Here is a 57,671-nt window from a genome sequence, read left to right as displayed (position 1 = left end):
GCGACGATCTGACGCAGGAGCAGGTGTTCGACATCTTCATCTCCGACCTTCGCGCCAAGGGGCAGCCGTTCCAGATGCCCAATGATCCGCTGAACGATCCGGCGTTCACGATGCTGCTGAACAATATTTACGATCCGGGCCTGCCCACGATCATGCCTCCGGAATATGGCATGGCGGCAGAGTAAGTCATCGAACTCGACCTCCAAGTGCAGCCCTCTTGGGCGCGCCGGGAGGTCGACGTACAATGGCATTTTGCAAGAAAGGGGAATTCCCCCGTTTGCCAAGCCGTTGACCGGCGATCGCATGAAGGGCTGCAGATTTCATCAGGTTGGCGCCATCATTGGCAGGCCGGTTTCATCCCATCGGCCCGTATGCGGCGACCGGAGGCCTGCCGCTGATCATTGGGAAAAAGCGTCGCTAATCCGAACACGACGCCCCCACTGCCAATTAGTTTTATCGACAAGCCATCGTGAGCGGGGCCGAGCCAACACCGACCGCCTTGAACATTCTATCACCGAAAGACGACCAGACATGCGCAACCACACAGCGAATGCCGCCAGCGACATTGCGGCACATCTACATTCGTTTACCAACCTAGCTGCGCATCCGGAAACGGGCCCATTCACCGTCACGCGTGGTGACGGCGTCTTCGTGGAAGATGATCAGGGGAACCGCTACCTTGAAGGCGTGTCGGGATTGTGGTGCGCGTCGCTCGGGTTCAGCAACGCCCGCTTGGCCAAGGCTGGTAGTGACGCCTTGTACCAGATGCCATATTACCACACGTTCAATGGGCGATCGAACCCAGCCGCAATCGTGCTTGCAGAGAAGCTGATTGCAATTGCGCCCGTGCCGATGTCGAAAGTGTTCTTCGCCAACAGCGGCTCGGAGGCGAACGATACTGCGGTGAAGCTCATCTGGTATTATCACAACGCCATTGGGAAGCCCGAAAAGAAGAAGATCATTGCCCGGCGCAATGCGTACCACGGTGTGACCGTGGCCGCGGCGAGCCTGAGTGGGCTCGTCAACAATCATCGCGACTTCGATCTTCCGCTCAGCAATATCTTGCACACGGATTGCCCGCATTACTTCCGCTATGCCGAACCAGGTGAAAGCGAGGAAGACTTCGCCACCCGCCTTGCAAATAGTCTCGAAACGATGATCCTGAACGAAGGCCCTGAGACCGTTGGCGCTTTCATTGCTGAGCCTCTAATTGGCGCGGGTGGGGTTCTTCCGCCACCGGCCACATACTTCGACAAGGTGCAAAAAGTTCTCGCGAAATATGACGTGCTGTTCATCGCAGACGAAGTCGTATGCGGTTATGGACGCACTGGCGAGATGTTCGGGTCGAACACCTACGGCATTAGGCCGGATATCCTCACCACCGCCAAAGGCCTGTCCTCTGGTTATGCACCAATTTCTGCGGTGCTGATAAACGAGAAGGTCTACGCCGCAGTTGCAGCCAATAGCGGCAGCATCGGTATCTTTGGCCACGGCTTCACCTATTCGGGACATCCGGTGAGCTGCGCCATCGCGCTCGAGACATTGAAGATTTACGAAGAAGATGATGTTGTTGGTCATGTGAAGGCTCTGACGCCCCGATTCCAAGAAGCGCTTCGCGGGTACGAAGGGCGCAAGTATGTTGGCGAAGTACGTGGCATCGGCCTGATCGGTGCTATCGAACTATACGCCGACCCTGCAAACCGCATCTCATTTGACCCAGCGATGAGGGCTGGCACCCGCCTTGCCGACATAGGTCTGACGCAAGGACTGATCGTGCGCGCGCTGGGTGACACGATCGTCTTCTGCCCACCCCTCGTCATAACGTCGGACGAGCTCGACGAACTCTTTGCCCGGTTTGAGCGCACCATGGATCTCTTTGAAAATAGCATTGGCCAGGAGCAGCGCATGGCTGATAGTTCAATCGCACCAGCCTGAGCGGCGCTAGCTGATTGCATATGAGCGCCATAAGCTGACGGATCGCCCCATTACTCGCTCGCGTGTGGCGGGACCAAATCCTGATAAGCCCATGACACTTCCCCCCGGACCACAACGGCGCGGGGGGAGACGCGCGCGGGGAGACGACCCCACCTTGCCGTTCTGTCGCCAATTCTCGATGCGCAACTCCGGATAGTCGGCTATTCGAACGGTCACGTCAAAGATGGCCGGCTTTTGAATGTCGCATTCGGAGAAGCGGAGGCAGGAAAGCGGCCGCTCGCTGAAATGAATTCCACTGACTGCTGCCGCCCAACTCAAGCCGTTCAGCGGCCCGGCCAGTAAACAGCCGTTTGTGTCCAGCGAGAGCCTCATGGGATTTAACGCCTTCCAGACCAGCAAGCGTTCTTCAAAGGGCCAATCTGGCCGCTAGAAAATGACCATGGAGCCCGCCGGGTTCTGACGCTTCCTGCCGAAGATCACCGGAACTGCCTAATTTAGGAGCGGCAAGGCGACTGCATCCGCCATCACCTTGTAACCGGCGGCATTGGGGTGAAGGTGATCACCGGAATCCAGATCCTGGCGGAGGTAGGAGGGCCTTTGCGGATCGCGGGTGGCGGCATCAAAGTCGATCACGGCGTCCGGTTCGTTCGAACTACGCATCCACTGATTTGCAGCTTGGCGGATCGCTTCTTTCTCTGGCGTATAATAGTCGGCCCCGGCAAAGGGCATGATGGTGCCCATAATGACTTTGACCCCCTTCACATGTGCCCGGGCGATGATCTGGCGATAGCCTGCAATAAGATCTGCGACATCCAGTGGTGGATTTTCGCCGTACATTGTTCGTCCGGACAGGCCGATGTCATTGATGCCTTCGAACAATATGATGTGCGTCACACCTTTTATATTTAGAGCATCCCGATCGAGGCGAGAGAGCGCAGATCTACCGAATCCTGCAGCCAGCACCCTGTTGCCGCCCAATCCGGCGTTCAGGATAACGGGCGCGGCACCTGACTTGCTGTAGTCCAGACGGCGCGCCAGCTCTTCGGGCCAACCCCGCGTAGCTCCCGGCGTGCTACGATTTCCATCCGTGATAGAATCCCCCAGCGCAACGATGACGCGATGAGAATGGCTGGACAGCACCATCGCTCCGCTAACAAGGGGCCGCCCAGAAACAAACTGAGGATTTTCCAGACTTTCGTTGCCGGTCTGGTCTCCCGGTGCGACACTCATCAGGGTTGAACCGAATGGTTTGAGTTGAAGCGGCTCCGCGAGCATCGTGCTAACCACCAGAGCCGTACCCTCGGAAACCGGCAGATCAACGGGGTCACTCAGCAGCGGCGCCCCTACAGGAACCATCGCGCTACGCCGTCCGCCAAAGGTCAGCGGACGCATGGAGCCTTGAACCATGTCGAATCCATCGCCGGCACGTCCCACCGTCGCGGCCGTGAGCGACAGAGGAGATGTGCCCTCTTCATTGGAAATCCTGATGCGAACCTGATTGCCGCCCGCGACGACGGCGAAACGGACCCGGATCGTGCCACTGACCGGCGGACGCTCCGTCAGAAATGATTTGGCAGATTCCGGCAGCTCGATGTGCGGCGGCAATTTCAGATCATAATCGGCGGGGCTGGATTGAAAAGCATCAACCCATGCCCCTTGCCTGGCAAAAGCAGTAGAGGCGAACGATAAGGCAAGCAACGACAGCGCAAATGCGCGTTTGGTTTCAAAACCGCCCATCAGATACTCTCCAAAATACAACGGGATGATGTCACGCTGTGTAATTAAAAAATGGAACCAGCCATACAGGATGGCTGCTCCCGAGAGGAGATGATCATAGAAATAGAGCCGGCGCGGTGAGCGCGGGCGGCAATGCCGACAATTAACGTTGCGCGGGTTCCTACTGACATGACCTCTCTCCGCTTTACAATAGCACCGCTTCTTGGAGCTATCTTAATGGAGCCACCTAGCTCTCAGGGTCCGCCTATGGCCGAGAAATGCGATCCAAGACGTGTGTCGGCGAAGATCGAGCTTCGGGCGGGCCCCGATGACAGGGTAAGTGACTGGCTGGCGGGGTGAAAGCTGCAAAGACCGTTGTTAGCTATGCGCATCCCGCATATCTAAGGTGGCTGCCCTCTAGCAATTCACGACAGCGACCCGCCAGTGCTGAACATCTAGACTGGAAAAGGGGACCGGCAGGAGCCAGGAATGGCGCGCAGCGGCCATCCGCGCTGTCGCAACCAGGACCACTATTCAACCCTGCGCTATTTCATCTTCACTGCTTGCGGTCCATTCAGCGATGCTGGCCTCCTGACCGATCAGTGCAAGGCCGTGGGCGATGGAGGTCAACTCATTGCCACGCGCAATGTGGCTGGCGGCGAAGGGTTCCTCAAACAAGCGGCGGACGGCGGCGATCAATGAGGAGCCGCCGGTCAGGAAGACATGGTCTATCGCACCCGTGCCGATGTCGCGCGTCCATCAGCGCGCATCTCGTATCCCGCCGAACCAGCCGGAAGCTAAGTCCCCATAGGATAACCTGCTGGAATCGCGGGTTCCTGCATGGAAGGCTTTCGTACGCAAGCGCCCGAAACCCTTCACCTTTGTCGCCGTTCAGGGACCAATTTTCGAGCCTCAGGTGCAGATCTTCCGATTTCCGGCCGCTCTCGACCTGAGCGGGGCACTCAAATCCGATGACACGACGTCCGACCCTGATTTAGGCTGCCGATCATTGTTGCTTCGTTGCGATGGTTCAGCCGCCAGGGAAGCGTCGGTCAGCGCCGACCTTGGAGGCATTCACTGCCTGGAAGGTCCCAGCGGGTCTTATCGACGATATAGACGAGCCGGAAGGTGCCTCGGTTCGATTGCGCATTGCGCAGAGGGACGTCGCCAAGCGCGATCCCCCAAATGCGGTCGAGCCGAACGCGGGTGCTGAAGAATAAAAAGAGGGCCGACCTTAGGTCGGCCCTTCAGGAGTTTCTTCTAGAGCGGTTTTCGATCAGTCTGGATCATAGCCGCACGAGCTGAAGTAGTTGGCACATTCGGCGGGCTGGAAGATGTCGACGAGCCTGCCGATGAGGCCCCAGAGGCCGCTGACGGTGCGCTCGCCTGCTTTTCGGAGCATGGCCTTGAGGCGAGAGAAAGCCTTCTCGATCGGGTTGAAGTCGGGGCTGTAGGGCGGCAGGAAGCGCAGCGCTGCCCCTGCCGCCTCGATCCGGTCGCGGACAGCGGGGCGCTTGCCCAAGCGGAGATCACCACCCCCTCTCGCCGCAGCAGGATGTGCAGCCGACGATAGCCAAACCGGCGGCGCCGCTGCGCAAGCTCACGCAGCTTCGACCGAAGGTCGGCATCATTTTCCCGCTGTGACCGGTAGCGCATGCTCTTCCGGTCACGTCAGAGTCCATCTTGCTGGCGGGTGCGGCCATTTTGCCGACGCACGCCTAGGCACAAGCGCCGGCAAGCGACAGATACGAAAGCCGGGGACCTAACGGACATTATGGTCACGGCCTCCGAGACCGAAGAGCGGCTCCAGGGTGCGGCGGTTGCAGTGACCGCACCCGGCTCAGAGTAACCTCAAGCCCAATCCATGGTCGATCTGCGCGACGTGGTCCCGCTTCACGCTCAAGGTCTATTTCTCAAATATCGGTTCGGCCAGCCCCCACCAGGCGGCTGTGTTCATCCGTGACATCGGCCAGGCCGAGGCGATGATTACAGGCGACCGCCTGGGCGGCAGCGGCGGCTGGGGTGTTTGGACGCCCAGTTTGGGCTCGCCTACAAAGTAGGGTCGCGACTGAGGCTCCGCCCCCAACGACATTATTTAGAATTGAAATTGCACTCGTAGACATAGAAGTTTGAGAATTCTCGAAAGGGCGTGGTCCCGATCGACGCTTTGGCGCCGCCGAACGCACGCCTGTCTTGTTGCGCCCTTGATTGAAAGCAAAGGCGATCAACGTGCACCAGGCAGAGCAAGCCGATGGCGACCGCCGAGTAACCCCGGCTTCCTTAGTTCCGGTCAAGCCGGAGAAAGACGACGTCAAGAGCGGAACGTCTTTATTATGTTGACAGGACTATGATATGAGTGTTCTATATCAAGCAGAATAACTACCTATTGGGGGAGACCGGTCGATGTTGATGAATCAAAGGAGCTTTCGCTCAGTCCTTCTTGCGAGCGCTCTGCTCCCGTTCACCGCGACGGCGGCGTTCGCGCAAACGGCGCCAAACCCCGCGTCTGCAGCGTCCAGCGCTGCAGACGTGAGCGACATCATCGTCACGGCGAACCGCCGGGCGGAGCGGCTTCAGGACGTGCCCATCAGCGTCACCGCCATCAATGCGGGCACATTGCGGGACCGGGGGGTCAGCAATCCTCAGGAACTCACCAAGCTGGCGCCCACCCTCACAACTCAAAATGGCGCCGCGAACGCACAAGGCACCAATTTCTCGATCCGAGGGGTGGGGACGTCCAGCTTCCAGCGGACGATCGAGGCCAGTGTTGCGGTCGTTGTGGACGACGTCACCCTGATCCGCCCGGAGATGGCGGTGATCAACTTTGCCGATCTGTCGCAAGTGGAGGTGTTGAACGGTCCGCAAGGCATGCTGTTCGGCAAAAATGCCTCTGCCGGCCTAGTCAACATTCACACGAATGATCCGAAAATCGGTGTCACAGAAGGACGCGTTTCCAGCGAGTACGGCCTGCTCAATACCGGAAATGGAACCTCGCTGTTCCAAGTACGAGGCATGGGCAACCTTGCCCTCTCGCCTAATTCGGCCGCGCGCATAAATTTGTCTTACGTTCGGAATACGCCTATCTTCGAGAACCTCGGTCCGAACACCGCCGCGGAGGCCGGGCTGGAGCAGGTGGGCGGCAACCTAAAATGGGCATGGAAGCCCTCCGATCGCCTCTCGATTCTCTTCGGAGCCGACTATCTGGACTCGCGCGGACAGGGTGCCGGTTTGGCCAGCTTCCGTTCGATCGCTCCGGGAAGCCCGGCACAAGCGATCGTCGACGCCGTCGGGATCGAGGCTGGCCCCCGCAACACCCAGTTCGCCAACGATGCACCGCTTTTCAATCACGTGAAAGTCGGCGGCGCGCAGGTTAAGCTCGAATATGAATTCGACAGCGGGCACACAATCACGAACATTTTGGCTGCTAGGGCGTTCAGTGTTGAGCAAGCGTTTGATGGGGACGGCACCCAGATAAGCCTGGCCGAGCTTTTTAGCGAACCGAAAAAGTTCAAGCAGCTTTCCGATGAACTTCGTATCGCATCGCCCGTGGGCGGGGCTTTTGACTACCAAGTTGGTCTATTTTTTCTTAAAGGCCGCGTCTCCCAAGGATATCATCTTGAAGCCAGTCTTGGCCAAACACCGCCGCCCGGTTTCACCACGATATTGGGTGGCACCGGCTACCAGCGCCAGTTGCTCGGCAGTTATGCTATATTCGGACAAGCTTCTTATCGGCTGACCGATGCATTGCGCTTCACCGCTGGCGGCAGGCTCACATATGATACAATAGACATGCTCTACCATTCGGAAGCAAATGGATCGGTGATGCAACTGATCCCGGCGTCACCCGTCATGACCGCCAACCGCAACAATACAAATTTCTCGTGGCGCGGGACGCTGCAATATGATCTGACTCGCGACTGGATGATCTATGCGACTGCGGCTCGCGGTTACAAGGGGCCCGGCTTCTCCCAATACACGTCGACCTATGTTCGGCCTGAAATTTCCGACCACATCGAGCTTGGAAGCAAGTCCCAGTTTTTCGATCACAAACTTACGCTCAACGCATCGGTATTCCAGACCAAATTCCGTGACTTCCAGGCGCAAGTGCTTAATCCCGCAACGATCTCGTCCGTTGTCTTGAACGCCGGAAAATTGCAGACCAGGGGCGCGGAACTTCAGCTCGCTGCCGATCCACTGCGGGGCCTTACCCTCAGCGGCGGCGTCGCCTACGTCGATGCCCACTTCGTTTCGTTCACTGGTGACCTGTGCTATCTTGGCCAACCCGATTGCGTGGGTGGCGTCACTGACTCATCGGGGCGGGTCCTTCCGAACGCGCCCAAGTGGAAGGGGACGGCGGCGATGCAGTACAAGCATCCAGTCTCCGATCGGCTGACCGCGACATTCAATGCCGCCGTTTCTGCTCAGTCCGGAATCAACTTCGCATCGAACGGCAACCCCGCCACCGTGCAGAAAGGCTACACGACCCTGGACATTGGGGTAGGGCTGACCGGCGACGATGGCCGGTGGACATTGAGGGCCTTTTGCCGCAATTGCACCGACACCCGATTTGTTACCTCCGTCTCAAGTAACGCGCTATTTCAGACGGATTACGCCCAAAGCATGGGTTATCAGTCCTTCAGACAGATCGGAGCAGCGCTGGATTTCGCGTTCTGAGTATGTAGGGACGAGCTGCTGACGACGGGCCGATGCCGCGCAACATCACTAGTTGCGCGGCATCGCTTGGTGACCGGGGCTGGGCGTATGACGGCGGCGACGCCAACCGTATGCGGTAGATTGTTGCCCACCTTTTCCGCCGTCCTATACTTTTCATCCGGGCCTTGCACCCCGATATCCGTTCGGGCCTGACGGAAAAGAAAGGGAGAGCCCACTCTGGCTCGGTCCCTCAGCGACCGGCATAATCGATCCGACCCCTTCCGCCTGGTCCGGGGTGGCGACCCTGGATCAGGCATCGCATCATGACCCAAAGAAGGCGAGCATCACGAGCGAGACGTGGCGATGCCAGCCATGACATGACCGGGTTTCGTCGTGATCGAGGCCAAGCTCGTTCTTGGCGGCCTCGAAGCTGTCTCGATTGCCCAGCCACGACCTCGACGGAAACGAGCGTCTGGATGTCTGTCCCTGCGGGCACCAGGTTGTGAAGAATGCAAGATCGCCGTCGCCCATATTGCGGCGGATCAGAAGCCGCGGGTCCAAACCCCGACTTCATTTCATCATATTCATCAGCTTCGAGGTCGGCGAGTTCACAGTAAAGCGCAGTCGTGAAGCTGTGCGCCTTTGGTGCCTTCGCGGACGGAGAGGCGCAGCCAGACATCGGGAGCAAGAGCATTAGCGATCTCCTCCGCTTTACCGGCAACCATGGGTTTGCCCGCCAGAGCCGAAGCTGGCTCGGTGGCGAAGGCTACATTTTCTGGAACATGGGTCGCGGCAAGCTTTACCGGATCGCCAACCCAAAGCTTCGGTAAGATGGGCTTGCGGTTCGACATGGGTTTGATACAGGCCCAGGCGCCACGCGCTGCGAGAGTAGCGCGCATGGCACTGCCGTCGTAGGTCCGGTCGGCCAGCATGACACAGCCTTCCCCAAGGTCTTTGAACAGATCTTCTGCCATGGGACAAACTCCTGGGTCTAAGCAATCAACTTCTCCCACAGGGACCATTACCGCCAGCCCGAAGGCGTTAGTCGAGCGTCAGCGAGTTCGTTCAATCCCGCTTATGGGCATGCGACCGAGTAAAAAGAAAAGAGCGCGGCGGCCATCTGGCACGCTGCGCTCTGGCAGGTCATAAATAATAATTGTTCAATCGCGCTTGAAGCTTAGAAGCCCACGTCGAGCGCAAGGCCAAGTTGGCGGAAGCCCCCATAGCTCAAGTTCTGGATATAGTCGCTAGCGAAAAACGGATGGCCCTGAACTGTAGCGACGTAGCGGCGGTCGGTACAGTTGCGGCAGAAAGCGCGGAGGCTCCAATTGCGCGCGGTCGGGGTCAGGGTAACGCCCAGATCAAGCGCCGTATAGCCCTTCTGTATCGAACTGGGATCTGCGTTCGACAGGAAATTATAGGAGGATTGCGATGTCACGCCAACATTGAAGATGGCGGCGAAATTGTCACCCAATGGTTGTTCGTAGCTTATGTCTGCGATTGCTTTCCACTTTGGCGCGTTCGGCAGTCTACGACCAGAGGAGTCGGTCGCGCCATTCACGCAATCGACTTGTCCCACATAGCAGGTGTCCCCCTTGAAGGAGATGAAGCGGGCATCTGTATAGGCGACGCTGGCGTTGAACGTAAGGCGGGATGTCGGCCGTGCGATGACCTGTATTTCCGCGCCCCGCGTGCGCAACTTACCCGCATTCTGCAACAGGAACGACAGCGTCGTGAAATCGATGCTCTGGGCCTGGAAATCCTTAAAGTCCGTATTGTATGCTGACAGGTTGACCGTCAACTTGCGATCGAAAAACTGGGCCTTCGACCCGATTTCGAAATGGGTCGAAATTTCGGGCCGCACGTAGGAGAAGGAATATTGCGCATAACCTGGCCCCTTATATCCGCGCGCGGCGGTGCCATAGATCATCCAGTCGTTGTTCAAGTCATATTGCAGCGTTGCGCGCCCCGACAAGTTGGTTTCACTACGGGCCTGCTGGCGATCAGGAGCGACCGGATACAAGGATAACGCGCCACCGCCTGCTGTATTTTCATAGCGCATATTGATGGTTTCATGGGTCAGACGAGCGCCTGCGGTCAGGCGCAGCCTGTCCGTGAAGCGATAGGTGCCCTGGCCATAGACGGCATAACTGCCAAGCTTCTGGCGCCAGAAGCTATCGCTTCCCAGCACGGTCGCGAAGCCTGGGGGTGGCGTTTGACCCAAAGATGCCGCGAGCAGATTGTCCTCCCGCACTCGCGCCTTAAGCAGAAACAGTCCGGCCTGATAGTCGAATTTTCCTCCCGCGGGGGAAGCGAGGCGCAGTTCGTTGGAAAATTGATCGGTAGTGATGCCGCCGCCGAATACCTGTACCAGGGGCAGAGGGCTATAGTCGGCGTCAAACTGCTGGGACGTCTTGAACCCACGGTAGGCCGCGATGTTCGTGATAGTCAGGCCGCTATCCAGTTCATAGGAAATCTTGGCTTGAACCCCGCCGACCTTTAGGTTGTAGAAGGTCGGTCCATCATAGGCGCTCTTGGAATTGTTGGTGCCGGGCGTGATGCCGAGCGTGGGAAGCAATTGAGCCAGAGGACTGGCGGACGCGACACTGCGGAAACTCGCGACGCCGCCACCCGCACCGCGGGAATCCAGATAGTCGCCCGCCAGCAGCACGGTCAGGCGGTCCGTAGGCTTCCACAACAGCTTCGCAGATCCGCCGACCTGCCGCAGGCCACCATCGAAGTCGGAATTGGGCACGACATTCTTCTGAAGCGATGAATTCTTGACGTAGAAGCCGTTGATTCTTGCCGCCGCGTCGTCAGACAGCGCCAGGTTGGCTATGCCCTGCACACGGAATAATGATGTGTCGTTGGCGTTATCCAGCTGGCCATATTCCGAAAAGATGCGGCCAGAATTGGTCCCGATCACCGGATCATTGGTTCGGATGTTGATAAGCCCCGCGGATGCATTCTTGCCAAATAGAAAGCCTTGCGGTCCGTTCAGGACTTCAACTTGAGCAAGATCGGTGAAATTAATGACACCCAGTTCCGAACGGATCAGGGTCACATCGTCCAAGACGACAGCGACGCTGGGCTCAACTGACCTCTGGAAGCTGGAGGTGCCGACACCGCGTATGGAAAAGTTGGTCCCTTGGGCATTCGCTGCGTTATTCTGGGTAACGAGGCTGGGCGAAATGCGGCTCAGATCTTCCGGATTCTTGACGCCGCGCTCGCGAAGCGTCTCGCCGGCGACGGCGGTGACGGTGATCGGAACGTCCTGAAGCCTCTCCGACCTCCTGTTTGCCGTCACGATGATGTCTGCACTAGACGGGCGGGAATTTTCAGCTGCGGTAGCTGCTTGGCCTTCTGAAGCCCCGCCCTCCGTACTCGAAGATATTGGCTCAGCCATTGCAAAAGTCGGCAGCAACGTGCCAGCCGCGGCAGCGCATAAGATGCTAGTGCGCAATCTCATAAACCCTCTCCCACTTTTATACCAGATTATCATACAATGGAATTTAGTTTCTGTCAACATATTCGATGGAATGGATTTCATGTTACCGGCAGGCTGCCGCCGCATTCAATCACTTGACCATGGCACGATGGTAAATATATTCCCCAATAAGCAATATGCCGCATCGACACCCGCCTCGGGTAAGGTCCACCCATTGATTAGATCAATCGAGTAAGGCGCAAGGGCCACCGGGGTAGGTTGCTCTTTATATGAAAGCGTTATTGCATATAACCACATAGTAGGAATTTACATTCTACACGAGATCGATGGTCGTCTGGGCGAGACAGGCTCGATGTGCAACTCGGAGAAGTGCAAGTGGCACAGGCCGGCAACGCGCGCTATTTGATGGAAACGAGGATGTCGAATTACCGAAATAAGACTGGAACAAGAGATTACAGCAGGCATCGGCGCCGGGAACAGTATAGCCTCAGCCTCAGCCCATGGCCTGCGTCCATCGATGATCGGCAAGGGTAATTGTTACGACAATGCCTCCGTCGAGATGTTTTTCAAATCCCTGAAAGCGGAACTCATCTGGCGGCAGCGCTGGCCAACGCGGCATCAGGCGAAAGCTGCCATATTCCAGTACATCAATGGTTTCTACGACACCCGTCGCCGCCATTCATATCTAGGCGGCATCAGCCCGCTCGCCTCCGAAGCCAAGGTGGCTTAATGAGATAGGTGACCGGCACAAAACCGGTACAAGTCCAGGTCCGCCTTTTCCATTCGGACTACCTCGCTTGCTCTGTTTCCTGAGCCCGCAAAATAGGAAGTGCAGCCTCGGCCGCTTTTTGCACATGCAGTCGGCACGCAGCGGCGGCGCCTTCAGCATCCCTGCGTTCGATCGCATCGACGATTGCACGCACCTCTTCGATCGTATGCTTGAGCCGCCCCGGTGCCGAAAGCGAGTAAGCGCGAAGCTGTCGAATGCGATGAAGGATCGTCGTCAGCATCTGTGACGCGTAGCTGTTCCCACAACCGACGAGCAGGACATCGTAGATCTGCTGCTTGATGGCCAAGAGCGCCTCTTTGTTGTCGGTTGCCCCTGAGCGAGAGAGCCTTTCGAACACTGCGCGCAGCACCGCTCGATCGCTTTCGATCGCTTTGCGCGCGAACTCATGTACCACCAAGCCCTCAAGCTGGGCGCGAACTGCGTAGACGTCCTCGGCTTCGTCGGCTGTCAACATCGCAACAATCGGCCCGCGGTGCGGACGCTGCTCGACCAGGCCCTCCGCCTCCAGCAGCCGGATTGCCTCTCGGATGATCTGCCTGCTAGTTCCAAACGTCTCCATAAGGGCGCGGTCAGACAGGTGCGTGCCCGGCGGATAATGACCAGTCACAATCGCGTCCCGGAGCGCATCCTCGACTTGCCGGCGTACCGGCATAGGCTCAACCCGACGGGGAGCGCCACTCCCGAAAAACGTCTTAGGTTCCGCCACGCCTTTCCCCTCTTCCTTCACGCCATAGTTGCAGACAATCCGATAAATGCCGATGCACCATCTGCTGTTGAACAGTCAACGTTCATCACTCGGTTGCCGGTCAGCCCTTGAGTGTCGCCAAGTACCGATTGATCTCAGTATGATCGGCACCATCCTGAAGCTGCTCTCGAGCGGCGGCCCAGAGCGAAGCCATGAGGTGCAAAGTGGGCGAACGGGACTCCATTGCGTCCGACAAACCGGCCGCGACGCCGAGATCCTTCGCCATCAGTGCGAGCGAGAAACCGCCTTGGTAGGTGCCTGACAGGATGAAGGGCTTGATCTTGTTTTCGGTGCTGTTGTTGCGCCCGGTGGAGGCGTTGAGAATGTCGACCATCTGCTCGGGGTCGAGTCCGAACTTCTTACCGACTACGATCGCCTCGCACGTGGCTGTCAGGCCGGCAGCCGACACAAAATTGTTCAATGCCTTCATGGCGTGACCTGAACCGAGCGGCCCTGTCTCGAAGATGGATTGGCCCAAAGCTTCCAGGACGGGTCTTACGCGAGCCACATGTGCGGTATCGCCGCCAACCATGATCGCCAAAGAGCCTTCGGCTGCACGTTTAACGCCACCGGAAACCGGGGCGTCGACCATCTGCAACCCGCGCTTGTCGAGTTCCTTGCCGAGTTTACGAGTGTCGGTGGGACTTGATGAAGACATGTCGATCAGCACCGCGCCGTCCAGATGGTCGGCCAGCGAGCCCAGTGCCACCTCGTTCACGATCGCTGAGTTCGGCAGCATCGTAATGACGGCTTGTGCCCCATGCGCTGTCAGCTCCGCCCTTTCGCATGCCCTGCCACCGGTTTCCTCAAGCTTCTTGCGGGCGCCTTCGGATAGGTCGAAACCCTGGACCAGATAGCCTGCCTTGATGAGGCGCGTCGCCATGGGCAGGCCCATCGCGCCCAGTCCGACAAATCCGACGATCGCGGGTGCTGCGATTTTCGGGCTGTCAGTCATTGCTGATCAAGCCCATCTCAACGAGCACCTCGGCGGCGAGACGAAAATGTTCGAGCGATGCCGGCAGACCGACATAGATCGCGCTCTGGAGGAGGATTTCCTTGATCTCGTCCGCGGTCACGCCGTTGTTGATGGCGCCGCGGACGTGGACCTTGAATTCGTGGTGACGGTTCAGCGCCGTAAGCATGGCCAAGTTGACCATGCTGCGTGCCTTGCGATCAATGCCCGGACGCGACCAGATGTCGCCCCAGCAATATTCCGTCGCGAGCTTCTGGATTTCCATGTTGAAGGGTGTCGCGGCGTTAAGCGAATTTTCCACATAGGCATCGCCCAGCACCGCCTTGCGGATTACAAGGCCCTTTTCAAACTGCGGTCCTGCGTCCTTGAACAAATCAATCACTCTTGGATCCTTTCCTTATTGAACGGGCGATCGGGCCCAGGCAGCGAATGCACGAGCGCCTTGCTGAAGCCAGCCCAGCTATGTGGCGCCCGAAGCAACCGCGGCGTGCGGCTGAACGATTGATACCTGAGGCGCAAGGCACCTCACCTGAACGACCTAGGGCTTCGATAGTTGTCCGTCAATCCGCTTGACCGCTAGTTAAGCGTGAATATAGAAGGCGGATGATCGAAGCGGCGGAGGCTAAACCAGCTCTGTCTTGCGCGCCGAGAAGGTCCATAGACTACTCATCAATTCCGCAGCAATTTGCTGCGAACGCCAGAAGGAAAGCAGAGATGGCTCAGTCCAAAGTAGCCCCGAATGAGTCAGCCGCGATCAACCCGGCTACAGGTAAAGTGCTCACCCGCTATCCCCACCAGACCCCCGATGAGGTTCAGATCCTGCTGGACCAGTCGATCGCTGCGTTCAGGATCTGGCGAGACGTGGAGCCGGCGGAACGGGGGAGGCTCTTCGGCAAGCTCGCCGGTGTCCTGCGCAAGCGAACCGACGAATTCGCGATTGCCATGACCCGTGAAATGGGCAAGCCGATCACGCAGGCGAAGGCCGAGATCGAAAAGTGCGCAACGCTGTGTGAGTGGGCGGCCGCCAAAGGCGCTTCGCTGCTCGACGATGAGCCCACCGAGATTGAGGGGCAGGCCGCTTATGTTTCCTATCTGCCGCTCGGTTCGATCCTCGGCATCATGCCGTGGAATTTCCCGTTCTGGCAGGCCATGCGCGGCATTGTTCCGGTCGTTCTTGCGGGCAACGCGTTCATCCTGAAGCACGCGCCGAACTGTATAGCTACCGCCTACAATGTCGCTTCGGTCTTCGAGGGGGCTGGCGTGCCCAAAGGCCTGATCTCGGTCCTGAACGTCGCCCAAGAGGACATCGAAGCGATCATTAACGACGATCGGGTTGCTGCGGTCTCCCTCACCGGCAGCGTGCGCGCGGGTTCCGCGGTTGCGTCGCAGGCAGGTCGCGCGATCAAGAAGACCCTGCTCGAGCTGGGTGGTTCCGATCCGTTCATCGTCCTCGCCGACGCCGACCTCGATCGCGCCGTCCCCGCCGCCGTGCTTGCCCGTTTCCAGAATTCCGGTCAGATCTGCATCGCCGCCAAGCGCATCATCGTGGAAGAGTCGATCGCAGAGGAATTCTCCACGCGCTTCGTCGCCGCTGTGAAAGATCTCAAGGTGGGCAACCCGGAGGAGGAAGATACCTACATCGGCCCGATGGCGCGTATCGACCTGCGGGCGGAGCTCGCAGACCAGGTCAAGCGGACGGTCGAGAAAGGCGCCAAGGTCCTACTTGAGGGCGGACCGCAAGATGGCGCGGATGGCACGGCCTTCTTCAAGCCGGTGATCCTGTCGGGCGTCGAGCCAGGCATGGCGGCGTTTGAGGAGGAGACGTTCGGTCCTGTCGCCTCGATTACCATCGCGGAGGATGCCGAAGACGCGATCCGTCTCGCTAACCAAAGCGAGTTCGGCCTCTCGGGAGCGATCTGGACGGCGAACGTCGCAAAGGCGCGCAAATATGCTCGCCGTATCGAAAGCGGGGGCGTGTTCATCAACGGCTTCGCCGCTTCCGACCCGCGCACTCCAATCGGCGGCGTGAAGAAGAGCGGCTATGGTCGTGAGCTGTCGCACTTCGGCGTTCGCGAATTCACCAACGCGCAGATCGTCTGGATCAACCGGCATTAAGAGCCTGCTGTAGTCGCCCAACCCCCATGAACTCATCGTTGCGATCGCCAATAAGGACGCACGGATCATTTTTGCAGTGTTGCGATCTGGCGATCACTACCGGGCCGCAGCCTGAGGACCCGAACCATTTTGCGAGTGGACGGAGAAATGGACTGGACTGATCGAGCCGACGCGCGACGAATCCGAGTTGCCCCGTCTCCGGCGTCACCCATACGTCAGTAACGTCGTTCACCTTGGACGCAGGATGCAGTGGCCGTCTGTCCGCATCGACCACGCCGGGGCCAAAAATGAAGAAGGCGGGCCAGCGCCCGCCTTCTCTATGTCGTGCCTGCGCACGTCCCGCGCTCGCCGACCGAACGAAGGATTGCGGAGCCCTCCACAGACTTCGCCCCCTTTCCGCCTCCGCTTAGGTCGTAAACTCATAAAATGGCTTGAGGATTGGCCATTTGCATGATTCAGGGGCCTCCAGATTTGGAGGGTTTGATGGCACGGCGGCGGTATGAACTGACAGATCGGGAATGGGCGATTATCGAGCCCTTGCTTCCCAACAAGTCGCGCGGCGTGGCCCGGGTGGATGACCGTCGAGTTATCAACGGGATCATGTGGCGCTTTCGCTCGGGAGCGACGTGGGCCGAAGTGCCCGAGCGCTATGGGCCTTCGACAACCTGCTACAATCGGTTCGTCCGCTGGCGCAAAGCCGGGGTGTGGGACCGGCTGCTGGCAGCGGTTTCTGCCGGATATAATGGCGAACTGGTGATGATCGATTCCACCTGCATGCGCGTCCACCAGAATGGTGCGACGGGCGAAAAGGGGGAGGCTGCGATCGTGGCATGGGACGTTCCCGGGGCGGCCTTACCAGCAAACTCCATGCTCTTGTCGATGCTGACGGACGCCCTGTCAGCCTGAGACTGACAGGCGGGCAGGTCCACGACGCCTGTGAAGCCGAGGCGCTGATCGAGGCCATCCCCGAAGGCGCAACCCTGCTGGGCGACAAGGGATATGACAGCGATGCCATCCGTGAGGCCGCTGCCGCCAGGAACGTTTGGGCCAACATTCCCAATCGATCCAACCGCACGCAACGCTTCGCTTTCTCGCCATGGCTCTACAAACAGCGAAACCTCGTCGAGCGCTTCTTCAATCGCATCAAACAGTACCGCGGCATCGCGACCCGCTACGACAAAGACCCGGCCAACTTCCTCGCCGCCATCAAGCTCATCTGCGTTCGCCTCTGGTGCAACGCGTAATGGGTCTACGCGCTAGTGAGATATTGGTGATCCGCTTCTGGTTCAGCACGTTACGCGCGAGACCGGCAACTACCCATTTTGATTTGGGGCCTGGCACACCGAGGAAAAGGTTGAGTAGTTCATGATCACGGTAGTCAAAATTTACCTGATCCAGATGAAAACCAAGACGGTAGGTAAACAACGCACGGACGAACGGTGTATAGACTCCGATCGGGAAGTGAACTTAAATGGGCAGGCGCGGGACACGCTCCTCGTGGGCGACGCGCCATATGCCATGCTCCGAGTCAGCATCTTCATGTCGACGGCGGCCTATATGGTCGGTACCCATCATGGCGGAAAGTTCAGCGGAAGACTCCCGCTGCGTGTGCCGAACCTGGGGACCTGTGTGTTTTCGGTCGGCAAGGGCAATAATTACAAGCACCCGCGTAGGGAGATCAGCGCCACGCAGAGCCGGCGGGCTGGGATATTCTTTACAAGGGGGACGTCGGCGGCGGGAGGCGCGGCGACAAATCTCTGCCCTAGCGGCTGGTCACCTGCCCATAGCCATCGCTCGCTGCCCGGAAGAGGTCAGAGGGGAGTACCGCCCATCCCTCCGTTCCGGGAAGGCCCAAAAACCGACACCGCCGCGTCAGCAGCGCCCGCACGGGATCGTCATCGACCTTAACGGACCCTGCAGTTCGGGCCATCCCCTCTTTATCCCCGCACCGGCCCCGGCTTGCGCGGCGAGCCAAAACTTTCCATCCTGCCCACGATGACCCGTAAGCGCGGACGGATCTACCCGGTGAATCGCGGGAAACAAGTGGCTGCCCATTTCCAGCAGGAACACCGGTATCGTTATCGCCCAGGCAATCCAGAAGCGCCGGGTCATGTCGATGAGCTCGGCGTTTGGACCAGTCTTCGCAGTGACCATTTCCGGCTCCAGCGCCAGGCCGCAAATCGGACAGGGGCCAAGATGATCCTGCCTCACCTCCGGTTGCATCGGGCAGTCCACATCGCACCCGGAGCGGCGGCGTTGGCGCGGAACTAGCGATTAGGGTCGACAATGAACTTGGTTCGGCAACTTGCGCTGCAGAACTGATAATCCTGCCTTCCGTGAGCCCCCCGATGCGCCGTCGCAGCCGGATCGGCGGCCATGCGATGTGCCTGTGGATGGCAATGACCCACTGCATCGAGACTATCACGAAGTACAGGAATCGGGACTGGCGGACATTCGTAACTGATGAGGCAAGTGGCATTTTCAGCACCTGCCCCCCCCTTAAGCACTCGGCCCTGCTCAGGGCTGATGTCGATTCCGCAGCACTGACTTTAATTCCTTACACTGAGCGGAAAGCGCGCATACGTAACGACAGTTCGATGGATGATCTTTAACGAAGAGTTGAAGTATTGGTACGGTGGGGTAGCCTCGCAGTCCAGTACAGCATGATCAGTCCGGTAGATTGTCAGTGCCTTCATTCTTCAGCCAGCTTACCGTCACATCGCGCAGCAAGTTCTTCTGCACCTTGCCCGTCACGGTCATAGGGAAGGCTTCCATGAAGCGGACGTAGCGCGGAATCTTGTAATGGGCGATCTGGCCGCGACAGGAGGCAATCAGGTCATCCACAGTGATTTGCATGCCAGCACGCAGGCGGACGCAGGCGCATACCTCTTCACCGAAGCGCTCGCTCGGAACGCCTACGACCTGTACATCCTCTATCGCGTCGTGACGGATGAGAAACTCCTCAATCTCTCGCGGATAGATGTTTTCGCCGCCCCTGATGATCATATCCTTCGCGCGGCCTACCACCCGGCCATAGCCTTCATCGTCGATAATGCCCAGATCACCCGTGTGCATCCAACCATCACGGATCGCATCAGCGGTCCGCTCCGGTTCGTCCCAGTAGCCCAGCATCACGGAATAGCCGCGCGTGCATAATTCTCCGGGCGTGCCGCGCGGAAGGATTTTGCCCGTCACGGGATCGATGACTTTGGCTTCCAGATGAGGCTGGACATGGCCGATCGTGGAAACGCGGCGCTCGACCGGATCGGTTACCGATGTCTGGAAGCTGACCGGGCTTGTCTCCGTCATGCCATAGGCGACGCCAACATCGCGCATATGCATTTCCGTCATAACCCGATTAATGATTTCGATAGGGCAAGGTGCGCCTGCCATCAGCCCAGTGCGCAGGGAGCTGAGGTCGAAGCGTGAAAATTGCGGATGCTCCAGTTCCGCAATGAACATGGTTGGCACGCCGTGTAATGCGGTGCAGCGTTCTGCCTCCACCGCTTCCAGAACCGCCAGCGGATCAAAGCCTGCAGAGGGGTAGACGATCGTAGCCCCATGAACGAGGCAGGCAAGGTTGCTCATCACCATGCCAAAGCAATGATAGAGCGGCACCGGCACGCAAAGCCGGTCGCCCGCCGTCAGGCCCATAGCTAGCCCGCAAAAATAGGCATTATTGAGGACATTGTGGTGGGAAAGCGTAGCGCCTTTGGGCAGGCCAGTCGTGCCGCTGGTGAACTGGATATTGATGGGGTCATGTGGGCGCAGCGCGGAGCCGATCGCCTCGATCCGCTCGCGCGGCAACTCGCTGCCGCTCTGCATGACGGTGTCAAAATCAAGCCATCCCGGTCGCGGTCCGCCGCCAATCTTGATGACATGCTCCAGAAGGGGGAGCCGGGATGACGCGATCTTTCCGGTATGCTGACTCAGTTCGGGCACCAGTTCCTCCACCATGGCGAGATAATCGCTGGTTTTAAAACTGTCGGCGCAGATGAGCGCTTTAACGCCCACTTTGTGCAGCGTATATTCCAACTCGCTGAGCCTATAGGCGGGATTGATGTTGACCTGGATGATGCCCACTACCGCCGTGGCGAACTGTGCGATGATCCATTCGGCGCAATTGGGCGCCCACACTCCGACGCGGTCACCTGGCCCCAGCCCCAGCGCGGTCAGTCCCAGCGCGAAATCATGCGCGGCATCCCTCAATGCCGCCCAACTGAAATGGAGGCCCTGATGGCGTGAGATCAAGGCGGTTTCATCAGGCCAACACTCCGCCGCGTGGTCAAGAGCCTGGCCTACAGTCCAGTCCAGGAGCGGACGCTCGCTGGATCCCACGACGTGACTGAAAAGATCCTGCTCCATTATCCTGTCCTGCTTTTCTTGCATCTACATTGTCCTTTGCTGGCCGCAGCATGAGGCCAGCGATCCTGCTCAGGTTCGAGCGACGCACGTATAGTAGACTGCGGTCAGGTCCCGCCGCCGACCCCGTCCCGCACTGCCGTCTCGTCCTTCCAACGCCTTCCGCTTTTGGCACATCCCATTTGCAACCCCCGGCGATGGCGTGGCCCTCCTGGAGCATTGCGGATGTCACCGCCCCTCCGAAATCAGCCAAAAATTCTTTCTTGCAATGGATTGCAAGGTGGACTAATTTGCAAACCATTGCAAGCCCGGATTAGACGGCTGCTGTTGTGGGGAGAATGATCATGAAGGTAAGAATGTCGCTCGTGACGTGCGTATCGTTGTGCGCGCTGAGCGGGCAAGCCTACGGGCAGACGGCATCGCAATCGGGCGACGCGAGCAGCACTGTAGCAGCGCAATCATCGGCCACGCAAAGCTCTGTCCCCGACATCGTCGTGACCGCGTCCAAAACCGGGCCGCAGTCACTGCAAAAAACGCCTCTGGCGATCCAGGCATTCTCAGGCGAAAGCCTCAAGGAAAAGAATGTTCAGGACGTCAACAACCTGATCACTGCCATTCCCGGCGCGTCCATCGCGCAGGAGACTGCTGCCGGTATCAAATCCTATAATATTCGCGGCGTCGGCGTCGGTGGGACCAACGGTGAAACCCCCATCGGCTATTATCTGGACGATGTACCCTTTGTCGTTCCAAATTTCGGTATTGCTCCTCCCATCAAGTTTCTTGATCTGGAACGGGTTGAGGTTCTTCGTGGCCCTCAGGGCACGCTCTACGGGCAAGGTTCGGCAGGCGGCACTATCATCTTCCGCACCCGCGACCCTGATCTATCGGCGGTCCAGGTGCTGGGCGAAGCCTCCGCCTCGTCCACAAGGGATGCGTCCGGCCTGAACTGGGGTGTTGCGGGCGCCCTGTCGGTACCGATTATCGAAGACGTGCTGGCGATAAGAGTGAGTGGCGGCATTTCGCGCCAGCAGGGCTATGCCGACGTTTATTACGGAGCCAATGACGGCACGCCCGATGAAAAGGACGTCAATCACCAAATAAATCGGGACTGGCGGATCGCGGTTTTGTTCAAGCCCTCCGACAGGTTCACGCTCCGCGCGCAAGTCTGGCAGTTCAGGCCAACCCAGGGTTATCAATCCATTTACAGCGGTGTCGATCCATTTACCTACGAGAATACGGCGGGTATCGATAGTTTCACCAGATCCAAATATACGCTTTACAGCCTGACCGGTGACCTCGACCTGGGCGGCGTCGCGATAACGAGTTCTACCAGTTACCTGAAAGGGTCGTTTGGTTACCGCACACCGCTGGGAGTGCTGGGTATTCCTGGAGGGAAATTCGACTCCTTCTTCAATCCGAAAAACTTCAATCAGGAAATTCGAGCGAGATCTACCGGTGCAGGGCCATTCCATTGGGTTGTAGGCGGCGCCTATAGCGCCGGCGAAGGTCCGCAGCGTAACGCTCTGGATTTTGTGGTGGTCCAGCAGGTAGCCGATAACAATGCGGTGACCAGAAATTGGGCCGGTTTTGGCGAAATCAGTTATGATCTGTTCGGTGGAAAGCTCGTGCCGCTTCTTGGTGTCCGCTACTATCATGATCGTCGCAGATATGAGGATGCAACATCCAGCTTGCCCGCGACGCTGAAGAAGACCACTTGGCGCGCAAACCTGTCATATTTCCCGAATGACGATATTTCGGCATTCGCCACTGTATCAACGGGCTTCCGTGTCAACACGATTCAGTCCGCGCTTCAGGTGCAATTGCTGGAGGCCGATGGCTTCCCAGCCAAGATCTTGCTGGATCCCTTGTCGTTGACCAATTACGAACTCGGCACCAGGGTACGGCTCTTCAATCGCACCTTAACTGTGGCGGCCAACCTCTATCACATCAAGTTCGATGGATTGCAGTCGGGCTATACGACAACTGCTGGCATCGGAGGCTTCCTCAACATCGGCAAGGCGCATTCGACCGGCATCGATATCGATGTAAATTGGCGCACGCCCGTGCCCGGTTTGACATTGGGAGGGGTCGCCAACATCAATTCCAGCAAATATGACGAGGTGGACCCGCAGGTTACGGCTCAACTTCCTCGCCTGGCCGAAGGTCGCCGTCTGGTAAATTCCGCAGGCTATAACTTTCGTATTGATGCCAGCTACACTCGCGAGATCAGCAACAATCTTGAGCTTTTCAGCAACGTGAACTTCAGCCAGACGGGATCGCGGCCGACGATCGGCGGTGTCACCGCAAGCCGTTATGATCTGTTGGGAGCGACGCTGGGTATCCGGCGAGGTCCTTACGAAATCGCGCTGTTTGGCGAAAACCTGACAGACGAACGCGGTCCGACGGATTATTTCGTGCCTACCGCTCTCAACGGTCCGGTTCCCCGCACGATCGGCGTCAGGATCCGCAAAGGCTTCTGATTAGCTGCGCTAGCAAAGCGCGGTCACTTGGTTCCCCGACACCGGACGATCCGGTGCCGGGGCTTCCTTTCTGCCGAACATGCGCTGGGCAGGGAAGATGATTTGAACTTAGGCGACATTCAAAGCTGTAAAATGCATCGATCGCGCATTTGTGAATTGGAGTGGGAAGGCATGGACGGTACATGTTCGCGGGGCGGCGGCGACGATAACAGTGCCGTCTCCATGTTCGACCTGAAGGCGGCCCTCTCTTGTCTTGATTTAGACGATAACGGGCACACCAACGCGGCTTTATTGTGCGGCGACCGGCATGCTGCTGATCGGGAACGCGTGGCATTGCGCCATCGCGGGCTTGATGGCGTCACGATGGAATGGACCTTCGCCCGGCTCGCCCACGACAGCGCGCGGCTAGCCACAGCGCTGGCATCGCTGGGCGTAACTAAGGGCGACCGGGTCGCCGGGTTGCTGCCGCGCTCGCCCGAACTCCTGATACTGATCCTCGCCACCTGGCGTCTGGGGGCAGTGTATCAGCCCTTGTTTACCGCCTTTGGATCGAAGGCGATCGAATATCGCCTGACAGAGGCGGACACCCGCGTGATCGTAACGGATCAGGACAATTGTCCCAAGATCGCCGATCTCCCTTCGTCGGTCGAGCAGATCATCGTGGGCGCGGATAAGGACAACGGCCAGCGGGACTTCTGGCTCATGATCGAAAGCGAGGAAGATGCCCATATGGCGGTGCCTTGCGGCCTGGACGATCCGTTGCTCATCATGTTTACGTCTGGCACCACAGGACCCGCCAAGCCGCTGCTGGTGCCGATCAAGGCGATCGCGGCATTCGCTGCCTACATGCGCGATGCTGTGGGCCTGCGCCGTGACGACCATTTCTGGAATTTGGCCGACCCCGGCTGGGCCTATGGCCTATATTATGCGGTAACCGGTCCTCTGGCGCTTGGCATGACGACGACCTTCAACCAGCGCGGGTTCGATGTTGACGACGCCTATGACACGATTGCCGAACTGGGGATCACAAATCTTGCGGGATCGCCGACGGCCTATCGGTTGCTGTTGGCGGGAGGGGCGGAGAAGGCCGCGCGCATCAAAGGCCAGCTTCGCGCCGTCAGTAGCGCAGGCGAGCCACTTAATCCTGAGATCATACGCTGGTTTGACGAGCATTTGAGCGCGCCGATCTACGATCATTACGGGCAGACCGAACTCGGCATGGTGCTGTGCAACCATCATGGGATCGATCATTCTATCCACGTCGGCTCGGCCGGCTTCGCGTCCCCCGGGCATCGCGTAGTTGTCATCTCGCCAGAAGGGGAGGAACTGCCTCAAGGGGAGCCGGGCATACTGGCGCTGGATCGCAAGGCATCGCCGATGATGTGGTTTTCGGGCTATCTGGAGCGGGAAACCAAAGCGTTCGTCGGTGATTATTATTTGAGCGGCGACACGGTCGAGCAGAATAAGGACGGCAGCATTTCTTTCATCGGCCGCGCCGACGACGTCATCACGACGTCGGGCTACCGCGTCGGGCCATTCGACGTCGAAAGCGCACTGCTCGAACATGAAGCCGTGATGGAATCCGCGGTGATCGGAAAACCGGACCCCGAGCGTACCGAGATCATCAAGGCGTTCATCGTACTGAACCAGGGCTATAGTGCGGACCAACCGGATCTGGCATCATCGATCCAGCGCTACGTCAAGACTCGCCTATCCGCTCATGCCTATCCGCGCGAAGTCGCGTTCGTGGAATCACTGCCCAAGACGCCCAGCGGCAAGGTGCAGCGCTTCCTGCTGCGCAACGAGGAAATCGCCAAGCAGCGTTAAGGGGCGCGTAAGGTGTTCCTCACCTGATCGGTAGGTCAATCTCATCGCGTCAATTGCCGGCTCGACCCGACCATGGGGTCGACGAGGCTAAGCCATCACGGTTGCTATCAAATGAATTGAAGGAGCATTTTGATCATGGACATCAACGGCTGCGCTGCCATCGTTACCGGTGGAGCTTCGGGGTTGGGAGGCGCGACCGCGCGCTTGCTAGCGGCATCGGGTGCACGGGTCGCCATCTTTGACCTTAACGCCGATGTCGGCTCTGCCACGGCGAATGAGATCGGCGGCATATTCCTCCCGGTCGATGTGACCGATGACGAGGGCGTGGCGGAGGCCCTTGCGATGGCGGAATCATCCCATGGCACGGCCCGTATCCTAGTCAACTGCGCCGGGATCGCTCCTGCGATGCGTATTGTGGACAGGCTGGGTCAGCCCCACTCATTGTCCACCTACCGCAAGGCCGTAGAGATCAACTTGGTAGGCACCTTCAACATACTGTCGAAGGTCGCCGCGCGCCTGATCGCCGCAGACATAGAAGGGGAGGAGGCAGGCGTAATCGTCAACACAGCCTCCGTCGCAGCCTATGACGGACAGATTGGGCAAGCCGCCTACGCCTCTTCAAAGGGCGGTGTGGTAAAGCTCACCCTTTCCGCTGCTCGCGACCTTGCCCAGCATCGTATCCGGGTGATGAGCATCGCGCCGGGTCTGTTCCTGACCCCTATGCTGATGGGACTGCCGCACCCCGCCCAAGTTTCCCTTGGCGCGCAGGTTCCTCACCCCAGCCGGTTGGGACGCCCCGAGGAATATGCTCAAATGGTCGAAGCAATCGTCCGTAACCCGATGCTCAATGGCGAAGTCATACGCCTTGATGGCGCCATCCGAATGGCACCGCGATAATGGCAGAAAAACGACATCAAGGCGCGCCACGTGGCATGCCCGACATCTTATTCCCCAGTACTGCGCGGCCGCCGGATAACCGCTGACCTCCTTAGATGCGGGACAAAATATCAGGGTTGCCCGAAACGCGCGCGGAGGGTCTTTTTGTCGAGTTTGCCGACACTCGTCTTGGCAAGGGCATCGACCTGAATGACCGCCGGGATCGCCCATTTGGAGATGATCCCCTGGTCACAATAGGGTTGCAGATGGGCCGCTATGGCTTCGGTGGTGATCGCCGATGATGCTTCACTTGCCGCGACGATGAGCGCCAGTGGACGCTCGCCCCAACGGGCGTCAGGAATGCCGATCACTGCGACCTCGCGAACGTCGCAGTGCTGCGAGATCAGGTCTTCTATTTCAAGGGATGACACCCACTCGCCGCCCGACTTGATCACATCCTTCATCCGATCGGTAATCCGCAGCCAGCCGCCGGGGTCGATCATCCCAACATCGCCGGTATGCAGGTAGCCGGTGGCCCATAGCCGTTTCGAGGCGGCGGCGTCGCCAACATAGGCCTGAGTGAGCCAAGGGGCGCGCGCGACGATTTCGCCTGACTGTTCTCCATCATGCGGAAGAGAATTGCAGGACTCGTCGATGATGGCGAGTTCCACGAGCGGAACTGGGCGGCCGGCCTTTGTTCGGGCGACAATCTGCGCCGCTAGCCCCTCCTCGATCATATCGGTCCCCAATTGCGCCAGACTGAGGATCGGGCAGGTCTCACTCATGCCGTAACCGGTGAAGATGTCGATGCCCCGCTCAATTGCCGTGCGCGCAAGTCCTGCCGGAAGAGCGGAACCACCGATGACGATCTTCCATCCGCCAAGGTCCGTTTCGCTGCTGTCCTGACAGGAGAGAAGCATCTGGAGCAGTGTCGGCACGCAGTGCGAGAAAGTAACGCCTTCCTTTCGGCGCAGCATGAGCAGCGTTTCCGCCTCATAGCGGCCGGGATAGACCTGCTTTAGCCCCAACATGGTAGCGACGAAGGGCAAGCCCCAGGCATGGACGTGAAACATCGGCGTGATCGGCATGTAGACGTCGCCGCGGTGAAGCCGTCCCTGATCGGCAGCGGAGCCCAACGCAGTGGCAGCCGCCAGACTATGCAGGACCAGTTGGCGATGGCTGAATGACACGCCCTTGGGCAAACCCGTCGTGCCAGTCGTGTAGAAAGTCGTCGCGCAGGCATCCTCATCGAAGTCCGGGAAGAGGAAGGAGGGAGATGCCGCTGTGATCAGCTCCTCATACTCCCCCGCGGAGGGAAGCGTGGTAACAGGGGACGCCCCGGCATCGGCGAGCAGGATCAAGGTGCCGACGGTCTCCAGCCGATCCCACAGCGACTCGATCAGCGGCAGGAAATCCGCGTGGACGAGCAGCACGTCGTCGCGGGCGTGATTGATCGTGAACAATATCTGTTCGGGCGACAACCTGACGTTCACCATATGGAGCACCGCGCCGATGCCGGGGACGGCGAAATAGCTTTCGAGATAGCGGTGACTGTCCCAGTCAAGCACGCCCACCGTCTGGCCCGGCGTGACGCCCAGATCGGTAAGGACATTCGCCAGTTGCGCGACGCGGCGGTTGAAATCGCGATAGCTGTGCCGGACCGTGTCGCGGTACACGATCTCCTGGTCGGGCGCATGGGCCATGGCGGATTGCAGCAATAGCTTGATCAGCAAGGGACCGCCATGGGCCGACGGAGTCCGCTCGATCCGCCTTACACCGGTAATGAAGGATGCAGGTCTCGCTATATGATCACGGAATTCAGTCATGGTCAGGCCCTTAGTGCATCAGCGTCTAGAGCATATAGCAGGTCCGCACTCGCCGTTGCGGCGGCGCGAAGCCCCATCGCTTCGGGAAGAACCTGTTCGAGGTAGAAGCGGCACACGACCTTCTTCGTCCGCCCGAACGCATCGTCGGCAGCGGCACGCGCTTCCCGCTCCATCAGCCAGCCGCAGACGGCGGTCGACAGCATAGTGAGGTAAGGATAGCTCGCTGCAAGACGGTCGTCATGCCCCAGACCGGCCATCCCTCGACCGATTTCGTCGCAAACCGCAATCAGGTCGCATAGCGGAGCACCTTCCGCATCGCGACGCATATCATTGATCAGGCTGAGAAGAACCCCGCCATTGTCGAGGCCGAGCTTGCGTCCGACCAGGTCGGCCGCCTGGATGCCGTTCGTGCCTTCGTAGATTCGCGCTATTCGCACGTCACGCAAGAACTGGGCGACGCCTGTTTCCTCAACATAGCCGACGCCGCCATGCACCTGCATGCAAAGGGACGCGACCTCGCACCCGATATCGGTCGCATGCGCCTTTGCCAGCGGTGTAAGCAGTTCGAGCCGCATCTGAGCGTCCTGGTCACCGCCAGCCGAACGATCGACCATACTAGCCGCATAATAGACTAGTGCGCGAGCAGCCTGTGTTTGCGCTTTCATGCGCAGCAGCATGCGCCGCACGTCGGGATGCTCGGCGATCGGCACCGGCGCGCGGTTTGCACTCCCCGCGCGAGCAGACTGGATACGCTCAGCGGCAAATGCACTCGCCTTGTCCGTCGCTGCTTCGGCGATCTGGACGCCTTGCAAGCCTATGTTCAGCCGGGCATTGTTCATCACGGTGAACATTGCAGGCATGCCGCCGCCGATTGCGCCGATCAGTTCCCCTACACACTCGCAGTTATCGCCAAAGGAAAGCATGCAGGTGGGTGAGGCATGAAGGCCCATCTTATGCTCGATCGATACAGCGCGCACATCATTGAAGATGCTCGGCGCTCCGCTTTCGTCAAGGCGATATTTCGGCACCAAAAACAGCGAGATGCCGCGCGTTCCCTCCGGCGCATCCGGCGTCCGGGCAAGCACGAGATGGATGATGTTTTCCGTAAGGTCGTGATCTCCGAACGAGATGAATATCTTTTGACCCGTGATGTTCCACCGACCGTCCTGGCGAGGTGTGGCCCTCGTCCGGAGCGCCCCGACATCCGAACCTGCTTGCGGTTCGGTAAGGTTCATCGTGCCAGCCCACTCGCCCGATGTCAGTCGCGGCAAATAGAGTCGCTTCTGCTCCTCGCTGCCGTGATGGATCAGCGCTTCTATCGACCCTGTGGTGAGGATGGGCAGCAAGGCGAAGGCGAAATTCGCCACTCCCAATGTTTCCAGAACCGCCATCTGCAGCGCGAATGGCAAGTTCTGACCGCCAAAACCCTGGGGAGCGGCGATGCCGCCCCATCCGCCCTCCACATAGGCGCGGTAGGCTGCGGCAAAGCCCTCAGGCAAACATACCCCTGCTTCGCTCCACTTTGCACCGATCGTGTCACCGACGCGTCGAAGTGGCGCCCACTCACCTGCGGCAAGCTGGGCGACACCTTCAAGGACCGCGTCGATAACATCTTGTTCGATTTTCAGCCTGTCAATGTCTGCCAAGGTGCGGAGGACAAAGCGTTGCTCAGCGATCAGGCTGGTAAAGGTCATTATGGTTCCCTTGCGGTTTCACGCCCGTCCGGCGATGGGCGTGATGAGAATTTACAGGACTTCTTGAGCGACTCCCTTCTAGGCAAGCGCCCGAAACTCAGGCTGGCGCGACAGCCCTCTGGGTGTCCAGCTCACGAATAAGTTGCCGGTGGCGTTCCCGATCCAGCCGATATGTGAGGATTAACGGGAGCACTATGAGGAAGGCTAGGCCATGGCCAGCTCCCCACAATAGCCCTAGAAACGTTGCGGACTGATCGGCAATTTGCGCAGCGCCTGCGCCGGCATTGGCTTTGAGGCCAACCATCGACAGGACGGAACCGGCGGCGAGGGATCCGATTCCGACTGCCGCCTTGGCCGAGAAGACAAGCGCACTATAATATAGCCCTTCGCACCGCTGGCCGAACCTGGCTTCATGCTCATCGACCGCATCGGCTATCATTGACTGAAATCCGATGAAGAAGAGGGAATTGCAGGCGCCGAACAGCCCGCTCGCTCCCACCAGGACTGCCGTGGCCGCCGGGTTAGGCAAAGGCCCTAGAAACTGATGGGCAATCAGGACGGAAGCGGTCTGGCCGAACGCGATCGTGCAGAGTCCCAGGATCACGACATCGCGCTTTTCCATGTGCTTGAGCAACAGCGCGGTGACGGGAATACCCAGAAGCAGGCCGATCTGGAATCCCATGATGGGAACCTGATTAAGCGAAGCGGGCAGCTTCCAGAAATAGCTGTACGCATAGAGGTTTAAGGCGTTCATGCTGCCACCTATGGCCAGAGCAATCAGGGCCGACGTGAACAGAACGACAAACGACCTGTTGCGCAGAAGATCGCGCAGGTCTTCGACAAAGGACTTGGACGTCGCGGCGGGCGTGAGGTGCTCGACTGGGCTCGCAGCAACCGCCCGACGCACGCCAAGGATGCAGATGAGTCCCATCACCAGGACTACGGCTGACAGCAGCAGCCCCAGCTGCATATAGGCAGTGCGCGACGCATAGGCTTCCTTTGTCGCGAAGATGAGTCCGAAGGCCGGCGCGATGGTGAGGACCGTGCCGATGAACCCGAAAATCATCCGATAAGCAGTGACGCTCGACCGCTCGTCGTAGTCACTCGTCAATTCGGCGGTGAGCGCCGAATAGGGAAGCGCATAGAGCGATGTTCCGACCCGAAGCGAAACGTTGAGAAGGAGGGCGACGCTGATGGCGGCCACCGTGTCTCCCGATACCGCTATGCCGAACAACGCTATCGAAGCGATGCAGATCACCGGCAGTCCGAACACCATGAACGGCAGGCGGCGGCCCCAGCGCGAGTGGGAGCGATCCGACCAGGATCCGATCAGGGGATCCGCGATCGCATCTATGACGAGGGATGCAAAGATGATTGCGCCCGCCACTGCGGGCGAAATTCCAGCTACACTGGTGAGGTAGAACAGGAGGAATGTGTTGGCGACGAATGTGGCCGATACTTCCACGCCCTGACCACACCCGAACAGGAGTTTGGTTCGAATCGGCAACCGTACATTTACGGTGCCGCAAGATGCGCTGGAGCTCATGAAATCCTCTCTCCAGCGGCCTTGCTGGATGTTCTTGCAATCCATTGCATAACAGTGGCTTTGCCGCTATGCAAGGGCCCACAGCCGACAGCACGGTGGTTTAGGAGAGGTCATGAAGAGCGAGAAGGTTGCGAGGATCAGCGGCACGGTGGCGCCAGGTTTCGAACGTTGCCGGGACGCTTTTGCCACTGGACTGCGAGGCGGCGCGGAGGTCGGCGCTGCTTGTTCGATCCGCGTGAAGGGCGAAACCGTCGTTGATCTTTGGGGCGGTGTCGCCGACGCGGATAGTGGCGCTGCATGGAGAGCCGATACTATCGTTCCTGTCTTTTCGGTGTCGAAGGGCGTGGCTGCCGTCTGCGTGCTGCATCTAGTGAGTCAGGGCCTGATCGATCTCGATGCGCCGGTCGCGCGTTACTGGCCGGAATTCGCCCAGGCCGGCAAGGGAGCCCTCACGGTTCGCAACGCATTGGCGCATCGAGCCGGCGTGCCCTTCATCGATGGCGATGTCAGCGCGGAGCAGATCGGCGATGTCGAGCATATGGCCGCCCGACTGGCCGCCCAGCCCCCGATGTTCGAGCCGGGGTCGGTGCATATCTATCATGCGGTCACGGTCGGCTGGTTCACCAGCGAACTTGTCCGAAGGGTGACGGGTCAAACGGTCGGCCAATGGCTCGCCGACAATGTCGCGACCCCGCTCGACCTGTCGCTCTATTTCGGCGTGCCCCGCGCCGACCAGCAGCGCGTCGCGAGGCTCGTTCATCGCGATCCCGCGCAGGCAGCCGCCGTGATAGAGGCTAGCATGGCGCCCGGCTCGCTGCCGTGGCAGGTGATGACGATCAACGGAGCCCTGTCATTCGCGGCGGATTTCGGCAAAGGCAGCCTGAACGACCCGCATGTGCAGTCGATGGAGCTTGCAGGGGCAGCGCTTGTGGCTGATGCCCGGTCGCTGGCGACATTTTACGCGGCCTGCCTCGCCCCGATCGACGGCATCCGCCTTCTGTCCGACGAGGTCATCGCCGATGCGATCCGTCCCGTCTCGACCGGCAAGCAATTCGGTCTGGAAGAAGAAGGCCCGGCATGGGGCGCAGGGCTCATGATCCCCTGGCGCGTGCAGCCCATGCTCGGCGGATCCAGCTTCGGGCACGACGGTATGGGCGGCAGTCTCGCTTTCGCGTCGCCGGAGCGAGAAGTTGGCTTCGCCTATGTTCGCAATGGCATGGCGGCTGGCGGGGTCGAAGATCCTGAAGTCTATGCCGTGGTGAAGGCGCTTGACGATATTCTCGATGAAAGGATCAAGGCATGACATTGGACCCCGTTCTGGCCGAGATATTGAAGGCCATCCCATCGGAAGTGGAACTGCCGATCGACTGGCCCGGCCAACGTGCGAATGCCGCATCACTGCTGCCTCTGATCTTAGGTCCGGCACCCATTACGGAGGTCGCGGGGGTGGACGCGCGGAACATCGACGGACCGGGCGGCCCGGTGCCCCTGCGCATCTATCGCCCGACCAAACCGACGACGATCACCCTGCACTACATCCACGGCGGCGGCTGGACGATCGGCGATCTCGACACGGTGGACCATACGATCCGTTATCTGTGCGAAGCGCTGCCCGCGGTAATCGTGTCGAGCACCTACCGCCTCGCCCCCGAACATCCTTTCCCTGCCGCCTATGAGGACTCGCTTGCCGCCGCGCAGTGGGTTCTCGACAATGTCGATGCCCTTGGCGGCGATGTCCGGCAGGTCGTGATCGCAGGCGATAGCGCGGGGGGCAATCTGGCCGCGACGACGGCCATCGGCTTGCGTGACGCGGCAAGGGAAAGAGGCGAGACAGGTCCCCACCCGCTCAAGGCGCAGCTTTTGCTCTACCCCTCAGTCGACCTGCGTGCCGAAGGTTGGGCATTTCCCTCCCGCGTGGCGAATGCCGACCCCAGCCTGCAGGCCGACACTTTGCGGGCGACGGCGGATGCCTATATCGGCGACAGCGACCCGAACGACTGGCGGCTCTCGCCGCTCGGAGCGCAGGATCTGTCCGGCCTGCCCCCTGCCCTCATCGTCGTCCTGTCGGTCGATCCCCTGCGCGATGAGGCGATCGCATATGCGGAACGGCTGCGTCAGGCGGGAGGCCGCGCCGAAGTGATCGAGTTCTCGAACCTGATCCATGGCTTCACCCATTTAAGGCGCATCATCCCCGCCGCAGCCGTGGCATCAGACGAGGTTTTAGAGCAATTTCGGAGCCTGCTTCACACGACCTGAGGCAAACTGAGTAAGAAAAGCATTGCCATCGTTTGCAAGAAGGGCTTTCTCATCTGGTGCCTCAGACCAAACGTCCATCCGCGAAGATAACTAGCGACACGCCTGCCTCGTCATCCGAAACAGGCGTGCTGCAAGCCCGTACCTTGCAGGAAATGGCGAAGCTGGCGGGCGTATCCGCTGCAACAGTTTCCCGTGCTTTGGCGGACAATAGCCTTATCGCCTTGAAGACGCGCAGGCGCATCCAGGCTTTGGCAAAGGAGGTCGGCTTTTCCGTGAACCCGGCCGCGCGCATGCTGCGCACGCGCCAGTCGCACACGATCGCGCTCGTCCTGCCGCTGGGCCATGAAAAGGGACAGCATTTAAGCGACCCGTTCTTCATGGCGATGCTGGCCTATCTTGCCGACGCGGTGTCGCAGCGGGGCTATGATCTGCTCTTTAAACGCATCGAACCGGAACATGACAACTGGTTGCGCCAGATTATCGACAGCAGCCGGGTCGATGGCGTGCTGGTGGTGGGTCAATCGGATCAGGCCGCCGTGTTGCAGGAGGTCGGCTTGACCTATGAGCCGATGGTGGTGTGGGGCCAATATAGCCCTGAACAAAGTTATTTGTCGGTGGGGGTCGACAATGTGGAGGGTGGCCGCATCGCGGCGGCACGGCTGATGGCACAAGGGCGCCGAAAGCTTGCCTTCCTGGGCAATATCGGCGTTCCTGAATTTGCTGCGCGCTATGAAGGTTTCCTGTCGTCAGCGTCGTCCGATACTCCGCAGCCTCCCGTCCTGATCCCAGCACATCTCACTTCCCAGGACGCGTTTGCCGCTGCGGAAACGCTTTTCCGGGAGCATCCCGATGTGGATGGCGTGTTTGCTGGGTCCGACGTCGTGGCGATGGGCGTGATCCGAGCCGCAGCCGCGCTGGACCGATCCGTCCCGCAAGATCTGTCGGTCATCGGTTTCGACGACGTGCCGATCGCGGCGCAAAGCAACCCGCCGCTGACGACGATCCGCCAGGATCTGGAACGCGGCTCCGCGCTGATGTGCGACTTGTTGTTCAAGCGGATGAAGGGCGAGGCGTGTGAATCGGTGCGCCTCGCTCCTGAATTGATCGTACGCATCTCGGCCTAGGGTCAGGACCTATTAAATCTCTTGCCGAGCGGAAGATTGATTGATTCAATGGCTGCGTGAGGAGACGTTGCCATGAGTGATGTGATTTGGCTGTCGGAGGCGCAGATGCGCCGGATCGAGCCCTATTTCCCTCTTTCTCACGGCGTGCCGCGGGTGGATGATCGTCGGATCATCAGCGGTATCATCTTCGTCATCAGGAACGGCTTGCGATGGCGCGATGCGCCCGCCGACTATGGTCCGCCCAAGACGATCTATAATCGTTTCATCCGGTGGAGTCGGCTCGGTGTGTTCAACAAGATTTTCTCCGCCCTTTCGGCGCAAGGCGGCAAGCCAGACCAGTTGATGATTGATGCGACGCATCTGAAGGCGCACCGGACAGCTGCCAGTCTGCTCAAAAAGGGGCTGTTCCCAGACGTATCGGACGCACCAAAGGCGGCCTGAACTCGAAGCTCCACGCCGTGTGCGACGGCAAGGGCAGGCCACTGGTCATGCTGCTAAGCGAGGGCCAGATGAGCGACTACAAGGGAGCAGCCCTGATGCTCGACGCTTTGCCCCGTGCCAAAGCCCTGCTCGGCGATCGAGGCTATGACGCCGACTGGTTCCGCAAGGCCCTCGCCGAACGCAACATCACGGCCTGCATCCCGTCAAAGCGGAACCGGAAGGTCCCGATCCCGCACGACGCTATGCTATATCGCCAGCGTCACAAGATCGAGAATATGTTCGGCAGGCTCAAGGACTGGCGGCGCATCCATACCCGCTACGATCGCTGCGCTCACACCTTCATGTCAGCCATCTGCATCGCAGCAACCGTCATCTTCTGGATTAATCAATGAGTCCTTCTCTGATTGGGGCCTTTGGGTCAAGCTGCATCCTCAGTATCGTGACCGCTCCCATGGATCACTTGCTTCTCTCCGCGATCGACGCTTGGTCGCCGCATAATGGGGTTAGAAGAACGAGGCGCTTCAATCTGAGCCTCGACCTTCAGACATGCTGAGGTTCTGGACTCACTGCGAAGTCGGCTCGCCCATCGTCCCCATGGGAACGATCGCTTCCCACCCGGCTTGGGCGGAAACTGATTTATCTCCTCACACAGCCGCGACCGCCGACGCTTTACCCCAGCGGAAGTCGGTTTGATCGGTCCACATGCGATGTAAAATGACGGCGAGCTTTCGTGCGACGGCGACGCGTGCCTTTGCCAATCCGCGGCGTTGCGCGATGCGCATGCCCCACGCTTTCAGTGTCGACCATTTCGTGCAGCGCGTCAGCAATGTATGCGCGGCTTCGTAGAGAGCGGTGCGAGCGAGTTCGTCCCCACATCGACTTATGCGGCCCTGAATGTCCGTTTCGCCTGATTGGTAGCGGCGCGGCGTAAGACCGAAATGCGCCCCGACGTCGCGTGACCGCCGGAAGCGTTCAGGCTGATCAACCGTCGCGCGAAAAGTCAGCGCAGTAAGCGGTCCAACTCCAGGTACCGTCATCAGCCGGCGACAGACAGGTTCGACACGAACGGCATCCAGAACCCGCTTTGTCAGACGTGCAAGTTCAATGGCCATCGTCGCTAGGATAGCCAGTAATGGTTCGACAATGTCTGTGATGCCAGCATCCGCCGAGGCGAGCTCTCTGGCGCGCGGTGCGAACATTTTCCGACCAGGCGTGCCGAGCTTTAGCCCTGCCTCGCGTAAGACCGCACGGACCTCGTTCTCAATGTCGCGCTGCTTGTTCAGCACCATCCGCCGAGCACCAAGCAGCGCGCGGGCAGAGCGGCACGGCGGGCTCTTCACATGTACTGCCCGATACCATCCTGTGCGGATGATTTGAGCCAGGCCGCGAGCATCATTACGATCACTCTTATTGGGCATTGCGCCCATTGCGGCCTTAGCCGCGCGAGTTTCGATACACAGCACCGGAAGCCCGGCTCGGGCCATCCCCTGATGCAGCCAGGATGCCAGTGAACAGGCCTCAAGACCAATACGCTCGATCGGTAAGTCGAGTGCGGCGAAGGCATCGATTAAGGCAGCGGGGTCGCTCGACGCGCGAAGTTCGCGTTCGATCTTGCCTACCTCATCGACGATACAGATCGCTGTCTCTTCCAACGAAACATCCAGTCCGGCATAGTAGCGCATGGTTGCTCCTCCTTATGGTTGTGGCCGCTCAACACGGACCACGTCTTACCATTTTGCGAGGAGCAGCCACCCAAGCGATTCAGGGTCGGCCCCAATCACCCCATCTGATCTTAGCTCGCTAGGCTTTTGGGCGACGATTCAGGTTGGGCGCGATCAAGAGCTGCCTTGGCCAATAGCAGCGCGCCTCTCAGTCCGACATCGGCTTCCAGTTGAGGTGGTTGTATGATCTGGCCTACCGTGCCACGCTCAGCGAGATAACCAGCCGCTAAATGTTCGGCATGGACACGGACGCGGTCCAGAAGCCCGGGCGTACCCATCACTCCGCCGCCAAACACGATGCGACCGGGAGAAAGCATTGCCAGCATGGAGGCCACCAGATGGCCGAGATACCACGCCACAATGTCATGCGCGGGGTGATTCTCATCCAGCTGTGACAAGGAGCGGCCCCAACGGGCGATGATGGCGGGACCACTCGCCAATCCTTCCACACAGGCGCCATGATAGGGGCAACAACCCGGGAAATCCGTGTCCATCGGATGACGGGGAGGCACCAAGTGACCCATCTCCGGGTGCCGCAGTCCGTGAAGAGCGCGCCCATCAAACACCGCGCCGCCACCTATGCCCGTTCCCACCGTCACATAGATCAAACCCTGTCCGCAGGCTTCACCCCCTGCCTCGACTTCAGCCAAGGCGGCAGCGTTGACGTCGGTGTCGATTTCGATGGGCACCGCAAATGCCTCGCGCAGAGGCTCGACCAGCGATACTCGGCTCCATCCGGCTTTGGGCGTATCCGTCAAGGAACCCCAGTTGGGCCGTGATTGATCAAGCTCGATCGGACCGAAGCTGGCAACGCCCAAGCTGGCCAGGCGCCCATATTGCTGTTGCGCCTGCCGTAGGAAGTCAACCATGCGCCCGATCGTATCTGCCGGGTGGGTCGTTTCTATGCGCGTACGCGTCAGCCACTGGCCTTCGCCATTCGCCAGCGCGCAAATGAATTTCGTGCCGCCCGCTTCGATGCAGCCGTATAGCGGCTTTGCTCCTACGTCCATCTTCACTCCCATTCGCAGGCGGGCTGCGGTTGCACGACGTCACCGTCGAAGATGAGCGAGAACACCGGCGCGACCGTACCGCCGAACATGGCGCGACGCTCCTTCCGCGCCTGCGGGGGCTCCGTTCCCTTCGCTCCTGGATAGTCGATAAAGCTGATCACGTTTCCTTCGCTCGACACCCACCAACAATAAGCCTGAAGTGGTGAATCGACAGGATTGGCAGCGACCAGGCCGGTCCCGTTCAGTGGACGCCATGGACCAGCGAAACGCTCTGCCACCATGCCGTAAAGGCCAGTAGGAGCCCCCACGTCAGCTGCATGGCGGCGGCCGTGGCTGGACCAGAAGCAATAATATAGTCCGTCGCGGACGATCACATGCGGTCGTTCCATCTCACTGTTCACGCCAACCGCTTCGATCAGCGGCGGCTGCAGAGTCCAGCCGTCCATGGTGCGGGTCGCCAGGCCGATAACGCCATCCAGCCTGTTGTCCGTCCATCCAGCCGAACCGGTGAACAGCAGATACTCAGCCCCATCTGCCGGATCCCGGAAAAAGCATGGATCACGAAAGCCCCAGATGCCATGGGCAGGCGCGACGATCTGGTCGGCAATCTTGTACCAGTGGCCATCGGCCGCGACGGATTGAACCGGCTTAGACCAATTGCGGAAGACAGGCATGTCGCCGTCGAATTCAAATTCGGCATGCGTTTCAAAGAGCCGCTGCTCGAAGCTGTGGGGCCCGTCCCGCTGGCCTGTTGCCGTGAAATACAAAGTGACGGTCCGGCCATCTTCCGCAAGTACTGAGCAACCGGACCATTCCCGACTGCCAGGCGACCATCCATCGGGCAATAACCAGCCGTGATCCCGCCACCCGTCCGTACCACGACTTGTAAAGCGAATGCGGGCGATGTCGTGGCGGTCTTCCGGATCGTCCAGCATCGCAGTTGCCAGAAAGAACCAATATTCGCGTTCATCAGCAATGACAGGGCTGCCATCCGGCCGGGTTAGCTGCCACATGTCCCACAGGTCGAGACCTTCGATCACCCGGGCGGGCGGCATATGTTGTATGAGGGGCAGACGGCTAAATTTCTGGTCGCGGGCGTGAGCGATCCATTCCTTGGAAAGATGGGTCCCCATCGTTTGAGGATGGTTGATGGCATTGCCATTCCCTGACATTCCGATCGGCATCTTCCCTCCTGAGCGCGTCAAAGCTGTAAAGACACACACATGGCCCGCGCTTGCAATCCATTGCAGATGCCGTATGCTGCAATCCATTGCAAGGTGGTTTTGTGTGAAGTTCGTTTATTGACGCGCTAAAATGATCACTTTCGGAGGGGGCAGCGGCTATCAAGTCGATTGCTGGTCCTCAGGACGGGCGTCCCAGGCTGATCTGCACACAGTCTGGGACGTCATGCCACGGCAAATGACGGCTGTTGTCTCAGCGCGCTATCGCCCATTTGATGAAAATCATTATCTGAAGTGTCTGCTTCGAACGCGCGAGAAGGTAATCCGCTGCGTGGATCAGCCGGATTGTTGGGGCCTGCTCGATGCTACCTGCCGTCATTCTCGGCCTGCATTACCGCCACGTCGTAGGTTGGGCGGTCAGCGACAGGATTAAAAAGGATCTGGCGATCCGGGCGCTGGACATGGCGGTGCGGCTGCGTCAGCCGCCCGAGGGCTGCATTTTCCACTCCGATCGGGGCAGCCAAGGCGGATTCAACCGGTCGTCGCAACACCGGCTTCATACTGTGCGACCAGGAACTGGTCGAGGACTTCTGCGGGGGTTCTCCAGCCAAGCGTTTTCCGTGGACGCGTGTTCAGCGCGTGAGCAACGGCGTCGAGATCGCCTATGGAGTGCCGGCTAAGGTCGGTGCCCTTAGGGAAGTACTGTCGTAGCAAGCCGTTGGTATTCTCATTCGATCCGCGTTGCCACGGGCTTTGCGGGTCGCAGAAGTAGATTTCCAAGCCGCTGTCGATCTTGAGCTTTGCGTGCTGGGCCATCTCTGCTCCCTGGTCCCAAGTCAGCGATTGCCGGAGCTTCTCCGGTAGTTCGCGCATGGATTGGACGATGGCTTTGCGGACAGCTTCTGCCCCATGGCCGGCCAGCGGTTGGCGGTTCCTGATGCCTTGTCCATGTTGATATCCGTCCTCTCGCGGCAAATGCAGCAGCATGGTGAATCTGGAACTTCGTTCGACCAGGGTGCCGATCGCCGAGCTATGCAGTCCGAGGATGAGATCGCCTTCCCAATGCCCGGGAACTGCCCGATCCTCGACTTCCGCAGGACGCTCGCTGATCATGATGGCGTCACCGATGAAGGATTTTCCGCGCCCTCGTGCGCGTTCACGCGGCGTTCGTAGAGCCCGACCCGAGCGCAGACATGCCGTCAACTCCTGACGCAAGGCGCCTCGCCCCTGAATATAGAGGGACTGATAGATGGCCTCATGACTGATGCGCATGGCGGGATCCTCAGGGTAATCAATCCGTAGCCGATGAGCGATCTGCTCGGGGCTCCAGGCCACCGACCATCGTCGACTTTGTCGATGTACCGCACGGCGCTTCTTCCATATCACCTGCGGCCCGGCAAAGCCGATACCATCAGCATCCGTGATCTGACCGGTAAGGCGTTCTTCCACGTACATGCGCAATGCCGGATTGCTGGCCAGCTTCCCGGGGCGCGGGCGACGGCCGGCGCGGTGAGCGTGCCACTGTGCGGCGATCGGGCGATATTCCAGATTGCCGCCACGCGTGGCGGCATTGCGCCGCACTTCGCGCGAGATAGTACTGGCTGAACGTCCAAGTTTGCGGGCAATGGCGCGGATCCCGAAACCTCGCGCAAGTTCGAGAGCAATTTCCTCTCGCTCCTGGAAGCTCAGAAATCGACCACTGAGTGCTGGCGCCGATGGCGCCAAATGTGTTGGCGGCATACCTCCCGAACTCCGAAACCAACGTGGCCCCAGCGGTGTCGAAATACCGGCATCCGCAGCAGCATCTTCACTGCTACGCCCTCGAGCGATCGCTTGCCAGAAGCGGAAATGGTGCTCACGCTGCCAGGCAGGTGGGCGCCCCGGGGAGCGCAACCTCTCTCGGGTGCAGCGTTCTGATGCTCGACGGCCTGCCATGTTCACAACCTCCAATTTCTTGGTGTTGCGACGACCGGTTGAATCCGCCCAATATTGCTCCTACGCCTATCAAAAGAAGCTGCAGGCCTACGGCCTGCGTCCATCAATGAGCGGCAAGGGTAATTGCTACGACAACTCTGCGGTCGAGACCTTCTTCAAATCCCTGAAGGCAGAAATGATCTGGCGGCAGAGTTGGCCAACCCGGCGGCAAGCTGAAGCTGCCATCTTCCTGTACATTAACGGCTTCTACAATTCCCGGCGCCGCCATTCATACCTGGGTGGCATCAGCCCGCTCGCCTTTGAGGCCAAGGTGGCATAATGAGATAGGTGACCGGCGCAAAACCGTTACATCTGTGGACGCCCCTTCAGACGCAAGCAGAAAATTGGGTTCGGCGCGTAGTCGGATGCTGCCATCTGTCCGGCCTCATTTTGCAGAATGTACTGCAGGCCTGTATGGGAGTTCGCGGGTCAAATCCAAATCAAGTCCGCGTGCTTTGTGCACATTGTAACGGTCTGGTTTTTTGACCGCGTCTCGCCGACTGTTGTGCCATACCCTCCTTCGACCGACCGCGTCTTCCGACGACCTCTGGTGACTTTGGCGCGCTATACCGCCATTGCCACCGGAGCTTTGTAATCCTCTTCCTTCGTGAGCAGCGCCCATACGATCCGCGCTGTCTTGTTCGCCTGCGCCACTGTCACCAGCATGCGCGGCTTGCGAGCCAGCATTCGAGCAAGCCACGAACCTTCGGCCGCACCGCGCTTGCTGGCCTGACGCACAACAGCACTACTGCCGATGATCAGCAATCGCCGCAGTGTGCGCTCACCCATCTTGGATGTCCGTCCCAGCTTGGTTTTGCCGCCTGTAGATTTCTGCAGCGGCGTAAGGCCAAGCCAGGCGGCAAAGTCACGCCCCCGTTTGAATGTCGCTGCAGCAGGTGCGAGTGCCGTTATCGCTGTCGCTGCTATCGGCCCAACGCCCGGTATGGTCATCAGCCGACGAGCGACTTCATCTTCACGGGCTCGCCGCGCAATTTCCTTGTCGAGTTCCGCTATCCGGTGGTCAAACTCCTCAAGTATGCCGAGCATGACGTGGAACATCTCTCGCGCAGCCGGTGGTAGCGACGCGGTGACCGCATCATCGATCAACTCGCTAAGCTGCGCTACCCAGCTTGGACCTTTCGGTGCAACCCAGCCATATTCAGCCATGTGCCCCCGAATCGCATTAATCGTTTGCGTGCGTTGCCGGACAAGCAGATCGCGGGTCCGGAATACCAGTGCCGAGGCTTGCTGCTCCTCGCTCTTCACCGTCACAAACCGCATGTTCGGACGTTGCGCTGCCTCGCAAATCGCCTCGGCATCAGCGGCATCGTTCTTCTGTCGCTTCACAAACGGCTTCACGTAGGCTGGCGGAATCAACCGAACATCATGTCCCATACGGATCAGCTCCCGCGCCCAATGATGCGCCCCGCCGCAAGCTTCCAGCGCCACAAGGCACCTTGGCTGGGCAGCGAAAAAGGACAGCAATTTACCACGCGTAATCCGTCGGCTGAAAACCTGAAGCCCGTTCGCATCGGCACCGTGAGCATGAAACACATTCTTTGCGATGTCCAAACCGATCGTGCTAATCTCCAACATGGACGCCTCCTCAAGTGGTGTTCAACACCTCCACTATGGCACATCGATGCCGCCGGGGGGCGTCCACCCCATCAAGTCCAGCAGTCGATGTTCGTCAGGCGGACCATGCCTGATAAGGCAGGTTGAGGTCGTCGGCGACCGCCCTGAAGGCGATCTTACCCTTGTATACGTTGAGGCCAGCGGCGAGGTGGTATAGGCATCCATCGCCGCTTCCGCGCCCGGATCGCCAGATCCTTCTTCATCCTGTCGCTGACAGCCCAGCCCACAACGCGGCGGCTGTGTAGGTCGAGGATGACGGCAAGATAGAGCCATCCCTCCTTTGTCCAGACATATGTTCTTTAATTGATCGCTCGCGCTTGGTGATATTGCGGCTGTAGTCGGTCGACTGCAAGGTTCTTTTCGAAGTCTTCTCTGATGAGCGCTTCATCTCGGCAGCCAGGGCTTCGACGTCCCGAGGGTGATATTCGCGATGCACAGGGTGCTCGCACGTAGATCTCACGGGCTGGGTTGACAAGCCGGGACGCCGGGGCCGTCCACGCGAGGTGATCAACGCCGTGCGCTACCTTGTTCGTTCGGGCTGTGGCTGGCGTATGCTGCCGATCCATTTCGGGGCGTGGCAGACAGTCTATGGCTGGTTCCGGGAACTGGCTCGCAGGTTCCTGTTCCAGACAATCCACGACATCGAACTGATGCTCGATCGCGAGCGCCAAGGGCGGGAGGCCAGCCCGAGCGCAGCGGTGATCGACAGTCAGTCGGTCAAGGCACCATCGGCAGAAAAGCGCGGGTTCGACGCAGCCAAGAAGGTTGTCGGGCGCAAACGGCACATCGCCGTCGATACCGATGGCCGGTTGCTGATGGTCAACCTGACCACTGCAGACATTTCGGACAGCGCGGGCGCCCAGGCCATCCTCGATGGCATCCGTAAGCGCTGGCCGTGGGTCAAGCATCTCTTCGCCGATGGCGCTTATGACCGCCTCAAACTCATGGACAGGCCCAGCTATCTGGATTTTGTCGTTGAGGTCATCCGCCGTAGCGATCAGCAACAGGGCTTCAAGGTTCGGCCCCGACGATGGGTCGTCGAGCGGACCTTTGGTTGGATGATCAGATGGTGCCGATTGGTTCGTGACTATGAGAAGCGCATCGACGTCTCCCAGGCCATGATCCTCGTTGCCATGGGCGGCAATCTCCTACGCCGAAACGCTCACCCCTGAATTTCCAAACAGACCTCTCAGAGTGGACACAGGTTACATGGACAGTTGTGGTATTGCTATTAACATAATTCCTATTATCGCGCGTGTTTCAGTGTAAGCGCCGGATAGAAATGACACCCCTCTGCTGAATAGAAATGACACCCTTGGGCGTCCTTAGCAAAGCTTGGTGGCATGGTCCTCCTGGCAGTTCGGGAGGACGCGCTTATGACGGTGGTGGCGATGAGCCATGGTGAGCTTTCGCGGTTTGACACATTGATGCGCGTGGAGCGCGGCGCGCTTCGGGTTGAGGATGCGGCAACGCTGCTAGGATTGAAGCGCCGGCAGATTTTTCGGCTGCTTGAGCGTCTGCGCGCCGAAGGCGCCTCAGGCCTGGTGTCGCGTAAGCGTGGTCGGCCGAGCAACCGGCGTCACAGCGATGCCTTTCGCGCGCAGATTATTTCGCTGGTCCGAGAGCATTATGCGGATTTCGGTCCGACCCTGGCGCGCGAGTATCTGGCGGAGCGCCATGATATCGCGGTGGGCTGCGAGACATTGCGGCAGATGATGATCGAGGCGGGTATATGGCATGATCGCGCCGCACGTCGTTCTCGCCCTTATCAACCGCGCCATCGCAGGGAGTGCCGTGGCGAGTTGATTCAGATCGACGGCTCGGATCATGACTGGTTCGAGGATCGCGGGCCGCGCTGCACGCTGCTTGTCTACATCGATGACGCGACCAGTGAGCTAATGCACCTCAAGATGGTCGAGAGCGAAAGCACCTTTTCCTACATGGAGGCGACACGCGAATATATCGAGCGGCACGGTAAGCCGGTGGCCTTTTACTCCGATAAACACACGGTCTTTCGAAACCCCAAGGCGACGGCGAAGGGCGATGGCATGACGCATTTCGGGCGTGCGCTGGACGCGCTGAACATCGAGATCATCTGTGCCAACTCGCCACAGGCCAAGGGTCGGGTCGAACGGGCGAACGGCACGCTGCAGGATCGGCTCGTCAAGGCGATGCGACTGGAGGGTATCTCCTCAATCGGAGAAGCCAATAGCTTTTTGAGCAGCTACCAGACGACCCATAATGCGCGCTTCGCTCGCCCGGCAGCAAACAGTCGTGATCTGCACCGCCCTCTGGCACCGCGGGATAATCTCCACTCCGTCATGGTCTGGCGCGAACAGAGAACAGTCACGGCTGCGCTGACGCTGCACTATAACAAGGTTCTGTTCCTTCTGGAGCCGAACGCAATCAGCAAGGAGCTGGCGCGCAAGCGCGTGGATGTTTGTGAATATCCTAATGGCACGGTGGAGATCCGGCACGAGGGGCGCTCCCTCCCCTATAGCCTGTTCGACAAGATGCCCCGGATCAATCAACCTGCCATCGTCGACAACAAGCATCTCGATGCGGCGCTGGCTCGGGCAAAGGAGATCCAGGCGATCACGCCGCATCACCGGCAGCGGAACAACAATGCCCCTGCCCGCCGCGACCAGCCCACACATCTGTTCCCCGAGCCAGAGGCGCCAGCGAAAATCGATCGGCGCCGGTTAGGCCGTCCCAAGCTCAAACGCGGCCCACGGCTCAGCCAGGCGGAGTTACGGGCGCGCGGCACGCTCGAGTTCGTGAAGGCACGCTAAAGCGGCGCTGACCGAGCCCGCTGCCTGCGCAGCGGGTCCATGCTCATCCCCTCAACCTCACGCCATCAGCAGGGTCTGCGCTGCGCTAAGCCGAGGGCTCCACGCAGCCCCTGCTGTCATTAATGGTGTCATTTCTATCCGGGACAGATAGTGTCTTTTCTAACCGGTCCGAACATTTCAGTGTAAGAGTGGATTCTATCTCGAAGTGCGAAATCCTTGGTTTTATAAGGGTTGATCACTTTTTCAGGGAGGCACGCCATGAACGACTGCTCTATCTGAATGTCGCCGCCACGTCATGGCCCAAAAATGTCTGTTCTGGCCGGGCGGCTATCAAAGCGGAACTGGCGCAGCAGATCGGGATTCAGGGCCTTGGGCCGGGATCGCTGCCAAATGGCCGGTTGACGATCGCTAAGACCTCCCACGCTGTGAAAATCCGGTTGCGGGCGTAACCGGTTCGTTCTGACAGGATACCTGCCTCAACCAGTTGATCGATTGCGCTAAGGGCTTGCGGTCTCGATATGTCGAGCTTGTTTGCCATCCGCTTCGAGGTGACGACGGGATAGTCAATGAGGAGATCAAGCGCCCGCAGCGCTGCGGACTTTGCCCGAAACTTCCGTCGATTGTGCCATTCCGCCTTCAAGGTGTCGAGCGCGCCACGCGTTGCGAGGAGCTCTTCCACAGTTCCAGTTACAGCGTCGGACAGATACCCTATGAGAGGCGCCCATTCCAGTCGCTGCTGGGCCATTCTCAGCCCTGAATAATAGCCTTCGCGACTTGCAGCGATATAGGGCGCGAGGTAAAGCGGCACCTGTCCTTCCGCCGCCATCATCATCGGCAGCAACAGACGACCGACACGGCCGTTGCCGTCGCGGAACGGGTGAACAGCTTCGAAATGCGCGTGAGCAACCGCCATACGGGTTATGAGGCTTTGCGTCATGGCCTGCATACCCTCGCAACGCATATAAGCGGCTGTCTGTTCGAGACAGGCTCTCACATGGTCCGGCGGAGCTGGATTATAAGTGGATGTCGCTATGTGCCCCGTCCCGCCGATCCAGACGACGATTTCCCGCAGAGCGCCAGGCTCATCGGGATAGTCCGGATCGTGCAACATTGCCGCACGGTGGAGTTCCATGATTGTCTGCACAGTGAAAACATCGATGCCTTCAGCTGCCGCGCGAGGCAGCAGGCGATCAAGACTCAGCGCATAATCCCGCACTTGGTGAACCGCGTCACGAGCGTCGTCATCCTCCTCCTCAATTGCCAGGAGCTCATCGAGGGTGCTGTTCGTTCCTTCGATCGCCGAGCTGTCCACGGCTTCGCGTCGGCTCAGAGTTCGGCTAATCATATAAGGGCTCGGCAAGTGCGTAGCCATCGCTTCCACACGTCCAAGCATGATCAACGCTCTCTCATGTGCGGATTGCGCAGCGCCAAGCGATAACGCCACTTCAGGGGGTGCAAGTGGCACGACGCCATAATGGTTGGCGTGAGGTTCGGGATAGCGAGCCAGACGTTCGCGAACCGCCTGGGCCAGATTATTTCTATTCATCAAACCTTACCAAGCATTGTTGATCCGCAGCCTAGGTAAGTGTTATCGCTAAAACCCTAAACAAGGCAACGATTTTTGCCGTCGTTGGTTGGGGTTGTGCAGACTCGTTCGCTCACCATGTTATGCCCCACGGACGAGCCTTGGGTCGTAGGTCCATCTACGAACCTTCCGGCCGCTGATCCGCCCTGCATCCGGATGCGCTGGATTGATCAGCAGGTTGTTCTCCTCTGGCACGATGACCGAGGGTACGAGCATGAGTGCCGTTCGCAAGGATCGCGCCCATTCTGACCCTAAGGAAGTGCTGACGCGGCCTGCCGGTTCGGCATCCCACCCAACGGCTAAGCTTTCAGTTGTGGCAATCTCCGCCGCGCTAAGCAGGTCGTCGGGTACGATGATCTCGACTAGATAGCGATTGAGGGGGAGTCCGCCGGAATTGAGATGAACAACGGTTTCAAGACAGGCAAGCGCCCGGCTGCCGGCGGCATATAAAAGAGCAACGCCGATGTCATTCCAGCGTCCGCCCGTGATCTTGGCCCCAGATCCCGATAGGTCTTGGGCCTCATAGGCTTTCGTGTCGGTAGCGATCCGCCAGAACGTTGTCACGCAAAGGCGCCGCTCTGAATCTGCGCCAAGGTGCGCGATACCAGGGCTTGGCCTTCCATCGTATCGAGCAGGTCGATGGGGTTCACCCCACCAAGAGAGGGGAGCGGCTGCCGTAGCCAGGACGAGAGCCATTCGGGCGCATTGAAGCCGCTAGCGTCACCGGACTCCTCCACCATGTCCTCAAGTTGGCCGACCAGCTTGGCAAGGCCAAGAACCCGCTCGCTATCTTCGGCAGATAAGGACTGATTGCTCGCCGCCTTCTTGTTGACCGTGGCTGTCTTGAGGTTCAGTGCGTCGAACATCACCTTCTGGTCCACGTGCATCGCAGCAATGAAGCGCTTTAGGTCACGTGCCGCGACGCCCCGTCTGATGAACCCAATGCGATCAACCGGCGAGGCGCGGTACAACGCTTTATACGCGAACGGTGGCACACCCTGCCCCGAAGGCTTTCGACGCTCGATCTCCAGCTCAGCCATGGCAATGCTCCTTCGAGCATTTATATAGCTTGTTTGAGCATCGCTTACAAGGCAGGCCGTGAGAGAAGAAGTCACGCGCTTGGCCTCATGTTTCCTCCCCGTCGCGAGCATTATCCCACATTCAGCCAGCTGCTGAATTTGTGGGATAATGGAGGCATACTAGGGGTGCTCTTCTCATCCGATAAACAAGCCCATCCTGGGCAATCTCCGGCAGCGGCTAACCGCCATTTTTCATCGAGAGAGGTACAAACTGAGCAACGTGACACATTCTGCATTCTGTGCCATGATTGTTCTATCGTGTCTTTCCTTTCGTCCTGGGAAAGGTGAGCAGGAGCAGCGCCATGACGGTACAAGTCAAGATAACGCCTAACGGCCGAATGAGCCTACCGGCCGATATCCGCAAGAGGCTCGGCCTTACTCGTGGCGGCGCCTTGCTGGTCGAGGAAACTGAAGACGGCATCATCCTGCGTACCGTCGCACAATCGATCGCGCACGCGCAGACACTGGCGAAGCAATATACCGGCGACAATCCCGAAGCATCCGTAGATGCGTTCCTCCGCCATCGCCGCGAAGAATCCGGCGAATGAGCGAAGTGGTGCTCGATGCCTCGGCGCTCCTGGCGCTTCTTCGGGCCGAGACCGGCGCGAACATGGTCGCAGAAGCGATTGCCGATGCGCGCATGTTGAGCGTCAACTATGCGGAGGTGATCAGCCACTTCATCCATGCGGGCATGCCTGCCGAGCAGATTGACGCAATGCTGAAGCCCTTGCCCGTGGCCGTCGTCGAGGCCGACCGGGCTCTCGCCACGATCGCTGGGCGCCTGCGCGCAGTGACCTCAAAGGTCGGCCTGTCACTCGGCGACCGTTTCTGCCTCGCCCTTGCGCAGCGCGACGGGTTGCCTGCGCTGACCGCAGATAAGCAATGGCGCACCGTTGCTGACGCAGCGGGCGTTACAGTCCGCGTGATCCGCTGACCTCGTGATGGAGCCTGGGTCCTGGTCGGCACGCCGCGAAGGCTGGACGCCCCAGAGCGAAGATGCCCGCGACGATGGTGACGTTGACTATGCGCGCGTGATCCATTCCGCCTCGTTCCGCCGATTGCAGGGCAAGACCCAGATCCTCAACCTGGGTGACAGCGACTTTTATCGTACGCGCCTCACGCACTCGCTCGAAGTTGCGCAAATCGCAGGCGGCATCGCCCGCCAACTTGAAAAGTCCTACCCCTCTCATCCGGCAACCCCGCTACTGCCTGATCGCGGCACGATCCACTCGATCGGCTGCACGCATGACTTTGGCCACCCGCCCTTCGGACATGGTGGCGAAATAGCGCTTAATTACTGCATGCGGCAGAAGGGTGGTTTCGAAGGCAATGGTCAGACGCTGCGGATCCTCGCTCGTCTCGAAAACTTCTCGGCGCAGGCGGGCGCCAACCTCTCGCGCCGGACCATGTTTGGGGTGCTGAAATACCCTGTCGCTTACAGCCGCGTCGCCCATCCCCAGCTCGTCCCCGCGCTGCTCAGCGGCCCGACCACCATCAAGATCCTGAACGGGCGCCTCAGCAAGCCGCCTAAATGTTATCTCGACAGCGAGCAGGATGTTGTTGACTGGATCCTGGCCCCACTTTCCGTCAGTGACCGGGATATCTTTCAAACCTTCGCGCCGCAGCACGGCAAACATGGCAAGCCGCTCTACAAGGCGCTGGATTGCTCGATCATGGATGCTGCCGACGACATCGCCTATGGCGTGCATGATCTTGAGGACGCGATCGCGCTCGATCTCGTCACCAAGGACGCCTTTGCCGCTGCACTGCACGACAAGTGCACGGCATTTCTCGACGCGCTAAAGGCCAAGTATCCGGGCGAGAGCGCAAACGATGTTTTCGGTCAGCTTGTCGATGGCCTGTTCAGCGGGCCCGCTTCGCGCAAGCGGTTCATTGGCCGCCTCGTCCATCATTTCCTCACAGCAGTGGAGTTTGTCGAAAGGGAACAGTTTGCCGAACCGCTGCTGCGCTGGAGCGTGCGCGTGGCATCGCCCCAACGCGAACTGCTCGATCATCTCCAAAGCTTCGTCGTGCGGGAGGTCATCGCGTCACCAGCGGTCCAGCATCTCGAGTTCAAGGGCCAAGCCATGGTCGTCGCCGTCTTCGAGGCGATGGAGGCGGATCCTGGCCGCCTGCTTCCACGCGAAGAATTTGCAAAGTTCGAAGCGGCGGGTGGCGATCTCCGCGTGATCTGCGACTATGTCGCAGCGATGACCGATACGCATCTTTTGAAAACCTATGAGCGACTGTTCTCGCCACGCATGGGTTCGGTATTCGATCGCCTCTGATAGGACCGTGGACGGCTGCGCTTCTTTTACCATTTGCATAAATCGTGACAGAGCTGCGTCCAAGAACTTTGCTTCCCAGATCAAGAGTGCCGTTACAATTTGATTTGCTATCGCGGGCAGCATCCACCGCTGGGTCAACGAGGAACGATGTTCAACATTTCCTAGCCGCCCCGCCCAAACCATATGAGCTGAACATGGGCAGTTGTCAGTAGAGATATCGACCCTAGCCAAACCAAGTCTCACCGGCAGTCAAAATTCAGGTTGAATTCGCTTCAGCATCAGGCGCCAGAAGCCTTCACGGCCCGTCTCATACATGATGACATTTACTTTCTTATGTCCTGCGTGCAGAAGAGCGCCATCACCACAACAGGCGGGTCAATCCTCATGGCTGACGAGAACAACACCGACATCACTGCGCTTACCGTTCAACTGCTGAGCGCGTTCGTTTCTAAAAATTCGGTTCCAAGCGAGAGCCTCGCTGAGCTGATCAAGACCACGCGCGCCGCTTTGACCGAAGACCTCGCTGCGCCCGCTCGAGACGTTGCGCCGGACCATGTTCCGGCCGTGTCCGTTCGCAAGAGCATCGCATCGCCTGATCACATCATCAGCCTGATTGATGGTAAGCCCTACAAGACGCTAAAGCGGCATCTTGCAACCAATGGCTTGACCCCTGAGCAATATCGCGAGCGCTACAAACTGCCCAAATCCTATCCCCTGGTTGCACCCAATTATTCCGACGCGCGCCGCGCGGTCGCCGAGCGACTGGGCCTGGGCAGGAAGACAGCAGCTGGGCCCGCAACTGCCACAGCCCCCTCCCCCGCCCGTCCAGCACCTGCCGCCAAAGCCATCGTTGCTCCAACTCCTGCTAACGCCGACGCGCCGAAGGCAGCCAAAAGGCCTGCAGCGGCCAAGGCGGAAGCCGCTCCCACTCCAAAGGCAAACGTCAGCGCCAAGAGCAACAAAGCAGAGGTCAAGGCACAACCGCGCAAGCGGCTGTCGATCTTCTCGGCCAAAGAAAAACCAGCGCCCAGCGCAATGAAAGCTGATGCGGACCGCAGCGGCGCTTCCAAGGCCAAGTCGATAAAGGCTGCTGCGCCGAAAGCGGAAGTGGCAAAGCCGAAGGCGGCACCGAAGCCTGCGACAAAATCAAAGGAAGCTAAGTCAATCGACGCTGCTGCGGCGTCGGTGAACGCAGCGCCCGCCGCGCGCTAAGCGCAAGTGTCAGCCCAGTTCCGTCATTGCGGAACTGGGCAATGACCGATCAGCACGGCCTACACACAACTACAGTTCAGCAATCACCAATGCCTCAAGAATTGAGCCTCGCTGTCGTGGGCGCGCTCCATCCAAATAGCGATGGCTCCAACCGTCAGTTCGAGATCCGCATGCTCAATCCTGGCGATCCCATTTCGCTCGTTCTTGAGCCCAACAACAAGGCAGATCCTTCAGCCGTTGCGGTTTTCTCCTTCCGCGGCATACAGCTTGGCCATCTGTCAGCCGAGCGATGCGGATGGATCGGGGCGAAGATCCGGCAAGGACAGGATGTCAGGCCAATCTTCCAGTCGGCCACAGCCGACGGGGCGGTGATCCGGGTGCACCTCGATGGCGGCATCCCGCGTCTCCCCTCCCCTGCGCCAGATAAAGTCCTTACTGGCGAAGAGCGCTATAGGGAGGACGCTGATCCAGACTCAGGCTTCTGGACAGATTATCTGCCCCCTGACGAGTGAGTGATTTTCTGCAGCACGACTAATGCAGGCGTCCCAGCGCGCGCTTGGCGTCCGCTGTAATCGTGTAGACGGCCTCGCGCTGGGCGCCGCGGTTGGCATGATCGACCCGGAAGCCCTTATAGTGCCGCCGGAGCAGGCCCGCGCGCACAAGATCGGAGGCTGCGCGACTGATGCTGGTCCGTCCGGATCGCAGAATGCGTGCCTGGGCTTCTTGCTCGATCAGCATCTGCGCTGCGGCGGGGTCCTCCGGCAGTTTGCCGCTCGCTATCAGGTCGGCGCGCGCAGCATCGATCAACGCGCGACGGCGGCCGTCACGCTGCGCCAGGGGAATGAGGGCGCGGCAAAGCCAATCCCGCACCGGCAGCAGTGCGCCTTCATAGCGCACATAGGGGCCGAGGCTGTCGCCAGCGCCAGCGGCCTTATGGATCAAATTGAGGACCATGAACGCGTAACGCGGCCGCTTTGAGACCTGCGATATGCGGTCGATGAGATCAGGCAAGGATCCAAGACTTGAGACCGGATCGCACTGATCGAAGAGGTCGGGTTGGTGGAACATAAGATGAATCTAGCACAAGCTGACTCGCTGTGAATCCCCCTCCCCCTCTCCCCATGCACAAAAAACGCATGTGTCACTTTACCTAGAGGCCGTTCCGCACGGGGAAACGCATTGCCGCGAGCGCAAAAGCCGATACACAAAGCACTCCATTTCTTGAGAGAGCATCATCATGAACAATAGCGCACTTGCCGAAGCCGTTGCAGCCGAACAGGGCATCACCAAAAATGATGCGCGCAAATATGTTGACGCTGTCTTCACCGCGATCGCCAATGCCGCTGCCAATGGCAATGAGGTCAGCCTCAACGGCTTTGGCAAGTTCAAGGTCAAGGATTCCCCTGCCCGCGAAGGCCGCAATCCGGCAAATGGTCAGACGATCCAGATCGCTGCTTCCAGGAAGCTGACCTTCACCCCTGCAAAGGCGGTCAAAGATCAGCTGAACGGCTAAGCCAAAAGGGGCGTCCACATTGCTGGGCGCCTTCCCCACGGCCATATGTCACTTCATCACCCGGTAAAGTGACACACCTGCCACTGCCAATCGGCTGTTCACGTTAACAACGTCGGTGCCGTTCGGCCAGTCTATGCGAACGCATGCCGAGGGCGCATGCGTGTCGCCACCACCATCAGCTGTTAAATAAAAACCCCGCCTTCCAAGAGGAGAAGGCGGGGCGCCCAGATCAGGGAAAGCCTTTATCGGCCTTCAACGCTTCCTTCGCACCTGAAATTGCGGATTACTGCCGACGACATAGGGGGGCAGGACATCGCGCACGTGCCGATGCCTAATGCGGTTTGCCACAGACGGCAGCCGCACTATGATCCCCGCCCAACGACTCTACAGGAGAGCAAGAATGAGAACGTCAAACGACGCCGACTGTTTGTTGCCGCCCGCGAAGCACGACACGCATCATGCATTAAATGATATGATCCGCAGTAGCCATGCTGAAGCGATCTGCGTCAGCGATGAGTTCAATGCCCGCAGTCAGGTCCGTGCTCTGGCAGCGCTGCGCCCTCCCGCGGTGATGCACTAAATTCTTGATTCTTCAGCATCCACTTGTTGTGGCCGCAACGCGAGCATAGCTCAGCGCTAGTCTTCTGTATGAGCGTCGCCTTCATTGGCGAGGCCGTCAGCGATCATCGCAGCCAGTGTCTCTTCTGCACGGCGGCGAACAGCGGCATCCTTCGCTTCCAGATCATGACGCAACCAAAGGGGCGCGCGCTCTATCACGCGCAGAATCGTGGCGTTGGTTTTGGCGTCCATGGCGCCGCCTATGCCGCCGACGCTCTTGCCACGCAATGGCCTGGCCGTCGGCACGATCAATACGGTTGCACAAAACGCATTCGCCTCTCTAGTGGATGCATTTGCGGCCGGGGTCGAGCGATGACAGAGGGGACCTGCCTTTCAGGCATCCTCTCCTAAAACTTAATAGGCCGGTCAATTGACCGGCCATTTTTTTGTTCATGGCGATAGCAGGAAAGCAGCGTGGGTCGCATCGAACGCGGCTTTGGTGAGGTAAGCCAAGCCAAAGCGCCCAGCGCTTCGTCCAAGATTCCCCCGCCTCTAGTCCAGAGGAGCAGCCTTAAGCGCTCGCCTCTCAACAACGGCCCGTTACAACCTTCCGGTGTCAAACGCCTCTCCTTCGCCAACGCCCTTGCCGTTGCGGTGGACACGTGCAAATGCAAAGGCCACATCGAGGTACGCTATGGTTGATCTACTCTATCCCCCGCTAGCTTTGCCTGAGATTGGCGACGGTAGCGCGACCGAAGTAGCTGACGGCGTCTTCTGGTTGCGTATGCCGATGGACGGTAAGATTGAAGCGATCAACCTGTGGGCACTGGCAGATGGCGATGGCTGGACCATCGTCGATACAGGATTACGGAATACCGAAACTGCAGCGGCATGGCGGCGGGCCTTCGCATCAACGTTAGGCAACCGCCCCGTCCACCGGATCATCGTCACTCACCTCCATCCGGACCATAGCGGCATGGCCGGCTGGCTGGCGCAGAAACAGCCTGCGCGCCTCTGGATGACGCGGCTGGAATATCTCACTCTCCGCGTGCTTACCTCTTACACCGGGCAAGAGGCTCCCGAAGAGGCCATTCAATTTTACCAGGCAGTGGGTTGGGATGAGGACGCGCTCGATCATTATCGGGCCCGCTTCGGAGATTTTGGTAAAGCGGTGTACCCGCTGCCTGACAGCTTCCAGGCGCTGGAGGATGCTCAACGGCTGCTGATCGGTAGTCGCGAGTGGATCGTGGTTGTTGGTAGCGGTCATTCACCCGAACATGCTCTGCTTTACTGCCCCGCAGCGAAACTGCTGATCTCGGGCGATCAAGTGCTGCCGGAAATCTCCTCCAATGTTTCGGTGCAGCCTCTGGAACCCGAGGCAGACCCCCTGACCGACTGGCTGACAACGCTCAAGGCGATCCGCGCACGCGTGCCCGACGATGTGCTGGTGCTGCCCTCGCATGGCAAGCCATTTTACGGGCTGCATACACGCATTGACGCTCTCCTCGAAGGGCATGAAACCGGCCTGGAAAAATTGCTTGCCCTCCTCGCGACACCCAAAAGAGCGATCGACGTTTTCCCGGCCCTGTTCAAGCGAGAGATACATAAGGGACTTCTGGGCCTCGCCACAGGGGAGAGCCTGGCCCATCGCGCATGCTTACGAACCCGCAAGCTCGTGACGGAGGAACACGACAGCGCAGGCATTCGGTGGTGGCTAGCTTCGTAAATACGGGATGGGCAGAACCCATCGTAAGAATTCCCAACCGGATTGCCGCCGCGGCCCAAAGGTTTAAGCCGTTTCCTGTTGAGGCAGTGCCTCAAATTCTAACGAGGAAGATACCGGCAGGTCTTTTTTGCCGCTGGCGGCATGCCAAGGCTCTCAAATCATTCTGATGCTCCCCCCGACCCGCAATCACCTGCGAGTTCCAGGTCGGTATGGCGACATCTTGAAGAAGCCCGGTGCGGTCACCCCGATTTCCAAAAACATTGCGGGGATGGGCGCACATCCTAAGCAATCTGGGGGACAACGATATTCCGGACTATCGCTGAGGGCATATGGTGGCGATCTTGCCCGCCCATTACTGACCTGGTTAAGGGCTTTGCCCCCGGGAGCCCGTGTCCAGGCCGACGCGGGCTTTCTGGTTTATATCAGCGGGGCGTTTGTTGCAGGGACCCCCCAACGCCCCAGTCAAACCTTTGGCCTATACCGTCCGCCGGATGTGGCCCGTGTGTGACTGTTATATCATCGGGACATCAGCAGATCTTGAGAGCGAAACACAGGTCATGCCCAGGAAGGTCTCCGTCATCAGCGCCATCGCGCTGCTATCAGCTCCAGCGACCGGACTGGCGAAGGCAGGGGATCCAATCCCTAACAGTTACATATGCACCTTTACGCCTGGACCGATCAGTTCTGGGTCAGAGGCCCGCATATCTGTTGCGGCAGTCGGTGGCCGCATCAAACATGTTTACAGCCGTGCGTTGAACGGCTTTTCTGCTCATATGCCGGCGGCAGCGGTGCAGAAGTTGCTGGCGAAGAATCGGCTGATCAGCGGCTGCACTCAAGATCGTGTCGCGTCCATTCCTCCGACCCTGGTCGGCGAGATCAGCACACGCGGAGGTCCTCCGGGTGGGGGTGCTGCGTCCCAAACCATGCCTTGGGGCGTCAAGCGAGTGGGCGGCGGGGCAAACTCCAGTGGTACCGCCTGGATCATCGACACCGGCATCGATCGCAACCATCCTGATCTCAATGTTTCCGGCACCGGAAACGTCGACTTCATAGCCGGCGGAGCGGTTGCCAATGATCCCAATGGCCACGGCACTCATGTTGCGGGGATTATCGGAGCCATCAATAACAGCTTCGGCGTGGTTGGTGTTGCGGCGGGTGCGCGCCTAGTGTCTGTTCGCGTGCTCGATCAATATGGCAATGGATCTGACAGCGATGTAATCGCGGGTATTGACCATGTCATCACTAACGGCGCACCAGGGGACGTGATAAACCTCAGCCTTATCACGGATCCGCTGGCTACACTTGATCAGGCGGTAGTGAACGCGGCGAAGTCCGGATTTTATATTGCTATTGCCGCGGGCAACAGTTCTGCGAATGCAGGCAACTATTCGCCCGCGCGCGCAGGTTGCGCCGAAGCGGGATGCGAACGCATCTATACCGTCTCGGCTATCGACAGTAAGGGCGTTTTCGCGCGCTACTCCAACTGGGGCAATCCGCCGATCGATTATGCCGAGCCCGGCAGTTCAGTCCTGTCCACCTATAAAAACGGAACTTATGCGACCCTCTCCGGCACATCGATGGCCGCGCCGCATCTCGCGGGAATATTGCTCCTTCATGGTGGGACTCCACCAGCGGCGGGAGGCCAAGCTACTCGGGACCCTGACGGTACCGCCGATCCGATTGGGGTGAACTAATATGTAGCACCTCCCGTCTTGGCCCGGATCAGCCATGTCCCTCGACTGCGAGCCCCGCGAGCATCTCGGCCAACATTTCAATATTATCGACATCGCCTTGAAGTGCATCGTTCAGCGCGCATTCCACCTTGGAAGCCATGAAACGCGAGGGGCCTGCATATGCGAGAGTCCAGGTCAGAAATCGTCGAACCTCATAAGGTCCAGCGGCAAGCGTTCGAACATCCTCGTGACGGGAATCTCGAAGGATGCTTTGTTTAAGTTCGGCGATGGCAGCCGGCGAACCTTCAAGATATTGCGAGAAGCGCTGCCCGGTGAACATAAGCGCCCCTGTCACGCCTAAAGACCGGTTTCGCGGTATCGAGCTGTTAACGATCTCTCGCACATGATCATCGGCCTGCAGGGGCTCTAACCGACTTGTGCTTATATAAAACCATCTGTCGAACATCCTATCGCTATAGGACATCTGTACAAAAGGAGTAAAGGCGAGGCGCGTGGTGGGGACCGTTTAGTACGCCTCGCCTTTCCCGGTGGCCCTCCCTTGGGGGAGGAAAGGACCGATCGAAGAACCCCCTTTTGCCGATTCGTGGTTAACAGGCAATCAGCGCCACCATCGTAAAAATACGACATGGGGCAGCGCCTATTCCTTAGACTTGCAGCCCTAGCGCCCCTCCCAAAATGGGAGGTCTGCCATGTTTGAACAGAAAATCGAGGCGTTCAGGACCGATGGCGACGGCGCGGATCTGCGCCGTCATGCTCGTCGGACTGTGTTCAAATCAGCTTTGCTTTACCCCGTACTTGAAGAAGCCAGCTTGTCGATCACGAATGTCTCGAGCCAAGGCCTGAGCGGCCGGAGCGCACTCACTTTAGGCCTGCGCGACCAGGTGCATGTCAGTTTC

The 57,671-nt window shown here is 59.2% G+C and carries 45 protein-coding genes and 9 pseudogenes (2 of these 54 only partly in view); 27 read left to right on the top strand and 27 right to left on the bottom strand.

Annotated features, from left to right (window positions below; genetic code table 11):
• Positions 1–185 carry the 3' portion of a hypothetical protein gene (locus ACWNC0_RS06485; RefSeq protein WP_449470428.1) on the top strand. 883 nt of this gene lie to the left of the window's left edge, so only the last 185 of its 1,068 coding nucleotides appear in the window; the start codon falls outside the window, past its left edge; it ends in the stop codon at positions 183–185.
• A 346-nt stretch (positions 186–531) separates the two neighbouring features.
• Positions 532–1,935 carry an aminotransferase gene (locus ACWNC0_RS06480; RefSeq protein ID WP_449470426.1) on the top strand — a complete coding sequence of 468 codons (1,404 nt, stop codon included), beginning with the start codon at positions 532–534 and terminating at the stop codon, positions 1,933–1,935.
• A gap of 489 nt (positions 1,936–2,424) precedes the next feature.
• Here the strand turns inward: ACWNC0_RS06480 and ACWNC0_RS06475 are convergent, their stop codons facing one another.
• From ACWNC0_RS06475 to ACWNC0_RS06460, 4 genes and pseudogenes are all read right to left on the bottom strand, one after another.
• The gene (locus ACWNC0_RS06475; protein WP_449470424.1) at positions 2,425–3,672 is read right to left on the bottom strand and encodes an SGNH/GDSL hydrolase family protein; all 1,248 of its coding nucleotides are present in this window, start codon (positions 3,670–3,672) and stop codon (positions 2,425–2,427) included.
• Between the two features lie 513 nt (positions 3,673–4,185).
• A pseudogene (locus ACWNC0_RS06470) lies at positions 4,186–4,386 on the bottom strand (Hsp70 family protein); the annotation flags it as partial.
• A gap of 541 nt (positions 4,387–4,927) precedes the next feature.
• Positions 4,928–5,167: pseudogene (locus ACWNC0_RS06465) on the bottom strand (transposase); the annotation flags it as partial.
• A 13-nt stretch (positions 5,168–5,180) separates the two neighbouring features.
• Positions 5,181–5,319, bottom strand: a pseudogene (locus ACWNC0_RS06460) (IS3 family transposase); the annotation flags it as partial.
• Between the two features lie 861 nt (positions 5,320–6,180).
• Here ACWNC0_RS06460 and ACWNC0_RS06455 point away from each other — a divergent pair.
• Complete coding sequence (locus tag ACWNC0_RS06455) at positions 6,181–8,325, top strand: TonB-dependent receptor (protein WP_449470423.1); 2,145 nt, start codon at positions 6,181–6,183, stop codon at positions 8,323–8,325.
• A 312-nt stretch (positions 8,326–8,637) separates the two neighbouring features.
• Here the strand turns inward: ACWNC0_RS06455 and ACWNC0_RS06450 are convergent.
• Both ACWNC0_RS06450 and ACWNC0_RS06445 read right to left on the bottom strand, forming a co-directional pair.
• A pseudogene (locus tag ACWNC0_RS06450) lies at positions 8,638–9,224 on the bottom strand (IS701 family transposase); the annotation flags it as partial.
• A gap of 257 nt (positions 9,225–9,481) precedes the next feature.
• Complete coding sequence (locus tag ACWNC0_RS06445; protein ID WP_449470421.1) at positions 9,482–11,611, bottom strand: TonB-dependent receptor; 2,130 nt, start codon at positions 11,609–11,611, stop codon at positions 9,482–9,484.
• 640 nt (positions 11,612–12,251) lie between these two features.
• On the opposite strand from ACWNC0_RS06445, the pseudogene ACWNC0_RS06440 reads away from it, so the two are divergent.
• A pseudogene (locus ACWNC0_RS06440) lies at positions 12,252–12,482 on the top strand (IS3 family transposase); the annotation flags it as partial.
• 58 nt (positions 12,483–12,540) lie between these two features.
• On the opposite strand, the gene ACWNC0_RS06435 reads toward ACWNC0_RS06440, so the two are convergent.
• The 3 genes from ACWNC0_RS06435 to ACWNC0_RS06425 all read right to left on the bottom strand — a co-directional run bounded on the left by ACWNC0_RS06435 (position 12,541) and on the right by ACWNC0_RS06425 (position 14,642).
• On the bottom strand, positions 12,541–13,194 hold the full coding sequence (locus tag ACWNC0_RS06435) for a GntR family transcriptional regulator (RefSeq protein WP_449470420.1): 654 nt from the start codon (positions 13,192–13,194) through the stop codon (positions 12,541–12,543).
• Positions 13,195–13,348: 154 nt separating this feature from the next.
• Complete coding sequence (locus ACWNC0_RS06430; protein ID WP_449470419.1) at positions 13,349–14,242, bottom strand: NAD(P)-dependent oxidoreductase; 894 nt, start codon at positions 14,240–14,242, stop codon at positions 13,349–13,351.
• Positions 14,235–14,642, bottom strand: coding sequence for a carboxymuconolactone decarboxylase family protein (locus ACWNC0_RS06425; RefSeq protein WP_449470418.1), 408 nt, complete (start codon positions 14,640–14,642; stop codon positions 14,235–14,237). Before ACWNC0_RS06425 ends, ACWNC0_RS06430 begins: the two co-directional genes overlap by 8 nt.
• Positions 14,643–14,863: 221 nt before the next feature.
• Between ACWNC0_RS06425 and ACWNC0_RS06420 the strand changes: the two genes are divergently transcribed.
• Both ACWNC0_RS06420 and ACWNC0_RS06415 read left to right on the top strand, forming a co-directional pair.
• Entirely contained in the window at positions 14,864–16,375 is a 1,512-nt protein-coding gene (locus ACWNC0_RS06420; protein WP_449470417.1) for an NAD-dependent succinate-semialdehyde dehydrogenase, read from the top strand.
• A 483-nt stretch (positions 16,376–16,858) separates the two neighbouring features.
• Positions 16,859–17,619 (top strand): IS5 family transposase gene (locus ACWNC0_RS06415; protein ID WP_449470415.1). Its coding sequence is split into 2 segments (ribosomal slippage): positions 16,859–17,195 and positions 17,195–17,619, totalling 762 coding nucleotides; the frame shifts between segments, so codons are not numbered across the junction.
• A 518-nt stretch (positions 17,620–18,137) separates the two neighbouring features.
• On the opposite strand, the gene ACWNC0_RS06410 is transcribed toward ACWNC0_RS06415, so the two are convergent.
• The 3 genes from ACWNC0_RS06410 to ACWNC0_RS06400 form a co-directional block, all read right to left on the bottom strand.
• Positions 18,138–18,305: a hypothetical protein gene (locus ACWNC0_RS06410; protein ID WP_449470528.1), complete on the bottom strand. Its 168-nt coding sequence runs from the start codon at positions 18,303–18,305 to the stop codon at positions 18,138–18,140.
• Positions 18,248–18,598, bottom strand: coding sequence for a hypothetical protein (locus tag ACWNC0_RS06405; RefSeq protein ID WP_449470414.1), 351 nt, complete (start codon positions 18,596–18,598; stop codon positions 18,248–18,250). The genes ACWNC0_RS06410 and ACWNC0_RS06405 overlap by 58 nt, the downstream gene beginning before the upstream one ends.
• Before the next feature lie 444 nt (positions 18,599–19,042).
• Complete coding sequence (locus ACWNC0_RS06400) at positions 19,043–20,740, bottom strand: AMP-binding protein (protein WP_449470525.1); 1,698 nt, start codon at positions 20,738–20,740, stop codon at positions 19,043–19,045.
• A 353-nt stretch (positions 20,741–21,093) separates the two neighbouring features.
• On the opposite strand from ACWNC0_RS06400, the gene ACWNC0_RS06395 reads away from it, so the two are divergent.
• The 3 genes from ACWNC0_RS06395 to ACWNC0_RS06385 all read left to right on the top strand — a co-directional run bounded on the left by ACWNC0_RS06395 (position 21,094) and on the right by ACWNC0_RS06385 (position 25,941).
• Positions 21,094–23,217 (top strand): TonB-dependent receptor, encoded by a 2,124-nt coding sequence (locus ACWNC0_RS06395; RefSeq protein WP_449470412.1) that lies wholly within the window; start codon positions 21,094–21,096, stop codon positions 23,215–23,217.
• 171 nt (positions 23,218–23,388) lie between these two features.
• Positions 23,389–25,044 (top strand): AMP-binding protein, encoded by a 1,656-nt coding sequence (locus ACWNC0_RS06390; RefSeq protein ID WP_449470411.1) that lies wholly within the window; start codon positions 23,389–23,391, stop codon positions 25,042–25,044.
• Between the two features lie 135 nt (positions 25,045–25,179).
• The gene (locus ACWNC0_RS06385; RefSeq protein WP_449470409.1) at positions 25,180–25,941 is read left to right on the top strand and encodes an SDR family NAD(P)-dependent oxidoreductase; all 762 of its coding nucleotides are present in this window, start codon (positions 25,180–25,182) and stop codon (positions 25,939–25,941) included.
• 110 nt (positions 25,942–26,051) lie between these two features.
• On the opposite strand, the gene ACWNC0_RS06380 is transcribed toward ACWNC0_RS06385, so the two are convergent.
• From ACWNC0_RS06380 to ACWNC0_RS06370, 3 genes are all read right to left on the bottom strand, one after another.
• Complete coding sequence (locus ACWNC0_RS06380) at positions 26,052–27,746, bottom strand: fatty acid--CoA ligase (RefSeq protein ID WP_449470408.1); 1,695 nt, start codon at positions 27,744–27,746, stop codon at positions 26,052–26,054.
• A gap of 2 nt (positions 27,747–27,748) precedes the next feature.
• Positions 27,749–29,440, bottom strand: a complete 1,692-nt coding sequence (locus tag ACWNC0_RS06375; RefSeq protein ID WP_449470406.1) for an acyl-CoA dehydrogenase — start codon at positions 29,438–29,440, stop codon at positions 27,749–27,751.
• Between the two features lie 97 nt (positions 29,441–29,537).
• Positions 29,538–30,986, bottom strand: a complete 1,449-nt coding sequence (locus tag ACWNC0_RS06370) for an MFS transporter (protein WP_449470404.1) — start codon at positions 30,984–30,986, stop codon at positions 29,538–29,540.
• Positions 30,987–31,098: 112 nt separating this feature from the next.
• On the opposite strand from ACWNC0_RS06370, the gene ACWNC0_RS06365 reads away from it, so the two are divergent.
• The 4 genes from ACWNC0_RS06365 to ACWNC0_RS06350 all read left to right on the top strand — a co-directional run bounded on the left by ACWNC0_RS06365 (position 31,099) and on the right by ACWNC0_RS06350 (position 35,199).
• Positions 31,099–32,289 (top strand): serine hydrolase domain-containing protein, encoded by a 1,191-nt coding sequence (locus ACWNC0_RS06365; RefSeq protein ID WP_449470402.1) that lies wholly within the window; start codon positions 31,099–31,101, stop codon positions 32,287–32,289.
• Positions 32,286–33,242, top strand: a complete 957-nt coding sequence (locus ACWNC0_RS06360) for an alpha/beta hydrolase (protein WP_449470401.1) — start codon at positions 32,286–32,288, stop codon at positions 33,240–33,242. The genes ACWNC0_RS06365 and ACWNC0_RS06360 overlap by 4 nt, the downstream gene beginning before the upstream one ends.
• Before the next feature lie 56 nt (positions 33,243–33,298).
• Entirely contained in the window at positions 33,299–34,366 is a 1,068-nt protein-coding gene (locus ACWNC0_RS06355; RefSeq protein ID WP_449470399.1) for a LacI family DNA-binding transcriptional regulator, read from the top strand.
• Between the two features lie 72 nt (positions 34,367–34,438).
• A protein-coding gene (locus ACWNC0_RS06350) for an IS5 family transposase (protein WP_449470398.1) occupies positions 34,439–35,199 on the top strand; the annotation gives its coding sequence in 2 pieces (ribosomal slippage) (positions 34,439–34,772 and positions 34,772–35,199; 762 coding nt in all).
• 252 nt (positions 35,200–35,451) lie between these two features.
• Here ACWNC0_RS06350 and ACWNC0_RS06345 read toward each other — a convergent pair.
• The 3 genes from ACWNC0_RS06345 to ACWNC0_RS06335 all read right to left on the bottom strand — a co-directional run bounded on the left by ACWNC0_RS06345 (position 35,452) and on the right by ACWNC0_RS06335 (position 38,722).
• The gene (locus ACWNC0_RS06345) at positions 35,452–36,489 is read right to left on the bottom strand and encodes an IS110 family transposase (RefSeq protein WP_449469137.1); all 1,038 of its coding nucleotides are present in this window, start codon (positions 36,487–36,489) and stop codon (positions 35,452–35,454) included.
• A gap of 110 nt (positions 36,490–36,599) precedes the next feature.
• Positions 36,600–37,538 (bottom strand): ROK family protein, encoded by a 939-nt coding sequence (locus ACWNC0_RS06340; protein WP_449470396.1) that lies wholly within the window; start codon positions 37,536–37,538, stop codon positions 36,600–36,602.
• Between the two features lie 2 nt (positions 37,539–37,540).
• Entirely contained in the window at positions 37,541–38,722 is a 1,182-nt protein-coding gene (locus tag ACWNC0_RS06335; RefSeq protein ID WP_449470394.1) for a glycoside hydrolase family 68 protein, read from the bottom strand.
• A gap of 368 nt (positions 38,723–39,090) precedes the next feature.
• Between ACWNC0_RS06335 and ACWNC0_RS06330 the strand changes: the two are divergent.
• Positions 39,091–39,243: pseudogene (locus tag ACWNC0_RS06330) on the top strand (DDE-type integrase/transposase/recombinase); the annotation flags it as partial.
• A 7-nt stretch (positions 39,244–39,250) separates the two neighbouring features.
• Here ACWNC0_RS06330 and ACWNC0_RS06325 read toward each other — a convergent pair.
• Positions 39,251–40,654, bottom strand: coding sequence for an IS30 family transposase (locus ACWNC0_RS06325; RefSeq protein ID WP_449470393.1), 1,404 nt, complete (start codon positions 40,652–40,654; stop codon positions 39,251–39,253).
• Positions 40,655–40,700: 46 nt separating this feature from the next.
• Here ACWNC0_RS06325 and ACWNC0_RS06320 point away from each other — a divergent pair.
• Positions 40,701–40,973: pseudogene (locus ACWNC0_RS06320) on the top strand (IS3 family transposase); the annotation flags it as partial.
• Between the two features lie 284 nt (positions 40,974–41,257).
• Here ACWNC0_RS06320 and ACWNC0_RS06315 read toward each other — a convergent pair.
• Positions 41,258–42,289, bottom strand: coding sequence for an IS110 family transposase (locus ACWNC0_RS06315; RefSeq protein ID WP_449470391.1), 1,032 nt, complete (start codon positions 42,287–42,289; stop codon positions 41,258–41,260).
• A 209-nt stretch (positions 42,290–42,498) separates the two neighbouring features.
• Positions 42,499–42,624, bottom strand: a pseudogene (locus ACWNC0_RS06310) (DDE-type integrase/transposase/recombinase); the annotation flags it as partial.
• Positions 42,625–42,801: 177 nt separating this feature from the next.
• Between ACWNC0_RS06310 and ACWNC0_RS06305 the strand changes: the two are divergent.
• Both ACWNC0_RS06305 and ACWNC0_RS06300 read left to right on the top strand, forming a co-directional pair.
• A pseudogene (locus ACWNC0_RS06305) lies at positions 42,802–43,500 on the top strand (IS5 family transposase); the annotation flags it as partial.
• Between the two features lie 204 nt (positions 43,501–43,704).
• On the top strand, positions 43,705–45,120 hold the full coding sequence (locus ACWNC0_RS06300) for an ISNCY family transposase (protein ID WP_449469841.1): 1,416 nt from the start codon (positions 43,705–43,707) through the stop codon (positions 45,118–45,120).
• 361 nt (positions 45,121–45,481) lie between these two features.
• Here the strand turns inward: ACWNC0_RS06300 and ACWNC0_RS06295 are convergent, their stop codons facing one another.
• The 3 genes from ACWNC0_RS06295 to parS all read right to left on the bottom strand — a co-directional run bounded on the left by ACWNC0_RS06295 (position 45,482) and on the right by parS (position 47,745).
• Positions 45,482–46,666 carry a Fic family protein gene (locus tag ACWNC0_RS06295; protein ID WP_449470390.1) on the bottom strand — a complete coding sequence of 395 codons (1,185 nt, stop codon included), beginning with the start codon at positions 46,664–46,666 and terminating at the stop codon, positions 45,482–45,484.
• Between the two features lie 120 nt (positions 46,667–46,786).
• Positions 46,787–47,269, bottom strand: a complete 483-nt coding sequence (gene parT / locus ACWNC0_RS06290) for a type II toxin-antitoxin system Prs ADP-ribosylating toxin ParT (RefSeq protein WP_449470389.1) — start codon at positions 47,267–47,269, stop codon at positions 46,787–46,789.
• Complete coding sequence (parS, locus tag ACWNC0_RS06285) at positions 47,266–47,745, bottom strand: type II toxin-antitoxin system Prs ADP-ribosylating antitoxin ParS (RefSeq protein WP_449470388.1); 480 nt, start codon at positions 47,743–47,745, stop codon at positions 47,266–47,268. The genes parT and parS overlap by 4 nt, the downstream gene beginning before the upstream one ends.
• 341 nt (positions 47,746–48,086) lie before the next feature.
• Here parS and ACWNC0_RS06280 point away from each other — a divergent pair, with 341 nt between their 5' ends.
• From ACWNC0_RS06280 to ACWNC0_RS06260, 5 genes are all read left to right on the top strand, one after another.
• Positions 48,087–48,332, top strand: coding sequence for an AbrB/MazE/SpoVT family DNA-binding domain-containing protein (locus tag ACWNC0_RS06280; protein WP_449470387.1), 246 nt, complete (start codon positions 48,087–48,089; stop codon positions 48,330–48,332).
• The gene (locus ACWNC0_RS06275) at positions 48,329–48,718 is read left to right on the top strand and encodes a type II toxin-antitoxin system VapC family toxin (protein ID WP_449470386.1); all 390 of its coding nucleotides are present in this window, start codon (positions 48,329–48,331) and stop codon (positions 48,716–48,718) included. The genes ACWNC0_RS06280 and ACWNC0_RS06275 overlap by 4 nt, the downstream gene beginning before the upstream one ends.
• Positions 48,719–48,725: 7 nt before the next feature.
• Entirely contained in the window at positions 48,726–50,072 is a 1,347-nt protein-coding gene (locus tag ACWNC0_RS06270; RefSeq protein WP_449470384.1) for an anti-phage deoxyguanosine triphosphatase, read from the top strand.
• Positions 50,073–50,456: 384 nt separating this feature from the next.
• Complete coding sequence (locus ACWNC0_RS06265; protein WP_449470382.1) at positions 50,457–51,284, top strand: MucR family transcriptional regulator; 828 nt, start codon at positions 50,457–50,459, stop codon at positions 51,282–51,284.
• A gap of 89 nt (positions 51,285–51,373) precedes the next feature.
• The gene (locus tag ACWNC0_RS06260) at positions 51,374–51,796 is read left to right on the top strand and encodes an HIRAN domain-containing protein (RefSeq protein ID WP_449470381.1); all 423 of its coding nucleotides are present in this window, start codon (positions 51,374–51,376) and stop codon (positions 51,794–51,796) included.
• A gap of 19 nt (positions 51,797–51,815) precedes the next feature.
• Here ACWNC0_RS06260 and ACWNC0_RS06255 read toward each other — a convergent pair whose 3' ends face one another.
• Positions 51,816–52,238, bottom strand: coding sequence for a hypothetical protein (locus ACWNC0_RS06255; RefSeq protein WP_449470379.1), 423 nt, complete (start codon positions 52,236–52,238; stop codon positions 51,816–51,818).
• Positions 52,239–52,521: 283 nt separating this feature from the next.
• Between ACWNC0_RS06255 and ACWNC0_RS06250 the strand changes: the two genes are divergently transcribed.
• Both ACWNC0_RS06250 and ACWNC0_RS06245 read left to right on the top strand, forming a co-directional pair.
• Positions 52,522–52,797, top strand: coding sequence for an HU family DNA-binding protein (locus ACWNC0_RS06250; RefSeq protein ID WP_449470377.1), 276 nt, complete (start codon positions 52,522–52,524; stop codon positions 52,795–52,797).
• A 400-nt stretch (positions 52,798–53,197) separates the two neighbouring features.
• Positions 53,198–53,377, top strand: a complete 180-nt coding sequence (locus tag ACWNC0_RS06245; RefSeq protein ID WP_449470375.1) for a hypothetical protein — start codon at positions 53,198–53,200, stop codon at positions 53,375–53,377.
• Positions 53,378–53,433: 56 nt separating this feature from the next.
• On the opposite strand, the gene ACWNC0_RS06240 is transcribed toward ACWNC0_RS06245, so the two are convergent.
• Positions 53,434–53,607 (bottom strand): DUF6771 family protein, encoded by a 174-nt coding sequence (locus ACWNC0_RS06240; RefSeq protein ID WP_449470373.1) that lies wholly within the window; start codon positions 53,605–53,607, stop codon positions 53,434–53,436.
• Between the two features lie 442 nt (positions 53,608–54,049).
• Here ACWNC0_RS06240 and ACWNC0_RS06235 point away from each other — a divergent pair, with 442 nt between their 5' ends.
• Together ACWNC0_RS06235 and ACWNC0_RS06230 are read left to right on the top strand one after the other, a co-directional pair.
• Positions 54,050–55,081, top strand: coding sequence for an MBL fold metallo-hydrolase (locus ACWNC0_RS06235; RefSeq protein WP_449470371.1), 1,032 nt, complete (start codon positions 54,050–54,052; stop codon positions 55,079–55,081).
• A gap of 470 nt (positions 55,082–55,551) precedes the next feature.
• Complete coding sequence (locus ACWNC0_RS06230) at positions 55,552–56,775, top strand: S8 family serine peptidase (protein ID WP_449470370.1); 1,224 nt, start codon at positions 55,552–55,554, stop codon at positions 56,773–56,775.
• A gap of 28 nt (positions 56,776–56,803) precedes the next feature.
• Here the strand turns inward: ACWNC0_RS06230 and ACWNC0_RS06225 are convergent, their stop codons facing one another.
• Positions 56,804–57,220, bottom strand: a complete 417-nt coding sequence (locus ACWNC0_RS06225) for a BLUF domain-containing protein (protein ID WP_449470369.1) — start codon at positions 57,218–57,220, stop codon at positions 56,804–56,806.
• Between the two features lie 244 nt (positions 57,221–57,464).
• Between ACWNC0_RS06225 and ACWNC0_RS06220 the strand changes: the two genes are divergently transcribed.
• A protein-coding gene (locus tag ACWNC0_RS06220; protein ID WP_449470367.1) for a PilZ domain-containing protein crosses the window boundary here: on the top strand, positions 57,465–57,671 show its start. Its footprint extends 306 nt past the window's final position; only the first 207 of its 513 coding nucleotides appear in the window; its start codon is at positions 57,465–57,467; its stop codon lies off the right edge, out of view.

The sequence above is a fragment of the Sphingobium chungangianum genome (genome assembly GCF_977014255.1).
Note: the sequence above shows the minus strand (reverse complement) of the source record. Positions and strands in the feature narration are given on the sequence as shown.

Coding starts and splice junctions, on each gene's coding strand:
- ACWNC0_RS06480 (WP_449470426.1), top strand. CDS start 532: ATGCGCAACCACACAGCGAATGCCGCCAGCGACATTGCGGCACATCTA.
- ACWNC0_RS06340 (WP_449470396.1), bottom strand. CDS start 37,538: ATGGACGTAGGAGCAAAGCCGCTATACGGCTGCATCGAAGCGGGCGGC.
- ACWNC0_RS06375 (WP_449470406.1), bottom strand. CDS start 29,440: ATGACCTTTACCAGCCTGATCGCTGAGCAACGCTTTGTCCTCCGCACC.
- ACWNC0_RS06345 (WP_449469137.1), bottom strand. CDS start 36,489: ATGCGCTACTATGCCGGACTGGATGTTTCGTTGGAAGAGACAGCGATC.
- ACWNC0_RS06395 (WP_449470412.1), top strand. CDS start 21,094: ATGTCGCTCGTGACGTGCGTATCGTTGTGCGCGCTGAGCGGGCAAGCC.
- ACWNC0_RS06420 (WP_449470417.1), top strand. CDS start 14,864: ATGATCGAAGCGGCGGAGGCTAAACCAGCTCTGTCTTGCGCGCCGAGA.
- ACWNC0_RS06315 (WP_449470391.1), bottom strand. CDS start 42,289: ATGTTGGAGATTAGCACGATCGGTTTGGACATCGCAAAGAATGTGTTT.
- ACWNC0_RS06410 (WP_449470528.1), bottom strand. CDS start 18,305: ATGGCCCGAACTGCAGGGTCCGTTAAGGTCGATGACGATCCCGTGCGG.
- ACWNC0_RS06390 (WP_449470411.1), top strand. CDS start 23,389: ATGGACGGTACATGTTCGCGGGGCGGCGGCGACGATAACAGTGCCGTC.
- ACWNC0_RS06255 (WP_449470379.1), bottom strand. CDS start 52,238: ATGGTCCTCAATTTGATCCATAAGGCCGCTGGCGCTGGCGACAGCCTC.
- ACWNC0_RS06235 (WP_449470371.1), top strand. CDS start 54,050: ATGGTTGATCTACTCTATCCCCCGCTAGCTTTGCCTGAGATTGGCGAC.
- ACWNC0_RS06245 (WP_449470375.1), top strand. CDS start 53,198: ATGAGAACGTCAAACGACGCCGACTGTTTGTTGCCGCCCGCGAAGCAC.
- ACWNC0_RS06430 (WP_449470419.1), bottom strand. CDS start 14,242: ATGACTGACAGCCCGAAAATCGCAGCACCCGCGATCGTCGGATTTGTC.
- ACWNC0_RS06225 (WP_449470369.1), bottom strand. CDS start 57,220: ATGTTCGACAGATGGTTTTATATAAGCACAAGTCGGTTAGAGCCCCTG.
- ACWNC0_RS06295 (WP_449470390.1), bottom strand. CDS start 46,666: ATGAATAGAAATAATCTGGCCCAGGCGGTTCGCGAACGTCTGGCTCGC.
- ACWNC0_RS06400 (WP_449470525.1), bottom strand. CDS start 20,740: ATGGAGCAGGATCTTTTCAGTCACGTCGTGGGATCCAGCGAGCGTCCG.
- ACWNC0_RS06380 (WP_449470408.1), bottom strand. CDS start 27,746: ATGACTGAATTCCGTGATCATATAGCGAGACCTGCATCCTTCATTACC.
- ACWNC0_RS06270 (WP_449470384.1), top strand. CDS start 48,726: ATGGAGCCTGGGTCCTGGTCGGCACGCCGCGAAGGCTGGACGCCCCAG.
- ACWNC0_RS06475 (WP_449470424.1), bottom strand. CDS start 3,672: ATGGGCGGTTTTGAAACCAAACGCGCATTTGCGCTGTCGTTGCTTGCC.
- ACWNC0_RS06405 (WP_449470414.1), bottom strand. CDS start 18,598: ATGCAACCGGAGGTGAGGCAGGATCATCTTGGCCCCTGTCCGATTTGC.
- ACWNC0_RS06335 (WP_449470394.1), bottom strand. CDS start 38,722: ATGCCGATCGGAATGTCAGGGAATGGCAATGCCATCAACCATCCTCAA.
- ACWNC0_RS06365 (WP_449470402.1), top strand. CDS start 31,099: ATGAAGAGCGAGAAGGTTGCGAGGATCAGCGGCACGGTGGCGCCAGGT.
- ACWNC0_RS06250 (WP_449470377.1), top strand. CDS start 52,522: ATGAACAATAGCGCACTTGCCGAAGCCGTTGCAGCCGAACAGGGCATC.
- ACWNC0_RS06275 (WP_449470386.1), top strand. CDS start 48,329: ATGAGCGAAGTGGTGCTCGATGCCTCGGCGCTCCTGGCGCTTCTTCGG.
- ACWNC0_RS06385 (WP_449470409.1), top strand. CDS start 25,180: ATGGACATCAACGGCTGCGCTGCCATCGTTACCGGTGGAGCTTCGGGG.
- ACWNC0_RS06325 (WP_449470393.1), bottom strand. CDS start 40,654: ATGGCAGGCCGTCGAGCATCAGAACGCTGCACCCGAGAGAGGTTGCGC.
- ACWNC0_RS06265 (WP_449470382.1), top strand. CDS start 50,457: ATGGCTGACGAGAACAACACCGACATCACTGCGCTTACCGTTCAACTG.
- ACWNC0_RS06435 (WP_449470420.1), bottom strand. CDS start 13,194: ATGCCGGTACGCCGGCAAGTCGAGGATGCGCTCCGGGACGCGATTGTG.
- ACWNC0_RS06300 (WP_449469841.1), top strand. CDS start 43,705: ATGACGGTGGTGGCGATGAGCCATGGTGAGCTTTCGCGGTTTGACACA.
- ACWNC0_RS06280 (WP_449470387.1), top strand. CDS start 48,087: ATGACGGTACAAGTCAAGATAACGCCTAACGGCCGAATGAGCCTACCG.
- parS (WP_449470388.1), bottom strand. CDS start 47,745: ATGGCTGAGCTGGAGATCGAGCGTCGAAAGCCTTCGGGGCAGGGTGTG.
- ACWNC0_RS06260 (WP_449470381.1), top strand. CDS start 51,374: ATGCCTCAAGAATTGAGCCTCGCTGTCGTGGGCGCGCTCCATCCAAAT.
- ACWNC0_RS06240 (WP_449470373.1), bottom strand. CDS start 53,607: ATGGACGCCAAAACCAACGCCACGATTCTGCGCGTGATAGAGCGCGCG.
- ACWNC0_RS06360 (WP_449470401.1), top strand. CDS start 32,286: ATGACATTGGACCCCGTTCTGGCCGAGATATTGAAGGCCATCCCATCG.
- ACWNC0_RS06370 (WP_449470404.1), bottom strand. CDS start 30,986: ATGAGCTCCAGCGCATCTTGCGGCACCGTAAATGTACGGTTGCCGATT.